The sequence below is a fragment of the Bordetella petrii genome (genome assembly GCF_017356245.1).
GTDB lineage: Bacteria > Pseudomonadota > Gammaproteobacteria > Burkholderiales > Burkholderiaceae_B > Bordetella_A > Bordetella_A petrii_D.
This window is the reverse complement of the sequence record NZ_JAFMZZ010000004.1, coordinates 280,649-337,213: the sequence shown is the minus strand read 5'-3', so window position 1 is coordinate 337,213 and position 56,565 is coordinate 280,649. Positions and strand designations below refer to the sequence as shown.

At 66.8% G+C, this 56,565-nt stretch carries 50 protein-coding genes and 1 tRNA gene (2 of these 51 only partly in view); 9 read left to right on the top strand and 42 right to left on the bottom strand.

All coding sequences use genetic code 11. The features are described 5' to 3' along the window. Nucleotides 1–1,760, bottom strand: partial view of a sensor histidine kinase gene (locus tag J2P76_RS19730; protein ID WP_207409548.1) — the 5' portion only. Its footprint begins 70 nt before the window's first position; only the first 1,760 of its 1,830 coding nucleotides appear in the window; it begins with the start codon at nucleotides 1,758–1,760; the stop codon falls past the left edge of the window. Continuing rightward, nucleotides 1,751–2,464 carry a response regulator gene (locus J2P76_RS19725; RefSeq protein ID WP_207409547.1) on the bottom strand — a complete coding sequence of 238 codons (714 nt, stop codon included), beginning with the start codon at nucleotides 2,462–2,464 and terminating at the stop codon, nucleotides 1,751–1,753. Before J2P76_RS19725 ends, J2P76_RS19730 begins: the two co-directional genes overlap by 10 nt. 150 nt (nucleotides 2,465–2,614) lie before the next feature. Here J2P76_RS19725 and J2P76_RS19720 point away from each other — a divergent pair, with 150 nt between their 5' ends. The 3 genes from J2P76_RS19720 to J2P76_RS19710 are packed head-to-tail and all read left to right on the top strand — an operon-like array spanning nucleotide 2,615 to nucleotide 8,386. After that, nucleotides 2,615–4,981: a sulfatase-like hydrolase/transferase gene (locus J2P76_RS19720; protein WP_207409546.1), complete on the top strand. Its 2,367-nt coding sequence runs from the start codon at nucleotides 2,615–2,617 to the stop codon at nucleotides 4,979–4,981. A gap of 60 nt (nucleotides 4,982–5,041) precedes the next feature. Then, nucleotides 5,042–6,187, top strand: a complete 1,146-nt coding sequence (locus J2P76_RS19715) for a formylglycine-generating enzyme family protein (protein ID WP_207409545.1) — start codon at nucleotides 5,042–5,044, stop codon at nucleotides 6,185–6,187. Nucleotides 6,188–6,202: 15 nt separating this feature from the next. Further along, complete coding sequence (locus tag J2P76_RS19710; protein WP_207409544.1) at nucleotides 6,203–8,386, top strand: sulfatase-like hydrolase/transferase; 2,184 nt, start codon at nucleotides 6,203–6,205, stop codon at nucleotides 8,384–8,386. A gap of 15 nt (nucleotides 8,387–8,401) precedes the next feature. On the opposite strand, the gene gspF is transcribed toward J2P76_RS19710, so the two are convergent. The 11 genes from gspF to gspG all read right to left on the bottom strand — a co-directional run bounded on the left by gspF (nucleotide 8,402) and on the right by gspG (nucleotide 18,757). Next, nucleotides 8,402–9,613, bottom strand: coding sequence for a type II secretion system inner membrane protein GspF (gene gspF / locus J2P76_RS19705; RefSeq protein WP_207409543.1), 1,212 nt, complete (start codon nucleotides 9,611–9,613; stop codon nucleotides 8,402–8,404). A 22-nt stretch (nucleotides 9,614–9,635) separates the two neighbouring features. After that, nucleotides 9,636–11,057, bottom strand: coding sequence for a type II secretion system ATPase GspE (gspE, locus tag J2P76_RS19700; protein ID WP_207409542.1), 1,422 nt, complete (start codon nucleotides 11,055–11,057; stop codon nucleotides 9,636–9,638). Further along, nucleotides 11,054–13,399: a type II secretion system secretin GspD gene (gspD, locus tag J2P76_RS19695; protein WP_431603432.1), complete on the bottom strand. Its 2,346-nt coding sequence runs from the start codon at nucleotides 13,397–13,399 to the stop codon at nucleotides 11,054–11,056. Before gspD ends, gspE begins: the two co-directional genes overlap by 4 nt. A 150-nt stretch (nucleotides 13,400–13,549) precedes the next feature. Then, the gene (gene gspN, locus J2P76_RS19690; protein WP_207409540.1) at nucleotides 13,550–14,299 is read right to left on the bottom strand and encodes a type II secretion system protein N; all 750 of its coding nucleotides are present in this window, start codon (nucleotides 14,297–14,299) and stop codon (nucleotides 13,550–13,552) included. Then, nucleotides 14,296–14,880: a type II secretion system protein GspM gene (gspM, locus tag J2P76_RS19685; RefSeq protein ID WP_207409539.1), complete on the bottom strand. Its 585-nt coding sequence runs from the start codon at nucleotides 14,878–14,880 to the stop codon at nucleotides 14,296–14,298. The genes gspN and gspM overlap by 4 nt, the downstream gene beginning before the upstream one ends. Next, on the bottom strand, nucleotides 14,877–15,845 hold the full coding sequence (gene gspL / locus J2P76_RS19680) for a type II secretion system protein GspL (RefSeq protein ID WP_207409538.1): 969 nt from the start codon (nucleotides 15,843–15,845) through the stop codon (nucleotides 14,877–14,879). The genes gspM and gspL overlap by 4 nt, the downstream gene beginning before the upstream one ends. Before the next feature lie 58 nt (nucleotides 15,846–15,903). Further along, nucleotides 15,904–16,842, bottom strand: coding sequence for a type II secretion system minor pseudopilin GspK (gene gspK, locus J2P76_RS19675; RefSeq protein ID WP_207409537.1), 939 nt, complete (start codon nucleotides 16,840–16,842; stop codon nucleotides 15,904–15,906). Then, nucleotides 16,839–17,444 (bottom strand): PulJ/GspJ family protein, encoded by a 606-nt coding sequence (locus tag J2P76_RS19670; RefSeq protein ID WP_207409536.1) that lies wholly within the window; start codon nucleotides 17,442–17,444, stop codon nucleotides 16,839–16,841. The genes gspK and J2P76_RS19670 overlap by 4 nt, the downstream gene beginning before the upstream one ends. Further along, complete coding sequence (gspI, locus tag J2P76_RS19665; RefSeq protein WP_207409535.1) at nucleotides 17,441–17,812, bottom strand: type II secretion system minor pseudopilin GspI; 372 nt, start codon at nucleotides 17,810–17,812, stop codon at nucleotides 17,441–17,443. The genes J2P76_RS19670 and gspI overlap by 4 nt, the downstream gene beginning before the upstream one ends. Next, the gene (locus J2P76_RS19660) at nucleotides 17,809–18,333 is read right to left on the bottom strand and encodes a prepilin-type N-terminal cleavage/methylation domain-containing protein (protein ID WP_207409534.1); all 525 of its coding nucleotides are present in this window, start codon (nucleotides 18,331–18,333) and stop codon (nucleotides 17,809–17,811) included. The genes gspI and J2P76_RS19660 overlap by 4 nt, the downstream gene beginning before the upstream one ends. After that, nucleotides 18,305–18,757 carry a type II secretion system major pseudopilin GspG gene (gene gspG, locus J2P76_RS19655; RefSeq protein ID WP_347565347.1) on the bottom strand — a complete coding sequence of 151 codons (453 nt, stop codon included), beginning with the start codon at nucleotides 18,755–18,757 and terminating at the stop codon, nucleotides 18,305–18,307. Before gspG ends, J2P76_RS19660 begins: the two co-directional genes overlap by 29 nt. A gap of 190 nt (nucleotides 18,758–18,947) precedes the next feature. Between gspG and J2P76_RS19650 the strand changes: the two genes are divergently transcribed. Then, the gene (locus tag J2P76_RS19650) at nucleotides 18,948–19,409 is read left to right on the top strand and encodes a type II secretion system protein N (RefSeq protein WP_347565346.1); all 462 of its coding nucleotides are present in this window, start codon (nucleotides 18,948–18,950) and stop codon (nucleotides 19,407–19,409) included. 225 nt (nucleotides 19,410–19,634) lie between these two features. Here the strand turns inward: J2P76_RS19650 and J2P76_RS19645 are convergent, their stop codons facing one another. From J2P76_RS19645 to J2P76_RS19620, 6 genes are all read right to left on the bottom strand, one after another. Next, nucleotides 19,635–20,876 (bottom strand): CaiB/BaiF CoA transferase family protein, encoded by a 1,242-nt coding sequence (locus J2P76_RS19645; protein ID WP_207409533.1) that lies wholly within the window; start codon nucleotides 20,874–20,876, stop codon nucleotides 19,635–19,637. Between the two features lie 50 nt (nucleotides 20,877–20,926). Further along, entirely contained in the window at nucleotides 20,927–21,706 is a 780-nt protein-coding gene (locus J2P76_RS19640; RefSeq protein WP_207409532.1) for an enoyl-CoA hydratase/isomerase family protein, read from the bottom strand. Then, nucleotides 21,703–23,250, bottom strand: a complete 1,548-nt coding sequence (locus tag J2P76_RS19635) for a tripartite tricarboxylate transporter permease (protein WP_207409531.1) — start codon at nucleotides 23,248–23,250, stop codon at nucleotides 21,703–21,705. The genes J2P76_RS19640 and J2P76_RS19635 overlap by 4 nt, the downstream gene beginning before the upstream one ends. Before the next feature lie 22 nt (nucleotides 23,251–23,272). After that, nucleotides 23,273–23,788: a tripartite tricarboxylate transporter TctB family protein gene (locus tag J2P76_RS19630; protein WP_207409530.1), complete on the bottom strand. Its 516-nt coding sequence runs from the start codon at nucleotides 23,786–23,788 to the stop codon at nucleotides 23,273–23,275. A gap of 18 nt (nucleotides 23,789–23,806) precedes the next feature. Further along, nucleotides 23,807–24,826, bottom strand: a complete 1,020-nt coding sequence (locus J2P76_RS19625) for a Bug family tripartite tricarboxylate transporter substrate binding protein (RefSeq protein ID WP_207409529.1) — start codon at nucleotides 24,824–24,826, stop codon at nucleotides 23,807–23,809. 157 nt (nucleotides 24,827–24,983) lie between these two features. After that, nucleotides 24,984–26,189, bottom strand: coding sequence for a pyridoxal-phosphate-dependent aminotransferase family protein (locus tag J2P76_RS19620; protein ID WP_207409528.1), 1,206 nt, complete (start codon nucleotides 26,187–26,189; stop codon nucleotides 24,984–24,986). Nucleotides 26,190–26,394: 205 nt separating this feature from the next. Here J2P76_RS19620 and J2P76_RS19615 point away from each other — a divergent pair, with 205 nt between their 5' ends. Next, on the top strand, nucleotides 26,395–27,183 hold the full coding sequence (locus tag J2P76_RS19615; RefSeq protein ID WP_242697623.1) for a GntR family transcriptional regulator: 789 nt from the start codon (nucleotides 26,395–26,397) through the stop codon (nucleotides 27,181–27,183). Between the two features lie 21 nt (nucleotides 27,184–27,204). Next, complete coding sequence (locus J2P76_RS19610; RefSeq protein ID WP_207409527.1) at nucleotides 27,205–30,234, top strand: FAD-binding and (Fe-S)-binding domain-containing protein; 3,030 nt, start codon at nucleotides 27,205–27,207, stop codon at nucleotides 30,232–30,234. A gap of 29 nt (nucleotides 30,235–30,263) precedes the next feature. On the opposite strand, the gene J2P76_RS19605 is transcribed toward J2P76_RS19610, so the two are convergent. The 12 genes from J2P76_RS19605 to azu all read right to left on the bottom strand — a co-directional run bounded on the left by J2P76_RS19605 (nucleotide 30,264) and on the right by azu (nucleotide 44,477). Beyond that, on the bottom strand, nucleotides 30,264–31,223 hold the full coding sequence (locus J2P76_RS19605; protein ID WP_207409526.1) for a hypothetical protein: 960 nt from the start codon (nucleotides 31,221–31,223) through the stop codon (nucleotides 30,264–30,266). A gap of 706 nt (nucleotides 31,224–31,929) precedes the next feature. Continuing rightward, entirely contained in the window at nucleotides 31,930–34,119 is a 2,190-nt protein-coding gene (locus J2P76_RS19600; RefSeq protein ID WP_207409525.1) for a DNA/RNA helicase domain-containing protein, read from the bottom strand. Next, nucleotides 34,116–34,436, bottom strand: coding sequence for a nucleotide pyrophosphohydrolase (locus J2P76_RS19595; RefSeq protein WP_207409524.1), 321 nt, complete (start codon nucleotides 34,434–34,436; stop codon nucleotides 34,116–34,118). The genes J2P76_RS19600 and J2P76_RS19595 overlap by 4 nt, the downstream gene beginning before the upstream one ends. A gap of 455 nt (nucleotides 34,437–34,891) precedes the next feature. After that, nucleotides 34,892–34,976, bottom strand: a tRNA-Leu gene (locus tag J2P76_RS19590). Between the two features lie 62 nt (nucleotides 34,977–35,038). Beyond that, nucleotides 35,039–36,088, bottom strand: coding sequence for an FAD:protein FMN transferase (locus J2P76_RS19585; protein ID WP_207409523.1), 1,050 nt, complete (start codon nucleotides 36,086–36,088; stop codon nucleotides 35,039–35,041). Between the two features lie 16 nt (nucleotides 36,089–36,104). Continuing rightward, complete coding sequence (locus J2P76_RS19580) at nucleotides 36,105–36,650, bottom strand: nitrous oxide reductase accessory protein NosL (RefSeq protein WP_207409522.1); 546 nt, start codon at nucleotides 36,648–36,650, stop codon at nucleotides 36,105–36,107. After that, entirely contained in the window at nucleotides 36,647–37,477 is an 831-nt protein-coding gene (locus tag J2P76_RS19575; protein ID WP_207409521.1) for an ABC transporter permease, read from the bottom strand. Before J2P76_RS19575 ends, J2P76_RS19580 begins: the two co-directional genes overlap by 4 nt. Then, a complete protein-coding gene (locus J2P76_RS19570; RefSeq protein ID WP_207409520.1) occupies nucleotides 37,474–38,379 on the bottom strand; it encodes an ABC transporter ATP-binding protein in 906 nt (301 codons plus the stop codon). The genes J2P76_RS19575 and J2P76_RS19570 overlap by 4 nt, the downstream gene beginning before the upstream one ends. After that, on the bottom strand, nucleotides 38,376–39,671 hold the full coding sequence (locus J2P76_RS19565; protein WP_207409519.1) for a nitrous oxide reductase family maturation protein NosD: 1,296 nt from the start codon (nucleotides 39,669–39,671) through the stop codon (nucleotides 38,376–38,378). Before J2P76_RS19565 ends, J2P76_RS19570 begins: the two co-directional genes overlap by 4 nt. A 6-nt stretch (nucleotides 39,672–39,677) precedes the next feature. Then, nucleotides 39,678–41,582, bottom strand: coding sequence for a TAT-dependent nitrous-oxide reductase (gene nosZ / locus J2P76_RS19560; protein ID WP_207409518.1), 1,905 nt, complete (start codon nucleotides 41,580–41,582; stop codon nucleotides 39,678–39,680). 40 nt (nucleotides 41,583–41,622) lie between these two features. Beyond that, the gene (locus J2P76_RS19555) at nucleotides 41,623–43,884 is read right to left on the bottom strand and encodes a NosR/NirI family protein (RefSeq protein ID WP_207409517.1); all 2,262 of its coding nucleotides are present in this window, start codon (nucleotides 43,882–43,884) and stop codon (nucleotides 41,623–41,625) included. Between the two features lie 143 nt (nucleotides 43,885–44,027). Further along, nucleotides 44,028–44,477, bottom strand: a complete 450-nt coding sequence (azu, locus tag J2P76_RS19550; protein WP_207409516.1) for an azurin — start codon at nucleotides 44,475–44,477, stop codon at nucleotides 44,028–44,030. Between the two features lie 269 nt (nucleotides 44,478–44,746). Between azu and htpG the strand changes: the two genes are divergently transcribed. Beyond that, on the top strand, nucleotides 44,747–46,654 hold the full coding sequence (htpG, locus tag J2P76_RS19545) for a molecular chaperone HtpG (RefSeq protein WP_207409515.1): 1,908 nt from the start codon (nucleotides 44,747–44,749) through the stop codon (nucleotides 46,652–46,654). Nucleotides 46,655–46,792: 138 nt separating this feature from the next. Here the strand turns inward: htpG and J2P76_RS19540 are convergent, their stop codons facing one another. From J2P76_RS19540 to J2P76_RS19530, 3 genes are all read right to left on the bottom strand, one after another. After that, nucleotides 46,793–47,758 (bottom strand): Bug family tripartite tricarboxylate transporter substrate binding protein, encoded by a 966-nt coding sequence (locus tag J2P76_RS19540; protein WP_207409514.1) that lies wholly within the window; start codon nucleotides 47,756–47,758, stop codon nucleotides 46,793–46,795. A gap of 64 nt (nucleotides 47,759–47,822) precedes the next feature. Next, a complete protein-coding gene (locus J2P76_RS19535) occupies nucleotides 47,823–48,299 on the bottom strand; it encodes a DUF3237 domain-containing protein (RefSeq protein WP_207409513.1) in 477 nt (158 codons plus the stop codon). Continuing rightward, entirely contained in the window at nucleotides 48,296–49,561 is a 1,266-nt protein-coding gene (locus J2P76_RS19530; protein WP_207409512.1) for a flavin-dependent oxidoreductase, read from the bottom strand. The genes J2P76_RS19535 and J2P76_RS19530 overlap by 4 nt, the downstream gene beginning before the upstream one ends. Nucleotides 49,562–49,701: 140 nt before the next feature. Here J2P76_RS19530 and J2P76_RS19525 point away from each other — a divergent pair, with 140 nt between their 5' ends. Further along, nucleotides 49,702–50,193, top strand: coding sequence for a MarR family winged helix-turn-helix transcriptional regulator (locus J2P76_RS19525; RefSeq protein WP_207409511.1), 492 nt, complete (start codon nucleotides 49,702–49,704; stop codon nucleotides 50,191–50,193). A gap of 56 nt (nucleotides 50,194–50,249) precedes the next feature. Here the strand turns inward: J2P76_RS19525 and J2P76_RS19520 are convergent, their stop codons facing one another. From J2P76_RS19520 to J2P76_RS19505, 4 genes are all read right to left on the bottom strand, one after another. After that, nucleotides 50,250–50,870 (bottom strand): glutathione S-transferase family protein, encoded by a 621-nt coding sequence (locus J2P76_RS19520; RefSeq protein WP_207409510.1) that lies wholly within the window; start codon nucleotides 50,868–50,870, stop codon nucleotides 50,250–50,252. A 13-nt stretch (nucleotides 50,871–50,883) separates the two neighbouring features. After that, nucleotides 50,884–51,462, bottom strand: coding sequence for a 1,6-anhydro-N-acetylmuramyl-L-alanine amidase AmpD (gene ampD / locus J2P76_RS19515; RefSeq protein WP_207409509.1), 579 nt, complete (start codon nucleotides 51,460–51,462; stop codon nucleotides 50,884–50,886). A gap of 78 nt (nucleotides 51,463–51,540) precedes the next feature. After that, nucleotides 51,541–51,804 carry a PP0621 family protein gene (locus tag J2P76_RS19510; RefSeq protein ID WP_207409508.1) on the bottom strand — a complete coding sequence of 88 codons (264 nt, stop codon included), beginning with the start codon at nucleotides 51,802–51,804 and terminating at the stop codon, nucleotides 51,541–51,543. 1 nt (nucleotide 51,805) lies between these two features. Beyond that, complete coding sequence (locus J2P76_RS19505; RefSeq protein ID WP_207409507.1) at nucleotides 51,806–52,648, bottom strand: cytochrome C assembly family protein; 843 nt, start codon at nucleotides 52,646–52,648, stop codon at nucleotides 51,806–51,808. A gap of 108 nt (nucleotides 52,649–52,756) precedes the next feature. Here J2P76_RS19505 and ffh point away from each other — a divergent pair, with 108 nt between their 5' ends. Continuing rightward, nucleotides 52,757–54,166, top strand: coding sequence for a signal recognition particle protein (gene ffh / locus J2P76_RS19500; RefSeq protein ID WP_207409506.1), 1,410 nt, complete (start codon nucleotides 52,757–52,759; stop codon nucleotides 54,164–54,166). A 155-nt stretch (nucleotides 54,167–54,321) separates the two neighbouring features. Here the strand turns inward: ffh and lysM are convergent, their stop codons facing one another. From lysM to pip, 4 genes are all read right to left on the bottom strand, one after another. Continuing rightward, nucleotides 54,322–54,768, bottom strand: a complete 447-nt coding sequence (gene lysM / locus J2P76_RS19495; RefSeq protein ID WP_012251156.1) for a peptidoglycan-binding protein LysM — start codon at nucleotides 54,766–54,768, stop codon at nucleotides 54,322–54,324. A gap of 139 nt (nucleotides 54,769–54,907) precedes the next feature. Further along, entirely contained in the window at nucleotides 54,908–55,630 is a 723-nt protein-coding gene (locus J2P76_RS19490; RefSeq protein WP_207409505.1) for a class I SAM-dependent methyltransferase, read from the bottom strand. 173 nt (nucleotides 55,631–55,803) lie between these two features. Next, nucleotides 55,804–56,004, bottom strand: a complete 201-nt coding sequence (gene thiS / locus J2P76_RS19485; protein WP_207409504.1) for a sulfur carrier protein ThiS — start codon at nucleotides 56,002–56,004, stop codon at nucleotides 55,804–55,806. Between the two features lie 10 nt (nucleotides 56,005–56,014). Beyond that, nucleotides 56,015–56,565, bottom strand: partial view of a prolyl aminopeptidase gene (pip, locus tag J2P76_RS19480; protein WP_207409503.1) — the 3' portion only. 391 nt of this gene lie beyond the right edge of the window; the window shows 551 of its 942 coding nt (coding positions 392–942); its start codon lies beyond the right edge, outside the window; the stop codon is at nucleotides 56,015–56,017.

Here is a 56,565-nt window from a genome sequence, read left to right as displayed (position 1 = left end):
CCGCCCGCCAGCGCTTCGATGCGCAGGGTGCCGCCCAGGAAGGCCGCGCGCCGGCTCATGTTGCGTATGCCCGCGCCGCCGTTGCCCGCCCCGGCATAAGGGGCGCCGTCGTTGTCGATGGTGATCAGCGCCTGGCCTTGCGGGCCGGCGTTGCCGCGCACTTCGATGCGCGAGGCCGGGCCGTGGCGCAGGGCGTTGGTGACCGCTTCCTGCACAATGCGCAGCACGTTCAGCGCGTGCGCCGGCGTAACGCCGGAGACTTCGGGCAGCCGCAGCATCGACCATTCCAGTTCCACGCCCAGGCGCCTGAGCTGCGGTTCGAGCCGCTCGCGCAGGCCCGACAGCGCGGCCATGAGTTCGCGGTCGCCGATGTCCAGCGAATGGATCACCAGGCGCAGGTCGTCGAGCGCCTCGCGCGCGGTGTGTTCAATGCTGGCCGACTGTTCGCGCTCGGCCAGCGCGATGATGGATGCCAGGTGGCCGCTCAGACCGTCGTGCAGGTCCACGGTCAGCCGGTGGCGCTCTTCGCTGCGCACATTGCGGGCGGCTTCGCTGCGTTCTTCTTCATGCAGGCGCTGCAGCTCGGCCTCGCGCGCGGCCAGCCGCTGCTTGAGATGGGCATTGGCGCCGTCCACGCGCATCAGGCTCAGGCCCAGCCGGCGCATCAGGATCACCGCGATCGCCACGATCAGCATTTGCCGGTAGTACAGCGACAGGAAGACCGGGCCGTCCACCTTGCCGGCGACCAGCGCCCCGTCATGCAGGGTGGCCAGCGAAAAGAAGCACAGGGGCAGCAGCAGCAGCCAGGCTTCTTGCACTTTCTTTGCCAGCGCGCCCCAGGCCGAGATCGCCACCGTGATCAGCGGCGAGACCACCATGATGGGCATCACCACGGCAAACAGCAGGACCCGGGCCGGCGCCAGCCCCAGCGCCATGGCCAGCAGGCACGCGCCGGGCACCGCCACCACACAGGCGCGCAGCCAGCGCGGCGGGGCGGCGCCGTTGATTTTCAGCGCGATGATATGCAGGATGAAGACGCTGGACATGCTGACCGTGAAGGCATAGGGCAGCCAGCCGAATACGCCGGGAAAGATGTCGGCCAGCATGCCCGCATACGAAGCCGTGGACACTACGTGCAGCAGGAACAGCCAGCCGTACAGCGATTCCTGCGGCCGGTAGATCCATGCCATCAGGGTCGCGATGGCCAGCAGCAGCTGGCAGGCCAGCACCATCATGCGCGTGTGTTCCAGCACCAGGATCCGCAACCGCTGGTACGGCGCGATCTGCTGCGCGGTGCCCACGTACAGGGGTGACAGGTAGCCGCGCGTCACGCCCGGAGCCTCGAGCAGGATGTCGACCACGTGGCGGCCCTGGGCCAGCTGACGGCCCGACAGCGGCACCAGGGCCGATACGCCCAGCGTGATGCCGGGAATCAGCGAGTTGGCGCCGGTGTCCAGCGCCACATCGCCGTCCACCGCGATCACGGCGCGGTAGCTGAGCATGGGAATGAACAGGTAAAGCTGCTGCGGCGACGCCTGGGCCAGCTCGAAGGCCATGCGGTAGTAGCCCTGGGCGCGGCGGCGGCCCTGCACGTGGGGCAGGTCCACCAGCCCGGTGGGGTTGTCGGCCGACGTGAACTGGGCCTGGTCGATCACCAGGGTGTGCGGCGGCACGGGCAGCGTCAGCCAGAGCGGCGTGCTGGCGGCCACCGTCGCCAGCACTGCCAGCGCGGCCCAGAACCACCGCCGGACTACAGCCATATCAGGCCCAGGCGCGAGGCCTCGAACACGGCCTCGGAACGGTTGCCGACCTGCAATTTGCGGTAGATGCTCTTGATGTGCACGGGCACGGTCTGGCGCGACAGGCCGAGCTGCTCGGCCACTTCGGCGTAGGTCAGCCCCTTGGCGATGCTCCACAGGATCTCGGTTTCGCGCGGGGTCAGCGCGGTGGTTTCGCGGCAGGGGGCCGACGCCTCGGCGGCCTGGCCCCGCTGGCCCAGCCGCCGCACGATGACGCGCGCGATCGACGAGGAAATCGGCGAGCGCCCGGCGCGCAATTCTTCGATGGCTTCGATCAGGTCGGCCGAGCCCACGTCTTTCAGCAGGTAGCCCGTGGCCCCGGCCTCGATGGCGGCGATCACGATCTCGTTGTCGGCCAGCGCCGACACCACCATGGCTTCGGCCTGCGGATTGATCGCGCGCAGGCGGCGGATGCCCTGGATGCCGTGGCCGTCGGGCAGGCGCAGATCGGTGATGAGCAGGTCGATGGGCTGGCTTTGCAGAACGGCCATGGCCTGGTCCAGCGTGCCGCAGGCCGCCACCAGGCGGCCGCCGCGCCAGCCCGACAGAATCGACGCGAAGCGCAGGCGCAGGGGCTCGTCGTCTTCGACCAGCAGCGTGCGGCAAAGCGCCGCGCCGCTGTCCGGGCCCGTGTCGGTGGCAGGGCGCCTGCTCGCGGATTCCATCGACCTTACCCTTTTCATGGTATAGGCCGGCGGCGGGCCGGCCTTTAATCTATTGTCACTAGTTTTATCTATTGTCACCAGTTTTTTTAGTTTGTCACGGCCCGGGCGGCTTGTCACTCCGGTTCCGCCCCAAGAAAGGAGTGCACGTCCATGCCCGCAAGACACCCCCGGCCCCTGCTTGCGGCGACCTTGGCGGCGATGGCCGCGCTGCTGGCGGCGTGCTCCGACGGCGGCTCGTCATCGGACAGCGGCAGCCCTGCCACGCCCACCGCCTCGGCCCGGCCCAACATTCTTTTCATCGTGCTCGACGATCTGGGCGTAGACCAGATGACGTCCTACGGCTACGGCGGCGCCGCGCCGCCCAGGACGCCCACCCTGACCGCCATCGCCCAGGCCGGCGTGCAGTTCCGCAATGCCTGGGCCATGCCCGACTGCACGCCCACGCGGGCCACCTTCTTTACCGGGCGCTATCCGTCGCAGAACAATGTGCTGAACGCGCTGGTGGCCACTGACCTGGCCAATTCCGCGCCTTCGCCGTACGAGATGACGCTGCCCAAGCTGCTGAAAACCCGGGGCTACACCAGCGCCCTGATCGGCAAGATGCACCTTACCGGCTCGGACCTGAACGGCGGGTTCAACCTGCCCTACGGCTACGACAGCATGTGGAAGCTGGGCTGGGATTACTTCGACGGCTTCCTGGACGGCGCGCCCTACAACGTCGATACCCGCGCCGGCCTGACGACCAAGGGCGCCGACGTCGACAGCGGCCCCTACAAGTGCGGCTTCATTCCCACCACCGGCATCGACGCGGCCAACGGCGCCGATGCCGGCGCCTGCTATTTCGCCAACGGCAGCTGCACGCCGCTGGCCATCGGCGGCGATATCACCACACCAGGGCGCAGCTGCATGGAACGCGGCGGCATCCTGGACCCGGGCCAGTCCTGCCAGGCCAGCGTGCCCGGCTACATCGACTTCACCGCGCAGAATGGCTACTACACCGGCCGGTGGGTTAAAAGCACGGCCAACGGCGACGGCCAGGTCATTCCTGCTTCCGACCCGTCTTCGCGCGGCTACCGCAGCATCCTGGAAACCGACCGCGCCCTGGAATGGGCCGGGCAGCAGCCCGCCGGCCAGCCGTGGATGCTGACAGTGGGCTACTCGGCCATCCACACGCCCCTGCAGGTGCCGCCCGTATCGCTGATCTCCGACGGCACGCCGGGCCGCAACGACAACCTGGTGTGCTCGCCGCTGGCCGACGCGGAAAGTACCCCAGTGTTGACGGCCTTTACCGATCTGGTCGACGCCCATCTGATTACCAACCTGATGGTCGAGGCCGTGGACAGGAAGATCGGCGACCTGCTGGTGGGCCTGGGCCTGGCCCGGTACAACGCCGACGGCACGCTGGACTACCATCCTGAAAAAACCAACACCCTGGTCGTGGTGGTGGGCGACAACGGCACCTATGTGAACAGCGTGAAGTTCACCTCGCCGGGCCAGTTCGACCCCATGCGCGCCAAGGCCTCGCCCTACCAGACCGGCGTATGGGTGCCGCTGCTGGTGGCCGGCCCGATGGTCGCCTCGCCGGGGCGCGAGGTGCCGCACATGGTGGGTTCGGTCGACCTGTACCGCCTGTTTGCCGATGTTGCCGGCGCCGATGTGGACCAGGCCGCGGCCAGCCGCCCGCTCGACGCGCAGCCCATGCTGGCCTACCTGACCAAGGCGGGGCAGGCCGGCATCCGCAGCACCAACTTCACGGAAATGGGCACCAACCTGCGGGCGGTCGGCTCGGCCGACGACCAGTACGCCTGCGTCATTCCCGCCGCCAACAATGTCTGCACCACCCTGTTCCCGCAAAAAGGCGTGTGCCTGGCCCAGGGCGGCATCTGGTATGGCGACAATCTGTCCAGTGAAACCAGCGGCGTGCCCGCCACGGGCTATCACAATTGCTGCCAGGTGCAGGCGTACCGGCAGGCGCTGGGCGAAGACACCACTTTCCTGCCCGTCGCCACCAAGGCGGTTACCGACGGCACCTACAAGCTGGTGCGCCAGACCCGCAACCAGTGCGATCCGGCCATGGGCACGGCGCCCGATCCCGCCGCCTACAGCTATAGCGCCACCGGCTATGACGTGACCGACGAGCTTTACCAGATCGACACCGCCACCCCCGACCCCAGGCTGGACAAGGACGGTACCCAGCTCACGGCGGTTACGGCCCCGCCGCTGGACACCACCTCGCTGAGCACCGTGCAGCAGCAGGCCTATACCGATCTCAAGACCGAGATGGCGCAGCACGATGCGGTGGCCAGCTACAACCAGGACTACGACACCGTGAACTGCCCGGGCGACGGCAACCACGACCTGGTGGTAGACCAGGAAGACCTGGACAACTGGCAAGAGCTCAGCCAGCTGAACGGCGGCCAGTCGAGCTGGTACGACTTCAACCACGACGGCAAGACCGACGCGGCCGACCAGGCGATCATCCAGGGCCACATGGGCAACACCTGCGCCGCCAGCTAAGCCACGCCAGCGGCGCGCCCGCCGCGCGACAGAACATGAACCCAAACAGCCAGACACCACATGCGCTCCATCACTAAGAAACGCCTGGCCGCGGCCGCCTGCATCGCCATGGGGGCGGCCGGCGGGCTTGCCGCCTGGGCCCTGACCGCCCCCGCTCCACGCACGGCCATTGCGGCCCAGCCCATTCTGGGCAACGGCGTCGACACGCCCATGGACATGGCCTGGGTGCCCGGCGGCACTTTTCTGATGGGCAGCGACAGCAAGCTGGCCAGCGCCAACGAACGTCCGGCCCACCAGGTGCGGGTGCGCGGTTTCTGGATGGACGTTACCGACGTCACCAACGACCAGTTCGCCGAATTCGTGCGCCAGACCGGCTATGTGACCACGGCGCAGCGCAAGCCCGATTGGGATACCGTGCGCGTGCAGCTGCCGCCGGGCACCCCGAAGCCGCCCGACAGCGTGCTGGTGCCGGGCGGCATGGTGTTCACGGGCACCGCCGCGCCGGTGCGCCTGGACGAGTACTGGCGCTGGTGGCGCTTTGCGCCCGGCGCGGACTGGCGCCACCCGCAGGGGCCGGGCAGCAGCATCGAAGGCAAGGGCGATCACCCCGTGGTGCAGGTCAGCTACGAAGACGCCCAGGCCTACGCCAAATGGGCCGGCAAGCGCCTGCCCACCGAGGCCGAGTGGGAATTCGCCGCGCGCGGCGGCCTGGAACAGGCCGACTACGCGTGGGGCAACGAACTGGCGCCCGGCGGCAAGAAGCGCGCCAATTACTGGGACGCCAGCCAGGGCGTGTTTCCCGTGCTGCCGCCGGGCGCCAAGGTCGGCGCGCCGGGCACCCAGCCCGTCAAGACCTACCCCGAAAACGCCTACGGCCTGTACGACATGACTGGCAACGCCTGGCAATGGGTGGCCGACTGGTACCGCGCCGACTATTTCGCGCGGCAGGCCGGCAAGGCGGCCCACGGTGCGGCCATCAACAACCCGGCCGGTCCGGCCGACAGCTACGACCCCTCTGACCCGGGCGTGCCGGCCAATGCGCCGCGCCGGGTCATCCGCGGCGGCTCGTTCCTGTGCAACGAGGATTTCTGCACCTCGTACCGGCCCAGCGCGCGGCGCGGCGCCGACCCCTACAGCCCGATGTCGCACCTGGGCTTTCGCTTGGTCAAGGATGCCCCGCCGGCCGTCGCCAGCGCCGGGGGCTGAATCATGGAGACGGCCTTGAAGAAAACGCTTCCCACCCTGCTGGCGGCCGCGCTGGCCGCGGTTCTGCTGAGTTCATGCGATAGCGGCGGCGGCTCGTACGATGACAGCGGCCAGCCGCCGGACGAGGCGCAGGCGTCGAACATTCTGTTCGTCATCATGGACGATGTGGGCATCGACCAGATGGCGTCTTTCGGCTACGGCGGCGCCACCCCGCCCAGCATGCCGAACATCGACGCCATCGCCCGCGCGGGGGTGCGTTTCCACAACGCGTGGTCCATGCCCGAATGTTCGCCCGGGCGCGCCTCGTTCTTTGTGGGGCGCTATCCGTTCCGTACCAACATCAACCAGGCCATCGGCCCCAACGACCTGGCCAATTCGCAGATCTCTCCGTATGACATGACCGTGCCCAAGGTGCTGAAACAGGCCGGCTATGAAAGCGCGATGTTCGGCAAGTTCCACCTGGCCGGGCCCGAGAACAACAAGGCAGAAAACGCCACCCCCAGCCAGCTGGGCTGGGATTACTTCTACGGCTGGATCGGCGGGCTGCCGGGCTCCATCGACACCACGGCCGGCGGCGTCGCCGCCACGGGCACCTATTCGTGCGGCTTCGTGCCCGGAACGGCGGCCGGCGGCACGGATTCGGGGGCGTGCTACCAGGCCGACAACAGCTGCAGCGTCATCACGCGCACGTCGCCGGGCCAGGACGCAGCCGGCCTGCAATGCCTGTCGTCGGGCGGCATTTTCGTGCCGGACGAAACCTGCGGCACGCCGCCGCCCACGCTGGAGTTCGACCGGGAAAACGGCTACTACGTGTCGCCGCTGGTCATCATCAACGGGCCCAGCCTGGAAAAGGTGCCGCTGACCGACCCGCGGGCGCGGCAATACCGCACCAAGACCGAAGCCGACGCGGCGATCGAATGGATCAAGTCGCGTCCCGGCAACAAGCCCTGGATGGCGACGGTAAGCTTCAGCGCCGCCCATACGCCGTGGCAGCAGCCGCCCGGCGATCTGCTCGATTCGATCAGCGGGCCCGCCTCGGACGCGTGGAATTGCCAGGCCACCGGAACGGGGCGGCAGATCCAGAACAAGATGACCGAAGCGATGGATACCGAGTTCGGCCGGCTGATGGTGGAAACGGGGCTGGCCAGCCGCGCCGCGGACGGCAGCCTGGCCTACGACCCCAAGGCGTCGAACACGGTGGTGGTCATCATGGGCGACAACGGTTCGCTGGGCTCTGCTGTGAAACTGCCGTTCTCGGGTTCGCAGGCGAAGGGCACGGCTTACCAGACGGGCGTCTGGGATCCGCTGATCATCGCCGGGCCGCAGGTGGTCGACCCCGACCGCGAAGTCAACCACATGGTCAATGCGGTGGACCTGTTCCAGTTCTTCGGCGAAATCGCCGGGCTGGACGTGCACAAAGAAGTGCCGCGCACGGTCGATTCGGTGGCGGTGCTGCCGTACCTGACCAACCCCGGGCAGGCCAGCCTGCGCACTATCAATTTCACCATGGGCGGGGTGAACCTGCAGGCCAACGGCGCCAGAAATGCGCCCTGCGTCATCAATACCAGCTGCACGCAGATTCCGGTCAGCAAGGCCGTGTGCGAAGACAACCAGGGCATTTTCTGGGGGCCCGGCTATGACGACCCCTCCGTGGTGGACAATGGCGGCGCGGGGTACAAGATGTGCGCCGATGTGAACCACGCGCTTTATGACGCGGGCCGCCCCCTGGTGGACATTCTGCCCGAGACGTCCATCGCCGTTCGCAACGACCGCTACAAGCTGGTGCGCAATTCCACTCAGAATTTCGACACCGCCACAGGCAACACCGAAACCGACGTGGTCGACGAGCTGTACGAAATCGACCAGGCCGTGCCCGCGCCGCAGCTCGACACGCCGGACCGCAATTTGCTGGCCACCGCGCCCACCCCGGAAAACCTGGCCATTTACGACGACCTGAAAGACACCATGGAAAATATCCTGGCGTCCGAGCCCGCCTGCCCGGGCGACGGCAACAAAGACGGGGTCGTGAATGCGCAAGACCTGGAAAACTGGCGCGAGTTCGCCAACGGCTGGGGGCTTTCCAGCGTTTACGACTTTTTCGTGGGCGGCCTGCTGGACGGGCGAACCGACAATACCGACGAGACCATCATCCAGAACAGCTTGAACACCAACTGCCCGGCTTCCTACGGCGTCTACTAGGCGGGCCCGGCGCGGTCAATGGATCATCTGGTTGATCTCGATGATGGGCATCATGATGGCCAGCACAATCGCCAGCACCATGCCGCCCATGGCCAATATCATCAGGGGTTCGAGCAGGGCGGTCAGGGTCATGGCGCGGCGCTCCAGCTCGCTGGACAGCGTGCGCGCCGCGCGCTCCAGCATGGCCGGCAGCGCGCCGGTGCGCTCGCCGCTGCCGGTCAGGTAGATCAGCAGCGGGGGAAAAGTCTTTTGCGCCTGCAGGGCGCCGGCCAGCGAGCTGCCTTCGCGCACCTGCCGCGCGGCTTCGTCGGCGGCAAGGCGCAGCCTGTCGTTGCCCAGCGTGCGGCAGGCCGCGTCCAGCGCCGCCAGCAGCGGAACGCCGCCGCTGGTCAGGATCGACAGCGTGGCGGCGTAGCGCGCGGTATTCACCCCCAGCACATAGCGGCCCAGCACGGGCAGGCGCAATACCCGGGCGTGCCAGGCCAGCCTGGCCGGCGGGTGCCGCAGGCGCCAGCGCCATAGCGCGAACAGGGCGGCCAGGGCCAGCGCCGCCACGGCTCCCCAGTCGCGCACCAGCCCGCTGGCCGACAGCATCAGCCGGGTCAGCAGCGGCAGCGTCTGGTGCGCCTGGTTGAAGGCGCCCACCACCTGCGGCACCACGTAGCTCAGCAGGAAAATCACGATCGCGATCGACACCAGCGTTACGATGATGGGGTAGATGAATGCGGTCAGGATCTTGTTGCGCAGTGAGCTGCGCGACTCGATATAGTCGGCCAGCTTTTCCATGACCTGCGGCAGGTCGCCCGACTCTTCGCCCGCGTCGATCAAGGCCCGGTAAATGGGCGGAAAGTCGCGCGGGTGCGCCGCCAGCGCCTGGCCCAGCCGGTGGCCCGCGCGCACGTCGGCCCGCACCGCGGCCAGCGTGTCGACCAGGTGCCGGCGCTCGGCCTGTTCCAGCGTGGCGCTCAGCGCCGTGTCCAGGGGCAGGCGGGCCGCCAACAGGCTGGCCAGCTGGCGCGTCAGCCAGCACAGATCCGCATCGTTGATGCGCGGGCCTTTCAGCAGCCGGCCCGCGCCCGCGGCGGCGCCATGGGCGGGCCTGACCGACAGCGGCAACAGCCCGCGCGAACGCAGTGCCTGGCGCGCATTGCGGCCGCTGTCGGCGTCGATCAGCCCGCGCTCTACATGCCCGCGCGCATCGGCAGCTTCGTAACGGTAGGCCGGCATGTCGTTTCCTTATTGAAAGCCTTCAGGACTCGCGCGTGACCCGGGCGATTTCTTCGTCGGTGGTGACGCCCTGCGCAACCCAGCGCATGCCGTCCTGCCGCAGGCTGCGCATGCCGGTGCGCTCGGCGGCCTGCCGCAGGGCTTGCTCGTCGGCGCCGTTGTGGATCAGGCCGCGCGCGGCGTCGTCCACCGCGAACAGTTCGTGCACGCCTGTGCGGCCGCTGTACCCGGTATGGCTGCAGGCCGCGCACCCGGCGGGGTTCCAGGCGGCCGCGCCGGCCTGGTCCAGCTTGCAGTGCGGGCAGAGCTTGCGCACCAGGCGCTGGGCCAGCACGCCCTGCAGGGTCGAGGCCAGCAGAAAGGGCTCGACGCCCATGTCGATCAGCCGCGTTACCGCCGACACCGCGTCATTGGTGTGCAGCGTGGCCAGCACCAGGTGGCCGGTCAGCGAAGCCTGCACCGCGATCTGCGCGGTTTCCAGGTCGCGGATCTCGCCGATCATGATTACATCCGGATCCTGGCGCAGGATGGCGCGCAGCGCCATCGCGAAACTCAGGTTGATGCGGGAATTGACCTGGGTCTGCCCGATGCCGGGCAGGTCGTATTCGATGGGATCTTCCACCGTCAGGATATTGGTGGTGGCGGTGTCCAGGCGGCCCAGCGCGGCATACAGGGTAGTGCTCTTGCCGCTGCCGGTGGGGCCGGTGACCAGCACGATGCCGTTGGGCCGGTGGATCAGCTTGTCGAGCTCGGCCAGTACGTCGGGCGCCATGCCCAGGCGCCCCAGTTCCAGGCGCCCGGCTTCCTTGTCCAGCAGGCGCAGCACGGCGCGCTCGCCGTGCCCGGTGGGCAGGGTCGATACCCGCACATCGATGGGGCGGCCGCCCACGCGCAGGGCGATGCGCCCATCCTGCGGCAGGCGCTTCTCGGCGATATCCAGGTTGGCCATGATCTTGATGCGCGACACCAGGGCATTGTGCAGGGCCCGCCGCGGGCTGACGATGTCGCGCAGGATGCCGTCCACCCGGTAGCGCACCATCGAATGCATTTCGAACGCCTCCAGGTGAATGTCGCTGGCGCCGTCCCGCGTGGCCTGGGTGAACAGCGCATTGATCATGCGGATCACCGGCGCATCGTCCTGGGCCTCCAGCAGGTCTTCCACCGGGCGTATGTCCTGCATCAGGCGGTCGAGGTCTATTTCACTGGCGGCTTCGTCCACCACCGTGGCGGCATCGTCGGTCTGCGCATAGGCGGCCGCCAGCAGCGTGTCGAGCTCGGCGTCGGGCACCACGCGCTGGGGCAGTTCGCCGTGGCAGCGGCGAATCTCGACCAGCGCCCAGGCTGGCGTGCGTTCAGAGGTCGTCAGCACGGCGCCGCCGCCGGCGCCGGCCTGGATCAGCGCCCGGTGCTCGCGCGCCCAGGCATAGGGAAGCCGTGTTTTCACAGATGTTCGCCTGGTGTGGACGCGGCGGGCGCGGCGGGCCGGGCGGCCCCGCCCGGCTGGGCCGCCGTGGGCGCCGGCGCGGCCTGGGCGGCGCCTGGCATGCGCAGGTCCAGCAAGCCGGTGTTCGCGTCGCGGTCGATATCGGGCAGCGCGACGCTGCTGGCGTCGGGCGAGAACCACGTCGAGCGCGGCGGCAGGTTGGTCTGCACCGCGCGGATGTAGTTGTACCGGTCCAGCGTCATGCTGGCGCTGTCCTGCGGCGTGCGCAGGATGTGCGGGCGCAGGAAAATCATCAGGTTGGTCTTCGAATGGCTGCGGCTGTCGTAGCGGAAGAAATTGCCGATGAACGGAATGCTGCTCAGCACCGGAACGGCCTTGGTGGTGTCGTTCACCACGTCTTCGATCAGTCCGCCCAGCACAATGATCTGGCTGTCGTCGACCAGCACATTGGTTTCCAGGGCGCGCTTGCGCGTCACCAGCCCGTTGGCGGCGACGGACACGCTGGCGTCGATGCTGCTGACCTCCTGGTACAAGGCCAGTTTCACCGTGCCGCCTTCGGATATCTGCGGCCGGATGCGCAGGGTCAGGCCCACGTCTTCGCGCGAGATCGTCTGGAAGGGGTTGCTGGCGCCATCGCCGGATGTCGTGTACTGGCCGGTAACGAACGGCACCGTCCTGCCCACCATGATGCTGGCTTCTTCGTTGTCCAGCGTCAGCAGGTTGGGGGTCGACAGGATGTTGGCGCCTCCGGTCGACTCCAGGGCGCGGGCCAGCACGCTCAGGTTGACGATTTCCTTGCCCAGCACATTTACCGTGCCTTTCACCACCCCCAGGCTCAGGCCCTGGCCCAGCGCATCGATGGTGGTGACCCCGCTGGTGTTCAGGCCGCTGCCGCCGAAATTCGCGCCGCCGATGAACGACGAATTGCCGGAATCGATGCCGCCGCCGCCCGTCATCCACTGGATGCCGAATTCGGCGGCCTTGTCGCTGCTGACTTCGACAATCAGGCTTTCCACCAGCACCTGCGCGCGCCGCTGGTCGAGCTGGTCGATGATCTCGCGCAGGCTGCGGTACAAGGGCGGCGGGGCCGAGATGATCAGCGTATTGGTCGCGGGGTCGGCCTGCACCGTGGCGCCGCCCGCGGTGAAGGCCACGCTGCGGGTGTCGTTGCCGCCGGCGCCGGCCATGGCATCGGCCGGATCGGCCAGCGCGGCGCCGGCCAGCGTAGTGCCGCCGCTGCCGCGGAGCCCGGCGTTGGCCAGGGCGGAACCCGCGCCCATGCCGGACGCGGCGCCGGTCAGGGTGGAATCGGCGCCCAGGCCGGATTCCGACAGGCCGCCGCCGGCCAGGTTGTCTTGCCCGGTGGGCTGGCCGCTCAGTGCTCCCCGCAGGACTTCGGCCAGGCGGCTGGCCTGGGCGTTGCGCAGGTACACGACGTGCAGGTTGCCGGCGCGCGTTTCCGGGTTGTCGATACGGTGGATCAGCGCGCGCGCCTGCTGCAGCTTTTCGGGGCTGCTGGCGCGCAGCAGCACCGAGTTGCTGCGCGGGTCCGCCACGACGGTGACCCGTTGCGCGGCATTGCCCGCCGCGCCCTGGTTCAGCACCTGCGAGGCCAGCGCCGCCACGTCGACGGCAACGCCATGATCCACGGTGACGAGGTCGGTGCTGAATGAATCGGGGGTATCGATGCTGGCAATGACCTCGGCAATGCGCTTGATATTGTCCGCGTAGTCGGTAATGACCAGCGTGTTGTTGCCCGCGTAGACATTGATGGAGTTATTGGGCGCGATCATGGGCCGCAGCACCGGCACCAGATTGGCGGCGTTTTCGTAGCGCAGCTGGAACACCCGGGTGACCAGTTCGCCGCTGTGGGCGGTGCCCGGCGCCGTGCCGTCGGTTACCGCCATGCCCTGCAGCTTTGCGTCGGCTTCGGGCACCACGCGGCTGACGCCTCCGGTATCCACGACGGCAAACCCCTGCATGCGCAGGGCGCCCAGCAGCATCGAGTAGGCGGTGGCGCGGTCGACCGGCGTTTCCGACACCAGCGTCAGCTTGCCCTTGACGCGCGGGTCCACCAGGAAATTCCGCCCGGTGAAGCGGGCCAGGGCGCGTATCACGCCCGGCAGGTCGGCGTCCACGAAATTCAGCGTGATGCCGCCGCCCGCGGTACTGCCCGCCGCCGGCGCGTCGGGCAAGGCGGCGGCCGGCTGGCTGGCGGGGCGTTCGGGCGCAGCGGCGGCGGGCCGCGGCCGCGGCACCGGGGCGGCCCTGGGGGGCGGCGCCTCTTGCCGCCAGCCCTGGCCGGTCGAGGTGCTGACGATCAGCGGCGAAGGGTCTTGCACATCGGCGCCCGGCCCGATGGGCGCGGCACAGCCGGCCAGCGCCAAAGATAATGTCAGTGTCGGCCAGGCTGGGTGAAAGCGGCGGCGGTGACACGGGGTAGCGCGGAAATCTTTCATGACAGTATCGATGGCCTGGTTCTTCAGGACGCGCTAGCGAAAGCTCAAGAGCGCCTGGTTGTTTTTCCGGGGGCCGAGCGCGGCCAGCAGGTCGTGCAGCCCGGCATGGATGTGTGCTTCGGCGCCGGGGTCGGCTTGCGCGCTGCCTTCGAAGCGCAAGCCGCGGCTGCCCAGGGTGCCGGCGCCATTCAGCAGCAGCGGGCCCTGCCGCGTGCTCAGCAGCAAGTCGGCCTGGCCGTGCCGGCCCTGTTTCAGGGCGAGCACGTAATCGCCCAGCGGCCGCACGGGTGTCAGCGACGAGGCGGCGTTGCGCCATTCCACGTCCAGCAGCCGGGTGCCCGCCGGCTGGCCGGCGGCCCCGATGACTACCGCCGGCCAGCGGGCCGACAGTTCGCCGCCCGGGCCGACGGCGGCGATGCGGGCGTCCAGGGTGCCCAGCACGGCAGCGGGCAATTGCAGTGTCTGGCCCGATACTTTGATGCCCTGCCACCCGGGCGTCATGTTGACGGGGCCGCCCAGCCAGGGGTGCGAGACCGCCAGCCTGGGCATCGGGGCGAACGACAGCCGCCATTGCACGGGGTCGGGCAGGGTGCGGCGGCGCGCGGCGGTGCCCACGGCCAGGGTCGCGCTGCCGGCCCACAGGGTTCCGCGGGCATCCACCACGGTCAGCGGCCAGCTGGCCGGCAGCAGGGCCATGATCCAGCGCGCGGGCAGAACCGGCACGGCCGCGCAGCAGGCCAGCAGGGCCAGCCCGGCGATGCGCAGCGCGATGCGCCGGCTCATTGCTTGCGCTCCACCGGCAAAGACACGCGCACACGCCCGGTCACGCTGCCGGGCCGATCGCGGCCGTCGATATTGGCGCGCGCCAGTTCCACAAACCGGGTCTGCACATGCAACAGGTAGGGCAGCTCGGCCAGCCACTTCATCACGCGCGCGACGTCGGCATTGAGCAGCGCAATATCCCACTGCCGCGGCAAGCCGTCGCCCGCCGCAGGCTCTTCACTGACCACCGCCGATGCCTGCAGGCCGGCGCGCTGCAGGCTGGCGCGCAAGGCGCCGGCCAGGTTTGCCGCATCCATGCGGCCCGACTCGGCCTGTTCCAGGCCGCGCGCTTCGGCAATCAAGGCGTCTACGCGGGCGGCGTCGGCGTGCAGTCGCGGCAGTTGTTGCCGCGCCTGCGCGATGGTGTGCAGCGCGGGCCGTATCGCCAGCGTCCATGCCAGCGTTGCGGCCAGGGCAGCCAGGGCCACGCTCAGCAGCGTGCGTTCGCGCGGCGTGCGCGTGCGCCACCACGCATGCGCCTGCTGCCCGATAACGGCGATGCGCCGGCGTACGGGTGCGGCGGCCGCGGGACGCGTGCTCATGGGCGCCTCGCGTCGGGTTCGGCAATGCCGGCCTGCCGGACGTGCCAGGTATGGGCGGCATCATCGTCCTTTTGCAGCAGCAGCGACCGCACCGCCGCGGCCTGGTGCAGCGCAGCCTCATTGGCCGGGGGTTGATAGCCTGGCGCCAGCACCAGGGTCAGCACGCCTTCTTCGTAGCGCAGCGAGGCAACGTGCCCGGCGGCGAATCCCAGCACTTGCGCCGCGCCCAGCACCAGCGGCATGAAGCCGTCCGCGCTGGCGGCGCCGCCGGCCACGCGCAGCTGGTTGCGCAGGTTCTGCACCTGGCGGACCGGATCGATGATGATGCTCATGGAAGGAAACGCCTTGCGCACAGCCTGCTCGGTGGCGGCCTGGACGGACCGGGCTTCGCTGCGCAACTGCGCGGCATAGATGTTCAAGCCCAGCAGCCACAGCAGCGCCGCGGCGCCCGCCCACAGCGCGGCGCCGCGCCAGCGGTGCGCGGACCGCACCGGGCGCCATTCGGGCCGCGCCAGCGACCAGCGGGGCAGCGTGGCCCGCCAGCGCGCGTCCACCGGCAGCGCCAGCGCCTGTCCGGGGTGGGGATCGCCTGCGGGCAGCGCCAGGGCGTGGGGCACAATCGCGGCCAGCTCGAGCCCGGCATCGGCCAGGCCGCGCCAGGCGTCCAGCAGCGCCTGGCGGCTGGCCCAGGCAATGCAGACGCTGCCATCGGCGGCGCGCGGCCCGTGGGCGATGCAGAGCTCGGCCGTGTCGCTCAGCGCCAGCGATTCGACGCTGCCGCGCACCGCGGACTCCAGCAGCCTTGCCGGCACGGGCGGCAGCTGCGCCGTCACGACCACGGCGTCGTGAGGATGCAGAATGGCTTCCACGTGGCCGACCGGAACGGATCGGGCAAGCGCCGCAAGCGGCATTTCGCCGCTGCGCAGCAGGTTTCCGCCGCGGCCGAACAGCGCAAAAGCCATCATCGACTGCGGCGTGATGGCCGCAACAGGAGGCAAAGCCAGGCGTAGTGTGTGTTTGATGTCAGCCTCCCAGCCACTGTATGGCGGGCGGCTCGTCGCCCTGGCGATACAGCAGCGCCTGCATCGTGATGGGGGTGTCGTGGATGCTGACCTGGCCGGTCACCTTGAACCATTCGCTGCGCACGCTGATCGGAACGCCGTGGGCGGCGCCGGGCTTGCCCAGCCGCTGGTAAAAATCGGCGCCGTCGTTGAACCATTGCCCGCGGTCGCGCTGGCCGGCAAGATCGCGGGCGCGCGCCAGGTCCAGGCCGGGAATGCCGGCGCTCAGCACCTCGGCGCTGGCGGTGTTGACGTTGATGGGCGTTTCCTGCGGCAGCACTGTCAAATAGCCCGACAGCGTGGCCGCGACGTCGGGCGATATGCCTTCCAGCCCGGCCAGCTCGCCCGGCGTGCGCAAGCCCGGCCGGGCCTGCCGGCGGCCCGGGCCGCCCTGCGAATCGGCGACCCGGCTGGCCACGGTCTGGGCCAATGATTCCTGCAGGCCCAGGGCCGCCAGCAGCTTGCGCAGCACCGCCAGTTCCCGGGGCCGCACCACGCCCTGTTGCGCCAAGCGCCAGATGTTGTACTTGCCTTGCTCGTCCTCGATCTGCCCTGAAAAATAGGCCTTGCGCATGCCGTCGGGGGTGCTGATTTCCAGCCCCACGATGGGCTGGGCCCACACCGCGCTGTTGCGGGTGACCGCATTGCGGCGGGCGTCGTTCAGCAGAATGATGCGCGACCAGTCCAGGCCGCCGCGCAGTATCCATTGCGCGTCCGTGCGGTCGCGTTCAACGGTAAGCGTGTCCACCAGTAGCGCCTGCCGTTCCAGAATGGCAGCGGCGGTGATGGCGGCCGCCGCAACCACCACCAGCGCGGCAATTACGGCCATGCCCCGTTGCGAGCCGGGGTGGCGTTCCGGGCCCGGCGACGGGCTGCGCAAGGCGGACCAGGGCGCGGTCATGGCAGCTGCACCACTTTGCGGTAGATCTCGTTGCGGCCGTTGTGCCGGCGCCCGATGGTGATCTCCAGCCCGGTCGCCGACTTCCGGGCATTGGACGCCCCGGGCAGCGTCCAGCCCTGGCCCGGTATCCAGGCCCGCACGGCAAACACATTGATATGTTCCAGCATGACCTCGCCGGCCCGGGCCTCGGGTAAAGGCAATGTCCGCGCGGCCGGCCCCGCCGCCCGCCGCAGGCTGCCGTTTTCCGTGCCCCAGGCCACTTGCTGCCAGGCGCCGCCCTGGGCCGAGCGCACCAGCGACAGCACCGGGTCGTGCCACTGGATGCCGGGCGGCAGCAGGGCGCCGGCGCGGGCCGACGGATTCCACGGCGTGCCCGAGGGCAGGACGCCGTTGCCCGCATGCCGGCCGATATCGCTTTCTATCTGGCCCAGCACCCGCACCAGCGCCAGCGTGTCGTCGCCGCTGGCCTGCAGGCGCTCGCTGGACCGTTCCACCATATCCAGGGCGCGCCACGAAATCAGGCTCAGCAGCGCCATCAGCGCCAGGGCCACCAGCACTTCGATCAGGGTGAAGCCCTGCTGGGCCGCGCGCGCGCGCCTCATGGCAACAGCGACAGCAGGCCATTGACCTCTGCCAGCACCGGCCCGCCGGGCAGGCGCGCCCGCACCGTGGCCAGCCTGAAACTGCCGTTGACCGTGCGCTGGAATTGCTGCTCGCATATCAAGGCAAGCGGCCCCTGCGGGCAGGGTTCGGCGTTGCGCCCGGGGGCGGGAAAGGCGCGCATCAGGCGCAGTTCGGCCAGGCGATTCTCGGCGGCCTGCAGGGCCAGGCTGCGCTGCTGCGCGGCCAGGACATTGCCCGCGCCCACGCCCAGCGCCCGCATGGCCGCCGCCAGGGCAATGCTGACGATGGCCAGCGCGATCAGCACTTCCAGCAGCGTGAACCCCTGTTGGCGGCGCGGCGGCTTCATGGCCGCACCAGATACCGGCCCGCGCCCGTACGCACGATGCGCACCGTGTGCGTGCCGTCATGCAGTTCCACGGCCGCGGGGCCCGACGCCCATTCCGCGCTGAACAGGGTCGACGCGGGGGGCTCGACACGCACCTCGATGGCATTGCCGGACATCCAGGCGCGCGGGCGCAGCGGGCTGGCTTCGGCAAAGCGTTCTGCGCGCGCCGGCCCGGTTTGCCGCGCCAGGCCGGTGGGCAGGAACAGATTGCGCGGTTCATGCACAAACGCATAGCCCTGGCCATCGTATTGCCAGGCAATGGGGCTGCCGTCGCGGCGGGCTTCGGCCTGGGCCGCGGCGAACAGGTGCGCAAGGCGGCGGGCGTCCTGGCGCAGCGCGCGGGCATCGGCGTCCGGAAAGGCCTGGACGCTGATCGTTGCCGTCGCGATGCCGATAATGGCCAGCACCACCAGCATTTCCAGCAGGGAAAAGCCTTGTTGCCACGCGCGCGGCCTATAAAGACCAGGAGCCGATGTCGGCATCGTTGTCGTCGCCTCCCGCTTTGCCGTCGGCGCCCAGGGAAAAGACGTCGATTTCCCCATGCACCCCAGGGTTCAGGTATTGATACGGGGTGCCCCAGGGGTCCGCGGGCAGGCGGTCCATGTACGCGCGCCGGCTGCCCGGCTGGCCGGGCTGCGGCGCGCCGGCCAGGATGTCCAGGCCCTGCTCGGCGGTGGGATAGCGTCCGTTGTCCAGCCGGTAGAGCTTCAGCGCCTGCATCAGGGCAGCCACATCCTGGCGCGCCGCCACAATGCGCGCCTGATCGGGGCGGTCCATCAGGTTGGGCACGATCAGCGTGGCCATGATGCCCATGATGACCACCACGACCATGATCTCTATCAGCGAGAAGCCCTGCTGGCGGCGGTTGCCAGGGCACGGCGCGGAACTGCCCCTTGGATGCCCCACCTTGTCTCCCCCTTGGATGGGTTTGTCTTTTGGCACAAGTTTTTAATCTTGTGACCGTTATGTTAAAAATTAGTACAAGTATATATAAAACAAGTCATTTTGAGTCATTTCTACATCAAATTGCTGCCGCGCCATGCAGGCGCCGGGGAAAGAAATTGAAGGCTGTTGCCAGCGTTGGAGATCTGGTCCGGTGGTAGGGCCCACAGGGTTCTTCGTGGCCGATGGGCCGGTGTGGGTCCGGCGCCTGTCGGTGCTGGCCTTCACGGTGGGCGTGGGCGTATGGGGCGCGCTGATTTTCGCGCCCGCGCCCCGCGCGCTGCCCCCGATGCTGGAGGCCACGCCCGACGCGGGCCCCGATACGGCGCCCGCCGCGCGCTGGTTCGGGGGCGCGGCGCTGCGCGTGCGTGTCAGCGTGAACGGGCTGATCGCAACCGGCGACGCCTCGGGAGGCGCCGCGCTGCTTTCTATTGACGGCGGCCCGGCGCAGGCTTATCGGGTGGGGCAGAACCTGGCGCCCGGCGTCACGCTGGTCGGGGTGTCGGCAAAAGGCGTGTCCATCGACCAGGACGGCATCATCGAACGCATCGCGCCGCCGGCCGGCCCGCTGAGCGCCGACCAGGGCTTCGTCCCCGCCATCGGGGCGCGGCCCTAGAACTTGTACTGCAGGCCTGCCACGAACAGGTTTATTGCTGGCGCCCCATGTCGACATGCCAGCTGGTTGATGCCGGGCTCGGATGGATTGGCGGAATCGGAACCTCGTATCGACCCAATCGCCACGCCCGCGCCGATGCGGCATAGGGCAGTATCTTGATTTCTGCAAATGGCGGCAGCAGTCATGCTAGTTATTTTGTCTGGATGATTCTAGTTATATCTGTGTTCATGTAACCGGCGGCGCATTGCCGGCCGCGGCGTCCTGCACCACGCCGGCCGAGGCGAAGCCGTCAATCTGCGCCGGGCTGTAGCCGTACTCGCCCAGCAGTTCGCGCGTATGCTCGCCCAGCATCGGCGCCGGGCGCCGCACTTGCGCGGGCGTTTCGGAAAAGTGAATGGGGCAGCCCAGCGCCCGGGTGGGGCCGGCCTGCGGATGCCGCAGCTCTACCACCATGTTGCGCGCCAGCACCTGCGGATGCGTCAGCGCCTGGCCGATGTCGTGCACCGGTCCCGCCGGCACGCCGGCCGCGTCGAATGCCGCCAGCCAGTGGTCGCGCCCATGCTGGCGCAACACGCCGCTCATGGCGGCCGTCAGGCTGTCCAGGTTCTGCATGCGCGCCTTGTTGTTGTTAAAGCGCGGGTCCGCGCACCATTCGGGGTGGCCCAGCACCTGCGCGATGCGTTCCCAGTTGGCCTGGTTCGCGCCGCCGATATTGATCCAGCCGTCCTGCGTTTCGAATGCCTGGTAAGGGGCCGTCAGCAAATGCGCCGATCCGGTCGGCCCGGGCGACACGCCGGTGGCGAAGTAGGTTGCGGCATGCCAATACGTCTGCTGCAGCGCCGCCTCCATCAGCGAGGTTTCCACCACCTGGCCGCGCCCCGTCTTCTGCTTGTGCGCATACGCCGCCAGAATGCCTACCGTGGCAAGAATGCCGGCGTTGATGTCGGCGATAGAGTTGCCGGTCTTGACGGGCGCCCCTTCGGGCTCGCCGGTGATCGACATCAGCCCCGCAAAGCCCTGCGCGATCAGGTCGAAGCCGGCCTTGTCGCCGTACGGGCCGTCGCGGCCGTAGCCCGATACCGCGCAGTAGATCAGGCCGGGATTGATGCCGGACAGCAGGTCGTAGCCCAGGCCCAGTTTTTCCAGCGTGCCGCGCCGGTAGTTTTCGGTCAGCACGTCCGCATCGCGCACCATGCGCAGCAGAATCTCGCGCCCTTGCTCGGTTTTCAGGTTCAGGGCGATGCCGCGCTTGTTGCGGTTCAAAATCATGAAGGGCGCCGACACGCCGTTGACCACCGGTTCACTGTAGCCGCGCGAATCATCGCCGCCGGGCAGTTTCTCCACCTTCACCACGTCGGCGCCCATGTCCGCCAGCATCATGCCGCAGGTCGGCCCCGCCATGATCTGCGCCAGTTCGAGTACGCGCATGCCGGCCAGCGGGCCGGTGTGAGTCGATGCTGTTGTCATTCCATCTCCATGGCGACGAACGGCCGCGGCGCCGCGTGCGCCGCCGCCGGCTACCTGCCGGTAAAGTCCGGCGCGCGCTTGTCCAGGAAGGCCGCGTAGCCGATGCGGAAATCTTCGGTGTCGAAGCAGTCGAAGCATTCGTCGTACTCGGCGGCGGAAATCGGGCGCTGCTGGGCCAGGCGCCGCACAAACTGCTTATGCCAGCGGGCCACCAGCGGCGCGCCCTCGGCGATGCGCTGCGCCGCGGCCAGGGCTTCGGCCTGGACCTGGCCGTCGGGCACCACCCGCGTCACCAGCCTTTTTTCCCTGGCTTCGGCGGCGCCGAAAATGCGGCCCTCGAGCAGGATCTCAAGCGCCGCATCGGGCCCCGCCAGGCGTATCAGCGGCTCCATTTCCGGATACGCCATGACCAGGCCCAGGTTCTTGATGGGCGCGCCGAACCGGCTGGACTCGCCGCAGATCCGGATATCGCACAAGGCGGCGATTTCCAGCCCGCCGCCCACGCATATGCCGTGGATCTGTGCCACCAGCGGATGCCGGCATTCGGACAGCGCGCGGGCGGTCTCGTGCATGACGCGCCCATACTCGATGGCCTGGCGCTTGTTGGCCCGCTCGGTCTGGAATTCGGCGATGTCGTTGCCGGGCGAGAAGGCTTTTTCTCCGGCGCCGCGCAGCACAATGCAGCGCAGCGAGTCGTCCGCGGACAGCTCCCGCACGGTGTCGCCCAGCGCCTGCCACATCGGCTTGGTCAAGGCATTGAGCTTGGCGGGCCGGTTCAGCACCACCGTGGCGATCGCGCCCGTCCGTTCCTGCAACACGAGTCCGGTCATTTCAGCCCCTCGTTTGTCTTGCCCATGGCCGCGCCGTTCTTGCCGCCGCCCATACATTTGCGCGCCAGCCGCCACAGTACCGGCACCAGCGGCCAGAACAGCATCAGCAGCGCCAGCGTCGTAATGGTGCCGACCAGGCCGTTGGACCAGAATACGTGCAGGCCCGTGCCGGGGCCGAGCATGGACTGCCGGAAGGCATCTTCCATGCGGTCGCCCAGCACCAGCGCCAGAATCATCGGCGCCAGCGGATACGACAGTTTCTTCAGCACATAGCCGATCACGCCGAACAGCAGCATGAACCACACATCGAGCATGGCGTTATTGACCGAATATGCGCCGATCGCGCACACCACGATGATGATGGGGGCCACGATGGCAAAGGGGATGCGCAGTATCGCGGCAAACAGCGGCACCGTGCTCAGCACGATGATCAGCCCCACGAAGTTGCCCAGGTACATGCTGGCGATCAGGCCCCAGACGAACTCTTTCTGCTCGACGAACAGCAGGGGGCCGGGCTGCAGGCCCCATATCATCAGGCCGCCCAGCAGCACCGCCGCCGTGGCCGAGCCCGGTATGCCCAGCGCCAGCATGGGCAGCAGGGCCGACGTGCCCGAGGCATGGGCGGCCGTCTCGGGCGCGATCACGCCTTCGATCTCGCCGGTGCCGAACTTGCGGCCGTTGCGCGAAAAGCGCTGCGCCAGCCCGTAGCCCATGAACGACGCCGCGGTGGCGCCGCCGGGCGTCACGCCCATCCAGCAGCCCACCACCGTGCTGCGGACCAGCGTCACCCAGTATCTGGGCATTTCCTTCCAGGTTTGCAGCACCACCTTCAGGTTGATGCGGCCGTTCTTGCCTTCGAACTTCAGGCCTTCTTCCATGCTGACCAGGATCTCGCCGATGCCGAACAGCCCGATGACGACCACCAGGAAATCGATGCCGCGCAGCAATTCCGACCAGCCGAAGGTCATGCGCAGGCCGCCGCTGACGGTGTCCATGCCTATCGCCGCCAGCCCGAAACCCAGCATCATGGAAATAATCGTCTTGAATGGCGTCTTCTTGTCGGTGCCCACGAAACTGCAGAAAGTCAGCAGGAACACCGCGAAGAACTCCGGCGGGCCGAAGCGCAGGGCGAACTTCGACACCATGGGCGCCAGGAAGGTGATCAGCAGCACGCCCGACAGCGCGCCGAAGAACGAGCCCGTGAACGAGGCCGTCAGGGCATTGCCGGCGCGGCCCTGCTGGGCCAGGGGATAGCCGTCGAAGGTGGTGGCCACCGACGAGGTCTCGCCCGGGATGTTGAACAGAATCGAGGTAATCGCCCCGGCGAACAAAGACCCCCAATAAATGCACGACAGCATGATGATGGCCGAGGTGGGCGGCATGGTGAAGGTCAGCGGCAGCAGTATCGCCACCCCGTTGGGCCCGCCCAGCCCGGGCAGCACGCCGATGATCACGCCCAGCACCAGGCCGATGAACATCATGCCCAGGTTGTACCAGCTGAGAACCGTGGCAAAGCCATGGAATAACGCGTTCAGTTCATCCACTTGAAGTCTCCCGTTCCTGGTTTCAATAGCCGAACAGGGCTTCGAGCGGCCCCTTGGGTAGCGGCACCAGGAACTGGATTTCGAACATCCAGAACAGCAGCACGTTCACGCCCACGCTGACCAGCACCGTCTTCAGCCAGGAGATCCTGCCCAGCAGCCGCATGAAGGCGGCGATGAACAGCACCGACGCGACGTAAATTCCCAGCAGCTGGATCAGCAGCACATACAGGGCGGTGGGCAGCAGCACCAGCAGCACCAGCCGGAACCGGTCCCAGGTGACGAAGACCTGCCGGTTGCGGTGCTTGCCGAACAGCGCCTTCAGAAACACCGCGGCGCTGGCGATGCAGATGATCAGCCCCACGTGAAACGGAAAATATCCCGACTCGGGCCCATCTGTTGCCCATGCGATGCCGATGCGGTGGTTGTCCACCATCATGACCACGCCCACCACGAAAAAAACCGCGGCGGTAATCGCGTCGACGGCGCTGTGCGACAACCCGCCTGCCGGCGGGCCGCCCTGTGTCTGCTGATGATCCATCCTGGCTCCCCCGGGGGCTTATTTCTTCGCGGCCAGGCCGGCTTCTTCCATCAGGGTCTTGTGGTTAGCCTCGTCCTGCTCCAGGAACTTCACAAAATCCTTGCCGGTGCGGTAGTCGCCCTTGAGCGCCTGCTTGGCCAGGTAGTCCTTCCATTCCTGCGTTTCGCTGATCTTCTTGATCAGGTCGGCGTAGAACGCGGCCTGTTCGGCCGTGGTCTTGGGCGGCAGGAAGAATGCCCGCAGCATCTGATACTGCACGTCGTAGCCGGCTTCCTTGCAGGTCGGGATATCGGCCCAGGACTGCTCTTTGGTGATCTTGTTCTTGTAGGCCATGCGCTCATCCGAGAACACGCACAGGGCATTGACCTGGCCGGCGCGCCACTGCGCGATATTCTCGCTGGGGTTGTTCACGTTCGAATCGGTGTGCTTGCCCACCAGCTGCGTGGCGGCCTCGCCGCCGCTCTTGTAGGGCACATAGGTGAACTTCACCCCGGCCGCCTTTTCCAGCGCCACGGTAATGATCTGGTCTTCGCGCTTGGCGCCCGTGCCGCCCATCTTGAACTGGCCGGCTGGCGCGGCCTTGACCGCTTTCAGGTAGTCGGCGGCCGTCTTGTAGGGGGCCTCGGCATTGGTCCACAGCAGGAACTCGTCCTGCGCGATCATCGCCACCGGATTCAGGTCGCGCCAGTTGAACGGCAGGTTGACGGCGATGGGCAGGGTGTAGATGGCGGAAAAGGCCACCATCAGCTTGTGCGGATTTCCCGGCGAGCCCTTGGTGTCCATGATGCCTTCGGCGCCGCTGGCGCCGCCCTTGTTCAGCACCAGCGTGGACTGCTTCATCAGCTTGTGCTTCAGGATAATGCTTTGCAGCGTGCGCGCCATCTGGTCCGATGCCCCGCCCGCGCCGGCGGGCACGATGATCTCGACCGGGCGGGTGGGTTCCCATGCCTGGGCGGGCAGGGCGGTCATGCCGGCCAGCGCGGCCAGCGGCGCGATCAGATACGATTTCTTCAACAGTCTGTGAGTCAGGTGCTTCATGTGTGTCTCCTCCGGGTGGTGCCACGGGGACGTCCGGTATCGGTACGCCTTGCTTGAGCCTTCCTGTCCAGCGAGTCCTGTTCTTGTTCCCCCTGCTGCGGACTTTGCCTACTGTGATGCTGCGTGATCCATCGCCTGCGGCGCGCGCGGCGTGCCGCTACCTGTCCTGCGCCGGCTGGGGCCGGCTGGTCTGCGCCAGGTAATCCAGGGCCGCCTGCACGCCGCCGCCGTGGTGCGGCACGCCGGCCTTCTTCAAGCCCATCTCCACGCCCGACAAGGTGCCGCACAGCGTCAGGTCGTTGAAATCGCCCAGGTGGCCGATGCGGAAAACCTTGTCCGACAGCTTGCTGAGGCCTTGGCCCAGCGACATGTTGAAATTCGTCAGCACCGTCTTGCGGAAAGCATCCGCGCTATGGCCTTCGGGCATCATCACCGCCGTCAGGGCAGGGCTGTACTCTTCGGGCTTCAGGCACAGAATCTCCAGCCCCCATGCGCGAACGGCGCGGCGGGTGGCTTCGCCATGCCGCCGGTGCCGCGCGAACACGTTGTCCAGCCCTTCGGCCGACAGCATTTCCAGCGCTTCGTGCAGGCCGTACAGCAGGTTGGTCGCGGGCGTGTAGGGAAAGTATCCGCGCGGGTTGATGGCCAGCATCTCTTTCCAGTCCCAGTACGAACGCGGCAGCGCGGCGCTTTGCGAGGCCTTCAAGGCCTTGGGGCCGACGGCGTTGAACGACAGCCCGGGCGGCAGCATCATTCCTTTCTGCGAGCCCGCCACGGTGACGTCGACCCCCCATTCGTCGTGCCGGTAGTCCACCGAGCCCAGCGATGAAATCGTGTCCACCATCAGCAGGGCCGGGTGGCCGGCGGCGTCGATGGCCTTGCGCACCGCCGCCACATCGCTGACCACGCCGGTCGCGGTTTCGTTGTGCACCACGCACACCGCCTTGATCTGATGCCCGCTGTCCGCGGCCAGGCGCCTGCCGATGTGTTCGGGGTTCGCGCCATGGCGCCAATCGCCTTCCTGGAACTCCACCCGCAGCCCCAGCCGTTCCGCCATTTTTTTCCACAGCGTCGCGAAATGGCCGGTTTCCGCCATCAGCACCTGGTCGCCGGGCGACATAGTGTTGACCAGGGCCGCTTCCCAGGCGCCCGTGCCCGAGGCCGGGTAGATGATCACATCGCTTTCGGTCTGGAACACCTTCTTCATGCCGGCCAGCACGGCCTTGCCCAGCTCCCCGAACTCGGGGCCGCGGTGGTCGATGGTGGGATGGTCGATGGCGCGCAGCACGCGGTCGGGCACATTGGTGGGGCCCGGAATCTGCAGAAAGTGACGGCCGGACGGATGCGAATGCAGCGGCAGCATGAGGGGCTCCTGATAATTTGGTATACAAAATACCAATCTTGATGAAGAATAAGCAGCAAAGGCGCCCTCCTGCAAGGGGAATTTATGCGGCGCCACAGCAATTGGGAGAGAAAGGTACAGGTTAAACTGGGCGGGTTTCTTCGATTGGCCAGGCATGGCGCGCGGCACCGCTGAATTCACGCGCTATCGCTTTTTTTGTATACAAATGAAAATTGATCCCGTAAGCCTATCCAACCCATCCGCCCCGCCGGCGACGGAACCCGGTCCCTCGTCCGAGGCCGTCGACAGGCGCACGCTGCCCGCCACCATCGCCGACCGCCTGCGCGAAATGATCATCGAGGGCGAGCTGGCCGCCGGCACCCGCCTGAACGAACGCGCGCTGTGCGACCGGCTGCAGGTGTCGCGCACGCCCCTGCGCGAAGCCTTCCGGCTGCTGTCCGCCGATGGGCTGGTGCGCATGCAGCCCAACCGCGGCGCGCACGTGGTGGCCCTGTCCGAAAAAGACATCCGCGAAAGCTTCGAAGTCATGGGCGTGCTCGAGGCCCTGTCCGGCGAACTTGCCTGCCAGCACATCACCGACCAGGAAATCGCCGAGATCAAGGCCCTGACATTCGAAATGCAGGCCTGCCACGCCAGGCGCAACCTGTCTTCCTACTACCACGTCAACCGCGCCATCCACGACCGCATCAACGCCGCGGGCCACAACGAGCTGCTGTCGCAGGTCTACACGAACATCAACCTGCGCCTGCAGAACCTGCGCTTCCGTTCCAACCTCAACCCCGAAAAATGGGACAAGGCCATGCGCGAACACCTGGAAATGGCCGACGCGCTGGCCTCGCGCGACGGCCCCCGGCTGGCGCAGATACTGCGGCAGCATCTGCGGCGCAAGGGCGAGGCCGTGCTGGAAAACCTGAAGCTCGCCGCCGCCGACGCCGAAGGGGCTTGCGGCACCGCCGATGCTTCCGATGCCGCAGGCGAACCCAGACAACCCTAAGCCCATCCGGCCAGGAGCCCCATGAACGCGCCCCTACCCCCACAGCAGCACGCCGAACTGAATCCGCTGCATCTCGAACTGGCCGCCCGCCTGCGCAGCGGCACGCAAGGCGAGGTTATGTTCGACCGGGGCGCGCGGGGGCGTTATTCAACCGACGCATCCATCTATCAGATCGAGCCGGTCGGCGTGCTGGTGCCCAAGTCGGGCGACGACGTCGCGGCCGCGCTCAGCCTGTGCCGCGAACTGTCCGTGCCCGTGCTGGCGCGCGGCGGGGGCACCTCGCAGTGCGGCCAGACCGTGGGCGCCGCGCTGGTCATCGACAACAGCAAATACCTGAACCGCGTTCTTGACTTCAACCTGGACGCCATGACGGTCACGGTAGAGCCCGGCATCGTGCTCGACCACCTCAATGCCTGGCTCAAGCCGCATGGCGTGTGGTTCCCAGTGGATGTCAGCACCGCGGCGCAGTGCACGCTGGGCGGCATGGCGGGCAACAATTCCTGCGGCTCGCGATCCATCGCCTACGGCAACATGGTGCACAACGTGCTCAGCATCGATGCCCTGCTGCTCGACGGCACCGCCGCCACTTTCGCCGAAGCCGGCCGCATGGGCAATGCGCCGCCCCGCATACGCGCCATCATCAACAAACTCGACGAAATCGCCGCGCGCGAGCGCGACGAAATCCAGCGCATGGTGCCGGCCGTGATGCGCCGCGTGGGCGGCTACAACCTGGACATCTTCCATCCGCAGAGCCCGCGCCCCTACACGGCCGACGGCCGCGTCAACCTGGCGCACCTGCTGGTGGGCAGCGAAGGCACGCTGGCCTACACCCGCAGCATCACGCTCAAGCTGTCGCCCCTGCCGGCCGCCAAGGCGCTGGGCGTGGTCAACTTCCCCACCTTCTACCAGGCCATGGACACGGCCCGCCACATCGTAGGGCTGGGCCCCTGCGCGGTGGAACTGGTCGACCGCACCATGATCGACCTGGCCCGCAGCAACCCGGCCTTCCGCCCCATCATCGACAGCGCCCTCATCGGCACGCCCGAAGCCATCCTGCTGGTCGAGTTCGCCGGCGAATCCCAGGCCGAACAGCTGTCCAGCCTGGCCAGGCTGGTCGAACTGATGGGCGACCTGGGCCTGCCCGGCTGCGTGGTCGAAATGCCGGACCCGGCGGCCCAGAAAGCCCTGTGGGAAGTCCGCAAATCCGGCCTGAACATCATGATGAGCATGCGCGGCGACGGCAAGCCGGTGTCATTCATCGAAGACTGCGCCGTGCCGCTGGAGCACCTGGCCGAATACACCAGCCAGTTGACCGACGTATTCGCCCGCCACGGCACCAAGGGCACCTGGTACGCCCATGCTTCGGTGGGCACGCTGCATGTCAGGCCCATACTCGACATGCGCCGCGACGGCGCGGAAAAAATGCGCGCCATCGCCGAAGAGGCCGGCGCGCTGGTGCGGCGCTACAAGGGCGCCTTTTCCGGCGAGCATGGCGACGGGCTGGTGCGCAGCGAATGGGTGGCCTGGCAGTTCGGGCCCAGGCTGAGCCGCGCCTTCGAAGAAATCAAAGACGCCTTCGATCCCGACCGGCTGATGAACCCGGGCAAGATCGTGCACAGCAGCAAGATGGACGACCGGTCCCTGTTCCGCTTCAAGCCCGGCTACCGCACCATCCCCCTCACGCCCGCGCTGGACTGGTCCGCCTGGAACGTACACAACGATCCGGCCACCGAGTCCGTCAGCGCGCCCGGCACCGGCGGCGACCCCGCCCAGGGCCTGGCCAAGGCCGTGGAAATGTGCAACAACAACGGGCACTGCCGCAAATTCGACGCCGGCACCATGTGCCCCAGCTATCGCGTCACCCGCGACGAACAGCACCTGACGCGCGGCCGCGCCAACACCCTGCGCCTGGCCTTGTCCGGCCAGCTGGGGCCGCACGCCCTGGCTTCCGACGACATGCGCGCCACCATGGACCTGTGCGTCAGCTGTAAAGGCTGCAAGCGCGACTGCCCCACCGGCATCGACATGGCGCGCATGAAAATCGAGTTCCTGAACCAGTGGCGGCAACAACGCGGGCTGGCGCTGAAAGACAAAATCATCGCCACGCTGCCGCGCTGGGCGCCCTGGGCGGGCCGCCTGCCGTTCCTGTTCAACCTGCGCGACACTCTGCCGGGCGCCGCCTGGCTGTCCGAACGCCTGCTGGGCTTTTCATCGCGGCGCACCCTGCCGAAATGGCGCGGCGACGTCTTCACCCGCCAGGCTTCGACGGCCGATGCCGACACGGCCAACATCGTGCTGTTCGCCGACACCTTCAACAACTATTTCGAAGCCGACAACGCCCGCGCCGCCCTGCAGGTGCTGCAGGCGGCCGGCTACCGCGTCCACGTCGCGCGCCCCGCCGCCAACGACACCCAGCCCGGGCGCCCCCTGTGCTGCGGCCGCACCTACCTGTCGGCCGGCCTGGTCGACCAGGCCAAAGCCGAAGCCCGCCGCGTGGTCCAGGCGCTGCGGCCCTTCATCGCGCGCGGCGTGCCCATCGTCGGCCTTGAGCCTTCGTGCCTGCTGACGCTGCGCGACGAATTCCTGGTCATGGGCCTGGGCGAAGACGCCGAACGGCTGTCCCGCCACGCCTTTCTTTTCGAAGAATTCCTGGCAAACGAACTCAAGGCCGGCCGGCTCGAACTGAAACTGCATCCGCTGCCGGAAAAGCGCGCCCTGCTGCACGGCCACTGCCACCAGAAAGCCTTCGACGCCGTCAAGCCCGTGCAGCAGATCCTGGCGCTGATCCCCGGCCTGAAAGTCGACCTGATCGAATCCAGCTGCTGCGGCATGGCCGGCAGCTTCGGCTACGAAGCCGCGCACTACGACACCTCGATGAAAATGGCCGAGCTGTCCCTGCTGCCCGCCGTGCGCCAGGCGGGCGCCGACACCCTGTTGGTGGCCGACGGCACCAGCTGCCGGCACCAGATCGCCGACGGCACCCGGGCAGAAGGCAGCCGGCGGGCAGAGCACGTGGCCTGTGTGCTGCAAAGGGCGTTAAGCCAAGGGTAGGGGGCGGCTACCCCTGAGGCGTTTCCAGACTAGCTGTACCAGTGCAGCTTGAAGCCCCAATTGCCGACATTAAAGGCGAAGGCAATGCCCCAATAGAAGATAAAGTACGCCCCGCCGGCAACCAGCATGGCCGAGCTGAATTGTTCCAGCCTGCCAGGGTGCCGCGCCGACCAGTCTGTCAGCCGCTTGGAGAACGGCACGATCAGCACCAGGAACAGCACAACCATCACCAGAATCTGCCCCACCCCCTGCAAGGCCATCACCGCGCCTCCATACAGCGGGCTTTCCGAGGCGGCCGCATAGGTCAGAAAATTCCTGAACACCGGAAATGGCCGCCCAATGGCGAACAGCCCCACCAGGAATCCCATGAAGCCTGCCTTGGCCAGCGGCGAGGCGGCCAAGCCCAGCAACCTGGGCGGCAGGCGGCGTAGCATCCCGTCCAGAAATCCAAACGAAATCGCACCCCACAGAAGCAGAACAATGCCGAGCAGCGTGAATGTCACCTGCGCCTGAAACAGGCGCGTTTCCCGGGTGTTGAAGGCGTCCACGCGCTCCGGTCCCAGCGAGCCCACATACATTCCGTAAATGAAGCAAACCAGCAGGACAAAAAGCGAGAAGATGCCGATTGCCTGGATGGCGAGCCGCCGGGGCGACCCGACCTTCTCCGTCGCGCAAGCCAGGCCCGGAAGCATGGCAAATACAACGCAATTGCACGCCGTGAAAGTCGCGGCCAGGCCAGCAATAATTGCGAAGACAAAACCGAAAGCCGCGCCCCGTTCACCATAGGACCCGGCCAGGCTTTCCGTGTCTCCGATGGTCTGGCCCGCGACGATCTCCCGGCCGAAGCCGTCCGCCAAATGAAAATTCCAGAAACCGGCGACCAGAACGCCGACGGCAAGCGCACAGAGCGCCAGGACCAGACGATTGCGATGTGGGGAAAACAGTGTGGCGCGCCCGTCCTGTTCAACGGCTTGGTTGTATGACAACACTTTACGATCTCCTCTTCTGTCTTCATTAAGAAGTCAGCTCAAGACATGTCGTTCTGTTTGTCACCGGTACCGGTGTAATGCGATCGACCGACACACTGAGCGATCCGACCGACGTCCGCTCCGACCATAGGCGCCGGTCGTGTTTTGCTTCCAGCAAAAGAGTTCGATCGGCTGCTTCGTGACGGCACGAATGTCGCTGAGCCTAGCATGAGGGGTTGAGCGATGAGCGTGTTATTCGACGAAATTGCCGATTTGCTCGACGAATCGACATTTTCAACGCTGGTTGTTGTTTCTAGGTCGGTGGCTGGCGTAGTCAGCAGATGGTTACGCGTCTCGTAGTTAGTTTCCAACGAGGTTTTGCCTATCTGGACTCTCCATTCTCGCCGGCGGGAGCTTCGGGGCAGGGGTTGCTGGCCTCTGGTCCGGAACTCCTACCACGTCCAGGGGCCGTGTCCTCGCCCTCCGGGCCGTGGGCCGCACCTACCCCTTGGCCCGCCATCCGCTTGAGACGCGCCACTCCTGACGTCGTTTGGCTGAAAGGGCATCAAGGGTGGGACCAAAAGCAGCAGCCCGAAGCGAAGTGCGGAACCATTCTCCAATCAGACTAAGAAAAACTCGCCAGGGCGAGGCCAGTGAGTCGTCATGCCGATGACTTCGGGCAAGGAATTTGCCCCATCAATCGGCGACATCTGCGTACGAATCCTGGCTAACCGATCACACCCAAAAACTCGCCTACCACCCGATAGCGATGTTCGTCGTCTTCCTTGCTGAGCTTAATTGGACCCAGCGCTGGATTGGTAGATCGCGGTTTCAATAGGATCCGTTGATTCTCAGCGCCGTCTTCGGTACGCGCTTTGAAGCTCTGATATTCCTTGACCGTGTATCGCGAACCAGCGTCGCCGTCCTGCGTATCGGAGCATTCCACCAGCACGATTTTTCCATTACGACTGCCACCCGGGTTCAAGCGAAACAGGCAGATGGCGCCATCAGGGATTACCTTGTTCATGGATTCGCCAACTACATGGCAGGCAAAAATATTCTTTCCCACGGGCATTCCATCGGGGACCGCTACCCATTCTTCATGTTCGACGTGTTGGAGCGCGCTGAAATTGCCCGCTGCCGCTCGCAGGTCATAGAGCGGGACTGCATTGACGTAAGGTTCCAAAGGCTTGCCAGCGTCCGGGAACGCGATGATGTTGGACTTGTAGCTCTCCACATGCCGCTTCAGATAGCGCCTCAGGCTGGCGTCGCATGCGTAGAGGAACGTACCTCGTATGCCTCGCAGCATGATGGTCCGGTAGATATTCAGTATGTACTGCTTGAGCTCATTGGGATCTTCAATGGTCTGCTTTCCGTTTCGGTCATGGTAATTGTTTCGGTCAATGACGATCTGGTCGAGCTTTTCGTCATAGCGGATTTCGTGGCCGAAGATTATGCCGGTGTAGTTCAGGTCATAGCCTTGGGTGGTATGGATGCAGCCCACCTCGCTCACGGCGCCTTTCGCATTGATCCAATCCACGGTCGTGCTGTTCCACCGCAATCGAACTTCATCGATTTCGATGTCATGCAGGTGGGGGGACTTCCTGGAAACCCAGGGCCAGGAGTAACCGGCCACTAGTCGCGCCAAACCGTAGCTGCAATTTCTTTGCTCTATCTCCTTCACCATGTCGGAGATCTCGTCAAAAACCAGAAACTCGTACTTGCTGGAACTAAACTTCTCGTAAGCCGAAAGCCGCATATGCAGTAGATCATCGACAAACCGCACGTAGTTCCGCCCGGCGCGGACCCGGAACTGGGAAGCCAGCGTTATGACCGTGCTGTCCGACGAAGACTTCATGTCTTCGAAGTCAGCCGCGTCGGCATCGGATGGTTTAATGCTCTGATCCGGGTCGTAGAAGAAGACAGCTTTATCTGACTGGTGCGTGACCCAGTTCACCTCGCTGGACGTATTCTTGTCCAATCCAAGAGCCGCGCAGGCCGCGTCGAAGGCTCCGTAATAGGCCCCTAGGTTGACCCGCTTGCGCAGGCGGTGTGACTCATCCACCAGGACGATGTCGTAGCGTTGCTTCGTCAGCTCGGAAGGGCTGATGACCATATCGGGATGCAGGCCTGCAACGTTCCGGAACGCCTTCTTCAGCGTGCTCCTGAACGAGCTCATAGGTACTACCAAGGCCATGCGCGGGCATGGGAGCAATTGCTTGATTTGCCGGAGCAGTTCCCGCACTTCCTGCTCTTCCTCGGAAAACTCGTGCAGATCCAATTCCTCAAGTTCGGAATGGATGAGCTTGAATAGGAATATCGCCAACACCGACTTTCCGGTTCCGGCGCCACCTTGGACTACGATATGTTTAAGCCGGGGGTCGACAAGCGACCGCATTATCTCGATCAGGCCCTGTTGTTGATCGACCGACAGCGATTTGTACGGCGAGTATTTGAAAACATCGGAATTGTCGATGGCCTCGATTGATCTTTGGGCGATTCCGTACTGGAGCAGTCTGTTCCAGGTTTCCCGAAAGATCTTGGAATAGAGCTCATCCCTCTGATAGTAGTTGTGGTCGCTCAGACCGAGATTGCCGTTCAACATGCTGAAACGGCCGTCGGCTGCCATGTACTTTATGAGGGAAGACTCTATATCGAGAGTCGCCGACTTGTTGAAGCGTTCACTGCTGACGAGGTGTACCGTCGTCAACGATCGCTTCTGAGGGTGTTTGAGATGCGTACCCAGGCGAGCGAGCGTGTCTGTAGTCTCGCCGACATAGGCACAGCGTGTCCTTCCATCGCTGAGAATATAAACAAGCGGCCAGTTGTTCGCTGCGTACGCGTTGGTCTCGATTTCCGTAAGCGTTTCTGCCGAGAACCGGTAACGGTTCACTTCGACGAGGTGCGGCTGGGTCATAGCTCGTTGTATTTTTTAGCGGTTCCCTTTGCCTTGTGCACGGGGTACTTTTTTTCGTTCCTTTCGATTTTCTCCAGGACGATTTTCTTTATGTCGAAGTCGTACGCATCGGACAGTAGCAGCGCGTAAGCCAAGACATCGGCAAGCTCTTCTTTCACCTTTTCGCGATCGGCGGCTTCAGGGCGCTTCCATAGGAAAACCTCCAGCAGCTCGCTGGCTTCGATGCTGAGCGCCAAGGCCAAGTCTTTAGGGTTGTGGAACTGCTGCCAGTTTCGCTCGTCGCGAAACTGGCGCAGCCGCTGAATGACTTTTTCCATTTCCTGTCTTTGCGAACGATGTTGGAAAGCATGATAGACCGCTTGGCGCCCAGTTGCACTTTTGGAGTGTGCCCCTGGCGATTCTTGCCCGATCGGCGTGACTTCGTTAAGGCAAGGTTCCTGCGCCGTCTCGAGCTTCGGTCGCCGACGGATTCGCCGTTCGCGGGGCCGGCCGGCCGCCTCGTCTGCGGTGCAGCCAGGACCGCTCTTTAGCGCGTGGTTTGTCTGCATGCACTGTACGAAGGCGACCCGCCTGTCTATCGAATAACGCTTTTTTTTTGGCGGGCAGCGAAGCCGTTATGACGGGAGCTAAATTTAGGCAGACGTGGACAGGACGCGAGTGCTTCGCCTTTGTGCAAAAGCGGCATCCAGTCTATCGATTCGGGAATTCCCTTATATCAGGGCGAGGTAAAGAACCGGATTCAATGCTTGTAAATACCGGCGATCTTTAGAGATGGTGCCCGGGGCCGGAATCGAACCGGCACGCCTTGCGGCGGGGGATTTTGAGTCCCCTGCGTCTACCAATTTCACCACCCGGGCACGGGAGGCGCGCAACCCGAGATGGGCTGGCTGGCGGAAAGCTAGCCATTATAAGCGGACTTTCAGCTTCGCGCAGACGCCGGGGCGCCCTGTTCCGTGACGCTGCCGTCAGCCAGTACGAACCATGCCCTTAGCCCCAGTTTCCGCACCACGGCCGCCGTGTCGGCCAGCGCCATGTTCGAGAAAGCGGTGGACAGGGCGTCGGCCATGGTGGCGGTGCCGGCCAGTACCGATACGCTGCGGTAGCGGGGCTGGGCGCGGCCGGTGTGGGGGTCGAACAGATGGGTATGGCGGCCGGCCGGGTCCAGGGGCGTGCCGTAGCCGCCGGAGGTGGCCAGGGCTTGGTTGTGGACGTCTACCATGGTGTAGACCTGCTCGGGTGCCTGGGGGCGGGCCAGGCCCACGCGCCAGGGCGCGGCGCCGGCGGCGGGGTGATCGTCCAGGCCGCGGATTTCGCCCAGGTCGACCAGGGCGCGGTCCAGGCCGCCGGCGCGCAGCAGCTCGGTGATGCGGTCGGTGATGTAGCCCTGGGCGATGCCGTTCAGCGTCAGGGCCATGCCCGGGCGCTGCAGCTGGATGCGGTTGGGTTCGGCCTGGATGGCGCGGTAGTCGACGCGGGCCAGCGCTGCCCGCAGCGCGGCGGCGGCGGGGCCGGCAGGGTCGGCGCCGGGCTGCAAGAAGTGGTCGGCGTACAGGTTCCACAGGGGTTGCACGCTGGGGTCGAAGGCGCCGCGGGTCAGGCGGCTGTAATGGGTGCTTTCGTTCAGCAGGCGCAGCAGGTCGGCGGGCGGCTCGTCCAGCCTGCCCTGGCGGTTCAGGGCGGCCAGGGCGCTGTCTTCACGGTACAGGCTGAACAGGCTTTCCAGGCGCTGGATTTCGGCCAGCGCCTGCCGCAGCAGGTTTTGCGCGGCGGCAGGGTCAGGGTGGTACAGGCGCAGTTCGGCGTCGGCGCCCAGGGCCACGCCGCGCCAGTGCAGGGGCTCGATGCCGCGTGCCGGCTGGGCGGCGGCGGTGGCGTGGGCCAGGCGCAGCGCGCCCGGCGCCAGGGCCAGGGCGGATGCGGCGGCGGTAATGCCAAGGAAGCGGCGGCGGGTGCGCGCGAAAGTGGGCATGATGGTGTCCGGACGATCAAGGGGTGGGCGCGGGCGTGTCGTGCGAGAAGATGTAGCTTTCGGGTACTTCGTCGAAGGCGGCGACGCGCCCGCCATGCGCCTGGGCAAAGGCATCGGCCTGGGCGCGCTGGCCGAACGGCATGGCGTCTTCGGCGCCCATGCCGCCGATGTAGCCGCTTTCGATGACGTAATAGGCCTGGCGGGCGTCGACCCAGGCGCCCGGGTCGGGTGCTTGCCCGCGCTCGGCGCCCGCCATGTCGTTGACGTAGATGGCGCGGATGGACTTGGGTTCTTCGGGCAGTATGGTGTAGGCGAACACCTGCTTGATGGCCGAGAACCACACGGGGGCGTCCTGCCCCTGCAGGAAAATCTGGCCCTTGGGGCCGGTGTGTTCGTTCAGGGCCATGCCGCAGTAGTGCCCGACGGCTTCGCTGGCGACGGCCTGCGGCGGCGGGGGCGCGGCGGTCTGGCGTTCGTCGGCGCCGCAGGCCGCCAGGCCGGCCAGCAGCATCGCGCCGGCCAGGCGCGCGGCGCGGCGGTAAAGGGCGGGTAGCCGGTTCATAGCGATTTCCTTTGGAAGCAGGCCGCCGCCAGCAGGAAGGGAATGGCGATCCACAGCAGCTGCGCCAGCGCCAGGGTGGCCAGCCCCAGGCTGGCCTGGCTGCCGACACCGGCCATGCCGGCATACATGGAAATGTTCTCGAAGCCGGTCAGGTTCATCAGCCGGTAGATGTCGGACGGGTTGAGCAGCAGCAGTATGTCGAGCACGGCGGGGGTGACGCTGCGGCCCTGGTCGGCGGCCAGCAGGCCCAGCAGCGCCATGTCGTAGATGACGACGAAGAACAGCCACACGGCGATGGCGATGCCGGCCGCGGTGGCGCGCTCGCGCACCAGCGTGCTGATCAGGTAGCCCATGGCCAGGAAGCTGGCGCCCAGCAGCACGCTGGCCGCGATCAGCAGGGCGAAGGGCCGCCAGGCGGCTGCGCTGGCGCCGCCGTGCAGCCATTGCAGGGCCAGGCCGGCGAAGCCGTAGCCTGCGGTGGTGGCCAGCGCCAGGATGGCCAGGTGGCCGACGAACTTGCCGACAATGACCTGCCAGCGCGATACCGGGTAGCTAAGCAGCAGGGCCAGCGTGCCGCGGTCGATTTCGCCGACGATGGCATCGTAGGCCAGCAGCATGGCAATCAGCGGCACCAGGAAGATCGACAGGCTGGACAGGCTGACCACGGTGACCGTCAGCGGGTCGACTTTGACGGCGCCGGTGGGTGAACTGCCCAGCAGGCCCAGCGACAACGCCAGTGCGGCCAGCAGCAGGGCCGTGGCCAGCACCCAGCGGTTGCGCAGGCCGTCGCGGATTTCTTTGCCGGTGATGGTCAGGACGGCGTTCATGGGGTTTTCCGTTCGAGCAGGTGGGCGTAGATCTCGTCCAGGCTGGGGGTGTGGATGTCGATATCGGCGATGGGCAGGCCGATGGCGCCGATGTCGCGGATGGCTTCGACCTTGCCGGATTCGGGGCAGGCTCGTTCGAAGCGCGCCGGGCCGACCTGCTGCCATGGCGCGGGCAGGGTACCGGCCGGCATGGGGTGGGCCAGCGTCAGCTTGATGCGCATAGGCACGCCGATGGCCTGGCGCAGCTGCGCCAGCGTGCCGTCGGCGATCTTCTGGCCGTGCGTCATGACGATGACGCGGTCGACGTGGTTGGCGATCTCGGCCAAGGCGTGCGTGCTGACCAGCACGGTGGCGCCGGCGTCGCGCAGTTCGCGCACCAGGTCGTAGAACATCAGGCGCGAGGCCGGGTCCAGGCCGGTGGTGGGTTCATCGAGCAGCAGGATGCGCGGCCGGCCCAGCAAGGCCTGCGCCAGCGCCAGGCGCTGCCGCATGCCCTTGGAATATCCGCCCACGCGCCGCCGCGCCGCGTCGGCGATGCCGACTCGCTCAAGCAGGGCGGCATTGCGCGTCAGGGGCTGGCGCTTCAGACGGGCATAGAAATCCAGGGTTTCGGCGCCGGTCATGGCGGGGTGCAGGGCCACGGTTTCTGGCAGGTAGCCGATGCTGTGGCGCAGGCGCGCGGCCTGGCGGCTGTCGGCGTCGTGCCCCAGCAGCTGCACGCGCCCATGGGTGGGGCGAATCAGGCCCAGCACCAGCTTGATCAGAGTGCTTTTGCCGGCTCCGTTGTGGCCGGCCAGGGCCACGCATTCGCCGGCGCGCAGTTCAAGGTCGACGCGGCCCAGCGCCTGGTGCTGTCCGTAGTGTTTGCTGGCGCCCGACAGGGCGACTTGAGGGGCGGTCATGGGCGGGCCTTTGTATCGGCGGCGTCGGGCAGGCCGGGCGGGTGCATCAGGGGCGCGCTGTCGATGACGCCGCCCGGCAGCAGCGCCGGGAATTGCGACTGCGCCCAGCGCACGACAGACACCGCCGGGCTGTTGAGCAGGATGCGGGCCGCGGGCGCGCGCCACAGGATCTGGTCGACGATGCCGTTGGGCCGGTAGGCGGTGTCGGCGATGCCGTCGCCGTCCAGGTCGAAGGCGGTGTTGTCGCTCCAGTAGTTGCCGCGGCCGTCGCGCGACCATTCGATGACGCGGGTACCCACGTACTTGACCTGGTTCTGGTTGTTGATGAAGGCGTTGCCGGTGATGGCGTTGCCGTCGGATCCGGCCGTGAAATGGATGCCGATGCCGCAGTCCTGGAAGCGATTGAATTCGAAGCGGTTGTTGTTGGCGTTGTACAGGAACGCGCACTTGGCGCCGCCCTGCACCGCGTTGCCGGCGATGATGGAATCGTTGGCGTAGTTGAACATCAGGCCCTGCTCGCGGCTGCGCAGGGCCACGTTGTTGCGCACCACCAGGCGGTGCGAATACATGATGGCATAGCCGATGTCGTTGTCTTCAGAGATGTTGTCGCTGACTTCGCTGTCGTTGGTGTACATGTAGTGCACGGCATAGCGCAGCTGGCGGAAGCGGTTGCCGCGGAACAGGTTGTGCTTGCTGGTGTTCGAGAAAATACCGTCGCGGCCGGCCGAGATGTCGTTGTCCAGCACCTGGCTGCCGGGGCTGTTCCATACCGACACGCCGTTGCCGCGTTCGGCCACGCGCAGTTCGGTGTTGCCCACGATGCGGTTGGCGCGCACCAGGGCGGCGTCGGGCCCCCACACGTACACGCCCATCAGGTTGTCCAGGATGTCGTTGTGTTCGACCACCGCGTGGTGCGCGTTGCGGTCCAGGAACACGCCCGCGTCCATGTCGGGCAGGCTGAGGCCGGAATGGCGGATGCTGAGCTGGCGCAGCGTGACGTGGGCGGCGCGCACCCAGATGGTGCGGCCCTGGCGTTCGCCCCGTATGACGGCGGAACGGTCGGGCGGGCCCTGCAGGGTAAGGGGTTTGTCGATGACCAGGTTGCCCGGGTATTCGCCGGGCGCCAGTTGCAGCACATCGCCGGCGGCGGCCGCGGCCACCGCCTGCTGCAGGCTGGCCCCGGCCGGCACCGCGACGACGGCCGCCGACGCGCCGCCGGCCAATAGCAGCCCGGCCAGCAAGGCGGCAGGAACGGCCGCGCCGGGCAGCTTGGCGGGTGGCGCATCGTGCATGCGAGCCTAGGCCTTCTTGGGACGCACGATCATGTGGCCGGACATTTCCATGTGCAGCGCATGGCAGAACCACTGGCAGTAGTACCAGTAGATGCCCGGACGGTCGGCCGTGAAGGTGACCGACGACGTGGCTTGCGGGCCGATTTCCATGGCGATGCCGTGGCCTTCGAGCGTGAAGCCGTGGGTCAGGTCTTCGATGACTTCCATGTTGGTGACCACCACGGTCACTTCGTCGCCCTGGTTGACCTCGAACTGCTTCACGCTGAACATGGGCGCGACCGCGATCATGTACACGCGCACCTTGTTGCCGTCGCGCACCACCTTGGCGGCGTCTTCGAGCACCACGCCGTCTTTCTTGGCCAGTTGGCGGGCGTCTTCCCACATGGGGTCGTCGCGCTTCCAGGTGCTGGCGGGATGCACTTTCGAGCGGTGCACCAGCAGCATGTCGTGCGGCTCGGCAAAGCTGGGGCCGTCGTGCACCAGCTTCATTTCGTCGCCGGAAATGTCGATCAGCTGGTCGTTTTCGGGCTTGAGCGGGCCCACGTTCAGGAAGCGGTCTTTCGAGAACTTGTTCAGCGACACCAGCCACTTGCCGTCGGCCTCGCGGGTTTCGCCCATGGTGCTGTGGTTGTGGCCGGGCTGATAGTGCACGTCGAGCTTCTGGATGATGGGATCGACTTTTTCACCCTGGTAGGCGCGGCGCGCCTTGTCGATGTTCCACTTGACCATCTGGCTGTCGATGAACAGCGTGGTGTAGGCATTGCCGCGGCCGTCGAAGGCCGTGTGCAGCGGGCCCAGGCCCAGCTGGGGCTCGGCCACCACGCAGTCGCGTTCTTTGATCTTGCCGGCGAACAGGTCGTCGAGCTTGCGCACGTCGAGCACGGTGACGGTGGGCGAGAGCTTGCCGTTGAGCACCACGTGGATGCCGTCGGGGGCGGCATTGCAGCCGTGCGGCGAGTTGGGCACGGGAATGTAGCGCGTGTACTTCGACCCGTGGCGGCCGTCGACCACCGGCACGCCGCCCATCGTCTTGAAGTCGCCGGATTTGATGGCTTCTTCGATGCGCTTGATGTTGAACACCACCACCCAGTCCTGCTCGTTGGCCGAGGCCTCTTCGACCGTCAGGCCTTTTTCGGAGTTGTAGCAGGTGGCGAAGGAATACTTGCCCTGGTAGTCGGCATCGCCGTTGTCGAGGTTGCCGTCGACCATGACCTGCCAGGCGATCTTCATGGTGTCGCCGTCGATGGCCGTGTAGACGGCGAAGAAGTTTTCCTTGGGGTTGTCGGAAACGATGCCGTCGTTGGGCAGGGGAACTATGTGTTCGCCGTTGGCGAACACATAGCCGGTGCGCGGGTAACGCTGCGGGCGCAGGCCGTGTATGCCCGAGGCGTTGGGGATTTCGACGATCTTGTCGGTTTTCATGACGTCGCAGCGGATGCGCGCGACGCGGTTGTTGGCCTTGTCGTTGATAAAGATGTAGCGCCCGTCGTACGTGCTGTCGGTGAACGACATGTGCGGGTGGTGGGCGTCGCCGTTCAGGTACACGCCGCCCTTGTCTTTCAGGAAGGCGCGGGTTTCAGGCGTAAGGCCTTCGGTCAGGACTTTGCGGCTTTCGTTGGTAACGCCCCAGCCGGTGGCGCTGCAGTGGTTGAACACCGGGATGCGCATCAGTTCGCGCATGGACGGCAGGCCCAGGATGCGGACTTCGCCCGACTGGCCTCCGGAGTTGAAGGCATAGTATTCGTCAAGCTCGCCCGGGGCGATGTGGCCGGACTGGCCTGCCTTGCTGTCTTTGGCGTGCGCACCGGTAAGGTGCGCACCGCCCACGAGCCCCGCGGCACCGGACAATGCGGCGGTGCCCAGGAAGCCCCGGCGGCTGAGTCCGGTTCGGTCGGGTTTCTGATCGGACATGGCTAACTCCTTGGTTGGAACGGCATCGGGCGCCGTTGGGTCAGGGATTGGAGACGGAAGCCGATGCATCATCGGCCCCGGGATTGGGCATGCGCCGCAGTACTGCTTCCTGGGGCGGCGCGCGCCGGCGTTCGCGCTTGGATTTTTTCTGGATCAAGTGCGGGCATTTGCCTTCGTGGTGGTACAGCATCTGGCAGTGCAGGCACTGGATGCATTCGTTGGGGTTGATGGCGCCGGTGGGTTCGATGGCCTGCACCGGGCATTCGACGCCGCAGCGCTGGCACGGATTGCCGCATTCGTGATAACGGCGCAGCCAGTTGAAAATGCGCAGCCGTGCGGGAATGGCCAGGGCCGCGCCCAGCGGGCACAGGTAGCGACAGAAGAAGCGTTCGATGAACAGGCCCGCCGCCAGCAGCGCCACGGCGAACACCACGAAGGGCCAGTCGCGCATGAAGCGCAGGATGATGCTGGTCTTGAAGGGTTCGACTTCGGCCAGCCGCTCGGCAAGGGCCAGGTCGTACAGCGAGAAGCCGAACAGCAGCAGGAAAATGACGTACTTGAGCGTGGCCAGGCGCTGGTTGACGCCATGCGGAACGCTGGCCTGCCGGAGGCCCAGGCGCCTGGCCAGGCGGTTGGACAGTTCTTGCAGGGCGCCGAACGGGCACAGCCACCCGCAGAAGGCGCCGCGGTTCCAGAAAACCATGGAAATCGCCGTGGCGCACCACAGGATGAACACCAGCGGGTCCATCAGGAAGGCGTCCCAACGGAATTCGGTGCGCAGCGCCGTCGTGAAGGTAAGGACGTTCACCACCGACAGCTGGGCCTGCGCATACCAGCCTATCCAGAACAGCGCGAACGCCAGGAACGCCAGCCGCATGCGGTCGTATAGCAGCGGGCGGCGGGCCAGCTGGTCCTGGAAGAAGAAAATGCCCACCAGCACGGCCAGCCCGATGGCCAGGATGGCTACCTGCCCCCGCTTGGCGAACCAGATTTGCTTCCAGAGCGCCGGTGGCGCGTCTTCGGCCATGGCCGGTTCGGCGCTTTCGGCGGGCGCGGCGGCGGCGGGCGCCGGCGGGGTGGGCGCGGCCGCGCCGGCGACGGGGCGCGTATAGGCCCGCGGCAGTTCGTACGGCAGGTCGAAGGTGACGAAGGCCTTGTTCTGCACGCTGAGCACGCGCTGCACCATGAGCTGCAGGCGCCAGGGCGCGGCGGGGTCGAACGTGGCATCGTCGGGCACCACGAACAGCGCCACTTCGGTGAACGACGGCGCGCCAGGGGCGGCGACGTCGGCCAGGCGCTGGTGGTTGCGGTCGCGGAAGCGGAAGCTGCCGTCTTGCTGGATGACTTCGATGCGGTCGAAGATGCCGCCGCGCACGTAGCCCGAGCCCTTGAAAGAATAGGCCCCGTTGCCGGCCACCAGCAGGGCCTGCTGGCCGGGCCGCAGGCGGCCGGACAGGTGCTGCCAGGTGGCGTCGCCCAGCAGGCTGCGGCCGATGGTGGGCACGCTGACCAGCGCGGCGTACAGGTCGATGAAGGTGTCGGCCGGATTGCCGGTTTCGGGGCGGGCGGCGGCGTCGGCGCGGCCGGTGTTGGCGAAGGCCTGGTTGACGTCGGCCACCGACAGGTGCAGGCGCTGCACTGCGCCGCTGTCGAGCAGCGCTTGCCACGGCTGGACCGGGCCGAGGGCGGGGTCGACCTGGCGGGCCGGCGGTGCCGCGGCGGCGGCGCCTGCGGCCGGGGCCGCCGCGCCGATGCCGTGGGCGCGCGCCACGGCGATGGCCGAGCGGGTGATGCTGTCGCCGATGACCATCAGCGTGACGGTGGCGCCGCTGATGATGTCGACGGGCGGCGGCGCGCCGTGGCGGGGCGGCGATTCGATGAAATTCAGGCCCACGTAGCCCTGGATGAAGGCATCGACCCTGGACTGCGGGATGCCGATCAGCACGATGGGCTCGTGGTGTTCGACCAGCCGGGCGCCGGCAATGCGGCCGTCGTCGGCCAGGCCGACGATGACGTCGATGGGCTTGCTGGAATAGCCGCGGGTATTGACCACATCGGTGGTCAGGTAGACATAGCCCAGGGGTTGGTTGCCGGCATAGGCGCGGGCCGCCAGCGGCTTGCCTTCGGGCGGGCCCAGGCGGTCTGCGCCGGGGAAGAGCTCGGCCGGGGGGAAGGCGGACAGGAAATGGGCCAGGCGCTGCGCCTGCGCGGGAGCCGCCAGGACGGCGGCACAGGCAAGAAGAAGATGGAAAAGGACCCGAAGCGTTCGGAGAAAACCTGCTGGAACAACGAGCCCTGGCATGCGGCAACTCTTTTGAATTGTTTACATCCCATACTAAGCAGCCATGCCGGGACGCGCGTTGTTCTAGGTCAAGACAAACACCGGGCCATGAAAAAGGCGCCCGCTGTGGGGCGCCCGATGGCACAAGAAAAGGCGGGAAGGGTTTAGCTGCCGAGCTTGAGAGTGCCCTTCATGATGGCCCAGTGGCCGGGAAACGAGCAGAAGAAGGCGTAGTCGTTGCCGGCGGAAAGCTTGGCCGTGTCGAACGTGACGGAATCGGATTCGCCGCCGCCGATGAGCTTGGTGTGCGCGATGACGCGGGCGTCGTCGGCCTTGACGTAGTTGTTGGCCAGCCCGGCCGTCATGCCGTCGGTGGCCACGGGCTGCATGTCGGCCTGCTTGGTCAGCACCCAGTTGTGGCCCATGGCGGCCTTGGCCATTTTGCCCACGTGCTTCAGGTGCACGGTAAATTGCTTGCAGCTTGCATCGACGACGATTTCTTTGGTGTTGAACTGCATGGCGTCGTTGCTTTCGACGGTGGTCTCGCACTGCGCTGCCAGCACGGGCAGGCTGGCGGCGGAAAGCAGAACGGCGAGAGTGGCTTTGACCAGCATGAGGATCTCCAGTAACAGGGCGACCGCCGGGCCGGCCGATGCCAGCCGCGTGTCGCACAGGGTGAAAGTCTATCCAGGGACGAGAGCGATGACCTTGATTCCGGACAATGGCACAAATTACAAGACCATGATAATGCCCAGCCGGCCCGGCCTTGAAATTCCGGGCCCATGCCCCTATAACTGCCGGGCCCCTGCAACTTTGCGGTTTTGCTGCCATGGCCACGGCCGTGGTTCCGTCCCGTTTTTTGCTTTTTCTACTTATTCGCCATATGAATCAACCCGCTACGCCTTCCACCCCCGAAACCCTGGGCTTTCAGGCCGAGGTGAAGCAGCTGCTGCACCTGATGATCCATTCGCTGTACAGCAACAAGGAAATCTTCCTGCGCGAACTGGTGTCCAACGCGTCCGATGCCTGCGACAAGCTGCGCTTCGAGGCGATCGACCAGCCCGGCCTGTTCGAGGGCGACAGCGAGCTGGCCATCCGGGTCGACTACGACACTGCGGCCCGCACCATTACCATTTCGGACAACGGCATCGGGCTGTCGCGCGATGAGGCCATTGCCAACCTGGGCACGATCGCCCGGTCTGGCACGCGCGAATTCTTTTCGCAGCTGACCGGCGACAAGCAGAAAGACGCGCAATTGATCGGCCAGTTCGGCGTGGGTTTTTATTCGTCGTTCATCGTGGCCGACAAGGTCACGGTGATCAGCCGGCGGGCCGGCGTCCAGCCGGGCGAAGCCATACGCTGGGAATCGGACGGCCAGGGCGAGTTCACCATTGTGGCCGCCGACAAGCCATCGCGCGGCACCGACGTGACGCTGCACTTGCGCGACGACCAGGATGAACTGCTCAATGGCTGGAAGCTGCGCGAGATTCTGCGCCGCTATTCGGACCATATCTCGCTGCCGATCCGCATGGCAAAAGAAGAGTGGGACGCCGAGAAAAGCGAACAGGTCAAGCGCGATGAACTGGAAACGGTGAACCAGGCCAACGCGCTGTGGACGCGCAGCAAGGGCGACATCAGCGACGAGCAATACAAAGAGTTCTACAAGACGGTATCGCACGATTACGACGACCCGCTGGCCTGGACCCACAACCGCGTGGAAGGGCGCAGCGAATACACGCAGCTGCTGTACGTGCCCAAGCATGCGCCTTTCGACCTGTGGGACCGCGAAGGCCGGCGCGGCGTGAAGCTGTACGTGAAGCGCGTGTTCATCATGGACGACGCCGAGCAGCTGCTGCCTTCATACCTGCGCTTTGTGCGCGGGGTGATCGATTCGGCCGACCTGCCGCTGAACGTGTCGCGCGAGATTCTGCAGGAAAGCCGCGATGTGCGCGCCATCCGCGAAGGCTCGGCCAAGCGCGTGCTGTCGCTGCTGGAAGACCTGGCCGAAAACAAGGCTGAAGACTACGCCGCATTCTGGACCGAATTCGGCCAGGTGCTGAAGGAAGGCGCGGGCGAAGACGCCGGCAACCTGGAACGCATCGCCAAGCTGCTGCGCTTTGCCTCGACGCACTCCGGCGACGCGGCGCAGACGGTGTCGTTTGCCGATTACGTGTCGCGCATGAAAGAAGGGCAGGACAAGATCTATTACGTGACGGCCGACAGCTTCACCGCCGCCAGCAACAGCCCGCATCTGGAGATTTTCCGCAAGAAGGGTATCGAGGTCCTGCTGCTGTCCGACCGCGTCGACGAATGGATGCTGTCGTACCTGCGCGAGTTCGACGGCAAGCCGCTGGTGTCGGTGGCCAAGGGCGGGCTGGATCTGGCCGACCTGGCCGACGAAGACGAGAAGAAGCGCCAGTCGGAAGTGGCCGAAACCTTCAAGCCGCTGGTCGAGCGTCTGCAGGCCGCGCTGGCCGAGCAGGTGAAAGAGGTGCGCGTGACGCTGCGCCTGGTGGATTCGCCGGCGTGCGTGGTGGTGGGCCAGAATGAAATCAGCCCGCACCTGCTGCGCATGCTGAAGGCGGCCGGCCAGGAAGCGCCGGATGTGAAGCCGGTGCTGGAGATCAACCCCGAGCATGCGCTGATCGCGCGGGTGCGCGACGCCGACGACGCCGAGTTCGAACAGTGGGCGCGGCTGCTGCTGGACCAGGCGCTGCTGGCCGAAGGCGCGCAGATCGCCGACCCTGCCGCGTTCGTGAAGCGCCTGAACGCGCTGCTGCTGAAGGCATAAGCGGGGATCGCGAGCCAGGCGGACTCAGATGTCTGGCTCTCGAAGGGTGTCAGATACCGTGCTGTTGAGGCGCTCGCTGCCTGCTTCGGTGTCTGGCACCTGTGGAGCCAGACACCTGCCGCGACCTGCCGCGGGCAATCAATTCACTTTGAATCCCGTGGCTTTGACGATGGCGGACCAGCGCTGGGCTTCGGTGTCGAGCAGGCGCTGCAGGTCCTGGCGGCTGGAGCCCACGATGGTGAAGCCGGCATCGCCCAGCGTGCGGGCCGCGTCGGGTGCGTGCAGGGCGGCGGCGCTTTCGGTTTGCAGGCGGTCCAGCACCGCGGCGGGCGTGCCGGCCGGGGCGAACAGGGCGAACCAGGCGCCGAAATCCACTTTTCCGTAGCCGGCCTGGCCGAAGGTGGGCACGCCGGGCAGCAGGGCCGACGGCTTGGCGCCGGTAATGGCCAGGGCGCGCATCTTGCCGCCCTTGACCTGGGGGCCGGCCATCGCGGTAGTGACGAAGGCGGCCTGCACGCTGCCGGATATCAGGGCGGACACCGCGTCGCCGGTAGACCGGTAGTGCACCGGCTCGATCTTCATGCCGGCTTCGCGCGCGAACAGCTCGGCCCCGAAATGGCCGGGCGTGCCGGCGCCGAAGGTGCCGAAGTTCAGGCGGTCTTTGGCCGCCTTGCCGGCCGCGACAAAGGCCGCCAGGTCTTTGTAGGGTGAGCTGGCCGGCACCACCAGCACAAAGTCGGCGCGCACCACTTCAGAGATGGGGGCGAAGTCTTTGGCCGGGTCGTAGTTCAGGTTGCTGTAGGTGGCCGGCGAGATGCTGATCGAACCGACCTCGCCCAGCAGCAGCGTGTAGCCGTCGGCCGGGCTGCGCGCCACGGCCTGGGCCGCGATCTGCCCGCCCGCCCCGGCGCGGTTTTCCACTACCACGCTTTGTTTCAGGCGCTGGCCCAGCTGCTGTGAGAGCGTGCGCGCCACAATGTCCGGCCCGGTGCCGGGCGGAAAGCCGACATCCAGGCGGATGGGGGCATCCGGATACTGCGCGAAGGCGGCGACAGGCAGGCACAGCAGGGCTGCGGCCATCAGGCGGCGCAAGGGTGATTGCATGGTTGGTCTCCTTGGGTGGGGCCGCCGGTGCGTTGCCGGCGGTTGTGCGTGGGTAGTGAGTGGGTCAGCAGACGCGGTAGAAGCACAGTTCGACGCGATCGGGAAAGCGTGCGCCCGTGCCGATGAACAGCTGCTCGTTCAGCCACGCCAGGCCGGGCGCGGCGGTTTCAAAACGCGGATAGGTGCGGAAATAGATGCGGGCCGGATCCACCGGCTGCCCGTGGGCCAGCCGTGCGATGTCGTCGGCGCTGCCGGTGCGGATGCCGGTGTTCTCGACATACACGCGGTGCCCGTCGGTGGTTTCGATGACGTAGCGCGCGTGGATGTCGGTGAACGTGGCGGACCGGATGGACTGGAAATCGGCGCCGCCGGGCAGGATGCTGCCATTGAGCTGCGCGCCTTCGACCCGGCCGCCCAGAATGGGAATGACCCGCCGGCGGCCTTGCGGCGTGTCGCCGATTTCCTGAGGCGGACCGACCTGCACGTGCAGGGTCGCAAGGTGTTCGAGCCGGGGCGGCGCGGGGTGGTCAGCGGCGGTCATGGCGTTCCTTTTGTGGGGCGGTGCAGGGCGGCCGGGTCGAAGCCGGCCAGTTGCTTGTAGCGCAGCGATATGGCCTGCAGTTCATGTTCGGGAATGATCTCGGCAATGTCGGCGAACCCTTGCGGGGCGCGCTCTTCGGCCATCTGCATGACCTGTTCGGGGCCGTTCAGCCGGTTGCGCAGCACAATGCCGGCGGTGCGGGGCAGGCGGTCGGCCTCGTATTCGAGCAGCGCCGTTTCCAGGGCGCGCACCTGGCCTTGCCGCGCCTGCCCCAGCCAGTCGGCCAGGCAGCGCGCGTCCAGGATGGCCTGCGCGGAACCGTTGGATCCGATCGGGTACATGGGGTGGGCGGCGTCGCCCAGCAATGTCAGGCGGCCGTGGGTCCAGCGCGGCAGCGGATCGCGGTCGACCAGCGGGAATTCGTAGATGGCCTGCGCGCCGTCGATAATGGCCGGGATGTCGATCCAGTCCCAGCGCCAGTCGGCAAAGCGATCGGCGAACACCGACTTGTGGACGCTGCGGTTCCAGTCGGTGGCCGGCAGCGTGGCGCCGGGCACGGCCAGTTCGGCAATCCAGTTGATCAGCGACCGGCCGTCGCGCCGCAGCGGTTCGGAGATCGGATAGCAGACGAATTTCTGGTCCTGGTGGCCGGCCATGAACATGGTGCGGCCGTCCAGGTATGGCGGCGCCTCGGTCACTGCCCGCCACAGCATGCGGCCCGAGAAGCGCGGCTCGTCGCCCGATGGATGGAACTGGCGGCGCAGGGCCGAATGGATGCCGTCGGCGCCTACCACCGCGTCGCCGCGGACGGTATGCAGCTGTCCAGTGGCGCGGTTGCGGAAATGCGCGCGGGCGTGTTGGCCGTCCTGGTCGGCGGCCTCGAGCACCATGCCGGTTGCGATGGCGTCGGCGCCCAGCCGGGCGCGCACCGCGTCGGCCAGCAGCATCTGGAATTCGCCGCGGTGTATCGAGAACTGCGGCAACGGATAGCCGGCCTGCAGGCCGCGCGGCTCGCGCCAGATGGCCTGGCCCAGCTTGTTGTAGTAGTGCAGGGCGGATGTGGCGATGGCGTGCCGCGCCAGCGGTTCCAGCAGGTTGAGTTGTTCCAGCTCGTTGACGGCATGCGGCAGCAGGTTGATGCCCACGCCCAGCGGGCGCAGTTCCTGCGCGCTTTCGTAGACGCGGCAGTTGATGCCGCGCCGGTGCAGCATCAGGGCAAGCGTCAGCCCGCCGATGCCGGCGCCGGCGATGATGATGTCCATGGTCTCTCCAGGCGGTTTCTAATTTGTTATGTACCATAACAAAACGGCCGCGCGGCCCACACTGGGGCTAACCCCAGGGCAGGTGGCGCCGGCGGCGGGTCTGGGGTAGTGTGTAGTCCCTTTTGCCCACGGCTTTTGCCATGCCACCAGCCTCTTCGTTCCGGCCGCGCCGGCCCCTGGCCCGCGGCGAGCACTTCGATCCGCACGTTGCCGGCATCGAGTACGGCGCGCTCGACGAACTGGTCGGCTACGCCATCCGGCGGGCGCAGATCCTGATCTACGAAGATTTCCTGGCGGCGCTGGCGCCCTGGGACATCACGCCGCAGCGGTTTTCAGCGCTGACGGTCATCGCGGCCAACGCCAGGCTGAAGCTGACCGAGCTGGCGCGCATTCTGGGCATCGCCCGTTCGGGGGCGGTGCAGCTGGTGGACCAGCTGCAGGCCATGGGCTATGTGGCCCGCCAAGAGGCGGCGGCGGACAAGCGGGCGTATTCGCTGGTGCTGACGCCGGCCGGGCGGCGCGCCCATGCCGACATTACCCGCGCCGTGCAGGCGCACGACCGGCGCATCAGCGCCAAGCTGAGCGCAGGCGAGCGTTCACAATTGATTGCGCTGCTGGGGCGGCTGGGCTAGCCGGCCGCCGGCCCCGGGGCACCCGCCGCAGTGCGGCCGCCCCGGCGCTGGCCGGATCAGGACAGGGGCAGCGTCAGCACGCCCTGTGCGGCGGGCCGCATCATCAAGCGCCGGTACCAGGTCGACAACGCCGGCGTGGCCGGCCGTTCGATGGGCATGGCCAGCCAGCGGTGGGCCACGCAGCCCAGCACGATGTCGCCCATGCCGAAGTGGCTGCCGGCGATGTATTCGCGGCCTTGCAGGGCGTCTTCCAGGATCAGGCCCAGCTGGTTGGCCTTCTGTGTCGAGGCTTCGATGGCAGCCGCGTTGCGCTGCGCTTCGGGGGTGCGGATCAGGCCCAGGAAGGCCGGCACCATGGCCGGCTGCCATTCGGTGGCTGTCCAGTCCATCCAGCGGTCGGCCTGGGCGCGCACGGCCACGTCGCCGGGCCACAGCCCGCCTTCGCTGTAGCGCGCGGCCAGGTAGCGCACGATGGCATTGGATTCCCACAGCACCAGGCCGCCGTCGTCGATGACCGGCACCTTGCGGTTGGGGTTCAGCCTGCCGTATTCGGGCGTGTCCAGCCCGCCGAACTGCCCGCCCACATGGGTTGCCGTATGCGGCAAGGCCAGCTCCCGCACCGTCCACAAGACCTTCTGCACGTTTACCGAGCTTGGGCGTCCCCAGATTTTCAGCATGATGATTCCTTGATCAGCACGGGGCCAGCAGGCGTCGCGCAATGCCCGCCATGCGGCCGAAGCGTGTCCAGTTGAAAGCGGGCCCCGGGTCGGTTTTGCGGCCGGGGGCGATGTGTTCGTGCCCCCAGGCCGCGCGCAGAGGATAACGGCTGCTCAGCACGCGGGCCAGCTTGGCCAGGGCAGTGTACTGGGCATCGGTGTAGGGCAGCGTGTCGGTGCCTTCCAGTTCGACGCCCAGCGAAAAGTCGTTGCAGCGTTCGCGCTTGCCGAAGCGCGATACGCCGGCATGCCAGGCGCGGGCCTCGGTGGGCACGAACTGCACGATCTCGCCCTGGCGGTTGATGAAGAAATGCGCCGACACGCGCAGCCCGCGCAGGCGTTCGAACCAGGGGTGGGCGGTGTAGTCCAGGCGGTTCTGGAACAGGCGCGCCACGTGGGGGCCGCCGAACCGGCCGGGCGGCAGGCTGATGTTGTGGATGACCAGCAGCGAAACCGGCAGGCCGGCGGGGCGGGCATCGCAATTGGGGGAAGGCAGGAGGCGCACGCCCGGCGCGGGCGCCAGCCACCCGTGTCGATCAAGCTGTAGAAACATGGATGCGGCTCATCGAATGGGGAAGCGTAGCCCCCATTATGCCTGCCTTGCGCAAGCGGCCCGCCGGGCCCGCGGGCGTCAGGTTCGGGGTTCGCCCAGGCGCGCGTGGTCGCGGCTGCACCAGACCTTGCCGTCGAGCAGCACCGCCTCGGAACGCGGCAGGTGGATGCCGCAGTGGGCGCAGCGCACCATGGATTCGACGGGCTGCCCGCCCGGCTGGCGGGCCGGCGCGCGCTGGGGGTTGCGGGCGGCGTCGCGCCGGCGGGCGGCGCGCGCCGAGGCAATGCGGGCGATCATCATGACCGCCAGGATGATCACGACCCAAAGTAACAACTTGCCCACATCAGCTCCGATGAAGAATGACTTCCAGCACGAACCGGCTGCCGGTGTAGGCCAGGATCAGGAAAGCGAAGCCGGTCAGGGTCCAGCGCAGCGCCACGCGGCCGCGCCAGCCGCGGATGTGGCGCCCCAGCAGCAGCACGCCGAAGGTCAGCCACGACAGCAGCGTGAACACGGTTTTATGGTCGAACGGCAGGACCTTGCCGGTAAGCTGCATGGATGCGATCGAGCCGGACACCACCGCGGCGGTGAGCACCACGAAGCCGATCCAGATCACCCGGAACAGCAGTTGTTCCTGCACCAGCAGCGGGGGCTGGGCATCGAGCACACGGCCCACGATGCTGCGTTCAGTGGGCGCGTCGAGCGGGCGGTGCAGGTGGCGGTCGAGCAGGGCCATCAGCAGGGCGTGCAGCGCGGCCACGGTGATCAGGGCGTAGGCGGCCAGCGCGATCAGCAGGTGCAGGCGCAGCCAGCCGTTTTCGGCGTGCGGAACCATCTGGCCCTGGGGAAACAGCGCCGCCATGGCGCACACCAGGGTGGCGGCCGGCACCAGCAGCAGTTGCAGGCCGTCGATGCGCACCAGCAGGCTTTCCAGCCAGAACACCACCAGGCCCAGCCACACTGCCGCCGACAGGGCCAGGGCCCAGCCGATGAACAGGTGAGGGCCGCCCAGCATGGCCTGCTGCAGGCCGATGCCGTGCAGCACCAGCGCGCCCAGCAGGAAGGCCCGGGCGATGCGGCCCGTTTTTTCGACACTGCCCGCGCCCCGCAGGCGCCGCCACAGCGCCGCGGCAAGCACGGCGTAGGCCAGTGCGGCCGCGGCGTGAAATACAATGCCTAATGACATAAAAACCGTTGTCTGGATGGGGCCCCTTTCGGGCGCTCGCAGCCGGCAGGGGCAAAGCGCCTGCCCGGGCCACTGTTCAATCAACTAGTGTAAGCGGAAACGCCTCTCATGCTCGATAACCTGACTCAACGTTTGTCGCGCGTCGTGAAGACGCTGCGCGGCGAAGCCCGCCTGACCGAGGCCAACACCCAGGAAATGCTGCGCGAAGTGCGCATGGCCCTGCTCGAGGCCGACGTGGCCCTGCCCGTGGTGCGCGACTTCGTGGCGCGGGTCAAGGAAAAGGCGCTGGGCGAAGAGGTGGTCGGCAGCCTCAGCCCGGGGCAGGCCCTGGTGGGGGTGGTCAACAAAGAGCTCACCGCCCTGATGGGCGGCGACCTGGGCGCCAACGCCGGCGAACTGTCGCTGGCGGTGCAGCCGCCCGCGGTGATCCTGATGGCCGGCCTGCAGGGCGCCGGTAAAACCACCACCACCGGCAAGCTGGGCCGCTGGCTGGCGCAGGGCGGCCACGTGCAGAACGGCCGCAACACCGGCAAGAAAAAGGTGCTGACCGTCAGCGCCGACGTCTACCGCCCTGCCGCCATCGACCAGCTGAAAACCGTGGCCGAGCAGGCCGGCATCGATTTCCTGCCGTCCGACCCCAGCCAGAAGCCCGAAGACATTGCCCGCAACGCGGTCGACCACGCCCGCCGCCACCACTACGACGTGCTGATCCTGGACACGGCCGGGCGCCTGGGCATCGACGAAGCCATGATGCGCGAAATCCGCGCCCTGCACGACCTGGTGCGGCCGGTTGAAACCCTGTTCGTGGTGGACGCCATGCAGGGCCAGGACGCGGTGAATACCGCGCGCGCCTTTGCCGACGCCCTGCCGCTGACCGGTGTGGTGCTGACCAAGCTGGACGGCGATGCCCGCGGCGGCGCGGCGCTGTCGGTGCGGCACGTAACGGGCAAGCCCCTGAAGTTCGTGGGCGTGTCCGAAAAGCTGGACGGGCTGGAGCCCTTCCACCCCGACCGCATGGCCCAGCGGGTGCTGGGCATGGGCGATATCGTGTCGCTGGTCGAGCAGGCGCAAAAGAATATCGACATCGCCGAAGCGCAGAAGCTGGCCACCAAGCTCAAGTCGGGCAGCAAGTTCGACCTGAACGATTTCCGCGAGCAGCTGGGTCAGGTCAAGAAGCTGGGCGACATGGGGTCGTTGCTGGAAAAACTGCCCGCGCAGTTCCAGCAGGCGGCCGGCCAGCTGCAGGGCGGCCAGGCGGAAAAGCAGCTGCGCCGCACCGAAGGCATCCTGAATTCCATGACGGCCGCCGAACGCGCCAAGCCCGAACTCATCAAGGCCTCGCGCAAGCGCCGCATCGCCGCCGGCTCGGGCGTGCCCGTGCAGGAAGTGAACCGCCTGCTGGCGCAGTTCGAACAGATGCAGGGCATGATGAAGCAGATGAAGAAAGGCGGCATGTCCAAGATGATGCGCGCTATGGGCGGCATGAAAGGCCTGGGGCGCTTCGGCGGGCTGCGCTGATCGTCTGGCCGGGTGTCAGACACCTGAGCCTGGTCCGGCTCGCCAGGCAAAAAAACGGCCAGGCGTGATACCTGGCCGAGTTGACCGGAGCGAACGGGGAGGGCCCGCCCCGATGCAAACCGGCAAACGCTGCGGGGCTTGCCGGTTTGTGCGGTTCAGTTCAGCGGCGGAATGCGCAGCACCTGGCCCGGGTAGATCTTGTCGGGGTGCGTCAGCATGGGCTTGTTGGCCTCGAAAATCACCGTGTGCTTGGCGCCCTGGCCCTTGCCGTAGTGGGCTTCGGCAATCTTCCACAGGTTGTCGCCTTTTTTCACGGTGTACATCTGCGCTTCGGGGGCGGTCTGCTTGGCGGTGAGCTGGTTGTCGACCTGGGCCACGCCCACGGTATTGCCCAGCGCCAGCGTGATCTTCTCGGCTTCTTCGGTGGATGCCGCCTCGCCCGACACGGTGACCTTGTCGCCATCGACCTTGATGTCCAGGCCGTCGGCGTTCAGGCCATGCTTGTCCAGTTCTTTCTTCAGTTCGTCGACCGATGCCGCCTGGGCTTCGCTGGCGCCAAAGAGTTTTTCGCCGACATCTTTGATAAAGCTGAGCAGACCCATGATGTGTCCTTTTGATTGTTAAGAAACGTTAAGCGCTCAAAAGCAGAAGATGGCAGAACTTGCCGCTACTGCAGACCGATTATGGGCCGATTATGTGTCGCATGTTGCGCCGGACCCGGGGCAAGATGTAACGGGTTATTTATGGCGCCGGCGCATGCAGCGCGCCGGCCGCCGTGCGGCGCGTCAGCTTCCATACGTGGGCCGGCGGCACGTTGGCCAGCACGGTTTCGGTGCGGCGCGCGCGCAGGCCCAGGCGGTCGAGCACACGCTGCGGCACGGGGCAGCGCGGCCCGTAGGTGAACAAGTACATGGCGCCGCCGGGCCGCAGCTGCGAGAACGTGCCGCGCAGGATGCCGATCTGCTGCTTCACGGGCATGTTCAGCAGCGGCAGGCCGCAAACCGCCGCGCCGGCCTGGCCTTCCAGGAACAGCGGCAGGCCCGCCAGCCTGGCGGCGTCGCCCTGGTGCACATAGGCGCCGGGGAAGTCGTGCCGCAGCTGCCGGGCGAACTGGGCGTCCATTTCAACCAGGGTGAGTTGGTGCGGGTCGAGGCCGCGCGCCACCAGCGCGCGTGTGAACGCGCCGGTGCCCGCTCCCAGTTCCAGGCAGGGGCCCGACGCCGGGTCGATGCCGCGCGTGATGGCTGCCGCCAGGCGCGAGCCCGAAGGCCAGATGGCGCCGATGCCCTTGGGGTTGGCGCGCCAGGCGCGCAGGAAGCGGATGCGTTCGGCCACCCACGATTGCCGGGCGACGCGGCCAGCGGCATGGCCGGTGGCGCGGCTGGCCGCGCCGGCCATGCGGCGCAGGAAGGGGGATCCGAAGGGCAGGCCGGAGAGATCTCCGGTCAGGACTTTGGGCGGCATGCGAGGACTCCCATGGCGGGGCCGGCGCGCCGCGGCATGCATGGCGGCCGCGTGCCGGCATCAAACACAGGCGTCAGGGTACTACGCGCGCCGGCCGGCGCAAGCCGCATACGGTGCCTGGGTATCGCACCGTTGATAAATTTCACAATGTGTTGTGCACCGCATCGAGCCGGTCAGCCGCCGCCCACCGCCACCACGATCTCGACCTGGTCGCCATCGCGCAGCACGGTGGCGCCGTGCTGGCTCTTGGGCACGATTTCGCCATTGCGTTCCACGGCCACCCGCTTGCCCTGGTAGCCCAGCGTCTGAAGCATTTCGGTCACGGTGGTGCCCAGGGGAAACTCGCGCGCGTCTCCGTTCAGCGTGATGTGCATGATGGTTTCCTTACTGTGCGGCGTAGGCGTCGGTGGCTTCGATCAGCCTGGCCAGGGTGCCGGGTTCGTCAAAAGCATGGCCGGCGTCGGGCACCAGGTGGAACTGGGCCTGCGGCCAGGCGCGGTGCAAGTCCCAGGCGGTACGGGCCGGCGTGCAGACATCGTAGCGGCCCTGCACGATGGTGCCGGGAATGCCGTGCAGCTTGTGGGCATCGCGGATCAGCTGGCCTTCTTCCATGAAGCCGTTGTTCATGAAGTAATGGTTTTCGATGCGCGCGAAGGCCAGCGCCGCGCGGTCGGCGGCGTGGCTTTGCTGGTGGCGCGGGCTGGGCAGCAGGGTGATGGTGCTGTCCTCCCATTTGCTCCATGCCTTGGCCGCGCGCAGCTGCTCGGCCGGGTCGCTGCCGGTCAGGCGCTTGTGGTAGGCCGCGATCATGTCGCCGCGCTCGGCGGGCGGGATGGGTTCGACATAGGCTTCCCAGCGGTCGGGAAACAGCCAGGACGCGCCGTCTTGATAAAACCACTGCAGTTCGGCGCGGCGCAGCCCGAACACCCCGCGCA

Excerpts from the sequence above, each read along its gene's own strand:
- J2P76_RS19725 (WP_207409547.1), bottom strand. The coding sequence starts at position 2,464 with ATGGAATCCGCGAGCAGGCGCCCTGCCACCGACACGGGCCCGGACAGC.
- J2P76_RS19720 (WP_207409546.1), top strand. The coding sequence starts at position 2,615 with ATGCCCGCAAGACACCCCCGGCCCCTGCTTGCGGCGACCTTGGCGGCG.
- J2P76_RS19715 (WP_207409545.1), top strand. The coding sequence starts at position 5,042 with ATGCGCTCCATCACTAAGAAACGCCTGGCCGCGGCCGCCTGCATCGCC.
- gspF (WP_207409543.1), bottom strand. The coding sequence starts at position 9,613 with ATGCCGGCCTACCGTTACGAAGCTGCCGATGCGCGCGGGCATGTAGAG.
- gspN (WP_207409540.1), bottom strand. The coding sequence starts at position 14,299 with ATGAGCCGGCGCATCGCGCTGCGCATCGCCGGGCTGGCCCTGCTGGCC.
- gspM (WP_207409539.1), bottom strand. The coding sequence starts at position 14,880 with ATGAGCACGCGTCCCGCGGCCGCCGCACCCGTACGCCGGCGCATCGCC.
- gspL (WP_207409538.1), bottom strand. The coding sequence starts at position 15,845 with ATGATGGCTTTTGCGCTGTTCGGCCGCGGCGGAAACCTGCTGCGCAGC.
- gspK (WP_207409537.1), bottom strand. The coding sequence starts at position 16,842 with ATGACCGCGCCCTGGTCCGCCTTGCGCAGCCCGTCGCCGGGCCCGGAA.
- J2P76_RS19670 (WP_207409536.1), bottom strand. The coding sequence starts at position 17,444 with ATGAGGCGCGCGCGCGCGGCCCAGCAGGGCTTCACCCTGATCGAAGTG.
- gspI (WP_207409535.1), bottom strand. The coding sequence starts at position 17,812 with ATGAAGCCGCCGCGCCGCCAACAGGGGTTCACGCTGCTGGAAGTGCTG.
- J2P76_RS19660 (WP_207409534.1), bottom strand. The coding sequence starts at position 18,333 with ATGCCGACATCGGCTCCTGGTCTTTATAGGCCGCGCGCGTGGCAACAA.
- J2P76_RS19645 (WP_207409533.1), bottom strand. The coding sequence starts at position 20,876 with ATGACAACAGCATCGACTCACACCGGCCCGCTGGCCGGCATGCGCGTA.
- J2P76_RS19640 (WP_207409532.1), bottom strand. The coding sequence starts at position 21,706 with ATGACCGGACTCGTGTTGCAGGAACGGACGGGCGCGATCGCCACGGTG.
- J2P76_RS19630 (WP_207409530.1), bottom strand. The coding sequence starts at position 23,788 with ATGGATCATCAGCAGACACAGGGCGGCCCGCCGGCAGGCGGGTTGTCG.
- J2P76_RS19625 (WP_207409529.1), bottom strand. The coding sequence starts at position 24,826 with ATGAAGCACCTGACTCACAGACTGTTGAAGAAATCGTATCTGATCGCG.
- J2P76_RS19620 (WP_207409528.1), bottom strand. The coding sequence starts at position 26,189 with ATGCTGCCGCTGCATTCGCATCCGTCCGGCCGTCACTTTCTGCAGATT.
- J2P76_RS19615 (WP_242697623.1), top strand. The coding sequence starts at position 26,395 with ATGAAAATTGATCCCGTAAGCCTATCCAACCCATCCGCCCCGCCGGCG.
- J2P76_RS19610 (WP_207409527.1), top strand. The coding sequence starts at position 27,205 with ATGAACGCGCCCCTACCCCCACAGCAGCACGCCGAACTGAATCCGCTG.
- J2P76_RS19600 (WP_207409525.1), bottom strand. The coding sequence starts at position 34,119 with ATGACCCAGCCGCACCTCGTCGAAGTGAACCGTTACCGGTTCTCGGCA.
- J2P76_RS19595 (WP_207409524.1), bottom strand. The coding sequence starts at position 34,436 with ATGGAAAAAGTCATTCAGCGGCTGCGCCAGTTTCGCGACGAGCGAAAC.
- J2P76_RS19585 (WP_207409523.1), bottom strand. The coding sequence starts at position 36,088 with ATGCCCACTTTCGCGCGCACCCGCCGCCGCTTCCTTGGCATTACCGCC.
- J2P76_RS19580 (WP_207409522.1), bottom strand. The coding sequence starts at position 36,650 with ATGAACCGGCTACCCGCCCTTTACCGCCGCGCCGCGCGCCTGGCCGGC.
- J2P76_RS19575 (WP_207409521.1), bottom strand. The coding sequence starts at position 37,477 with ATGAACGCCGTCCTGACCATCACCGGCAAAGAAATCCGCGACGGCCTG.
- J2P76_RS19570 (WP_207409520.1), bottom strand. The coding sequence starts at position 38,379 with ATGACCGCCCCTCAAGTCGCCCTGTCGGGCGCCAGCAAACACTACGGA.
- J2P76_RS19565 (WP_207409519.1), bottom strand. The coding sequence starts at position 39,671 with ATGCACGATGCGCCACCCGCCAAGCTGCCCGGCGCGGCCGTTCCTGCC.
- nosZ (WP_207409518.1), bottom strand. The coding sequence starts at position 41,582 with ATGTCCGATCAGAAACCCGACCGAACCGGACTCAGCCGCCGGGGCTTC.
- J2P76_RS19555 (WP_207409517.1), bottom strand. The coding sequence starts at position 43,884 with ATGCCAGGGCTCGTTGTTCCAGCAGGTTTTCTCCGAACGCTTCGGGTC.
- azu (WP_207409516.1), bottom strand. The coding sequence starts at position 44,477 with ATGCTGGTCAAAGCCACTCTCGCCGTTCTGCTTTCCGCCGCCAGCCTG.
- htpG (WP_207409515.1), top strand. The coding sequence starts at position 44,747 with ATGAATCAACCCGCTACGCCTTCCACCCCCGAAACCCTGGGCTTTCAG.
- J2P76_RS19540 (WP_207409514.1), bottom strand. The coding sequence starts at position 47,758 with ATGCAATCACCCTTGCGCCGCCTGATGGCCGCAGCCCTGCTGTGCCTG.
- J2P76_RS19535 (WP_207409513.1), bottom strand. The coding sequence starts at position 48,299 with ATGACCGCCGCTGACCACCCCGCGCCGCCCCGGCTCGAACACCTTGCG.
- J2P76_RS19530 (WP_207409512.1), bottom strand. The coding sequence starts at position 49,561 with ATGGACATCATCATCGCCGGCGCCGGCATCGGCGGGCTGACGCTTGCC.
- J2P76_RS19525 (WP_207409511.1), top strand. The coding sequence starts at position 49,702 with ATGCCACCAGCCTCTTCGTTCCGGCCGCGCCGGCCCCTGGCCCGCGGC.
- J2P76_RS19520 (WP_207409510.1), bottom strand. The coding sequence starts at position 50,870 with ATGCTGAAAATCTGGGGACGCCCAAGCTCGGTAAACGTGCAGAAGGTC.
- ampD (WP_207409509.1), bottom strand. The coding sequence starts at position 51,462 with ATGTTTCTACAGCTTGATCGACACGGGTGGCTGGCGCCCGCGCCGGGC.
- J2P76_RS19505 (WP_207409507.1), bottom strand. The coding sequence starts at position 52,648 with ATGTCATTAGGCATTGTATTTCACGCCGCGGCCGCACTGGCCTACGCC.
- ffh (WP_207409506.1), top strand. The coding sequence starts at position 52,757 with ATGCTCGATAACCTGACTCAACGTTTGTCGCGCGTCGTGAAGACGCTG.
- lysM (WP_012251156.1), bottom strand. The coding sequence starts at position 54,768 with ATGGGTCTGCTCAGCTTTATCAAAGATGTCGGCGAAAAACTCTTTGGC.
- J2P76_RS19490 (WP_207409505.1), bottom strand. The coding sequence starts at position 55,630 with ATGCCGCCCAAAGTCCTGACCGGAGATCTCTCCGGCCTGCCCTTCGGA.
- thiS (WP_207409504.1), bottom strand. The coding sequence starts at position 56,004 with ATGCACATCACGCTGAACGGAGACGCGCGCGAGTTTCCCCTGGGCACC.